A 55,318-nucleotide genomic window follows, 5' to 3' on the forward strand; every position below is an offset into this window, starting at 1 on the left:
AGCCACTACCGCGCCCCCTTCGCCTTCGACCTCGCCAAGTTCGCGCCGTTCCGGATGACGTGGGCGCTGGCCGAAGAGGTGAAGGAGTACGGCTGCACGGCACTGGGCCTTGCTCCGGGCTGGATGCGCACCGAGGCGATGCTCGATGCGTTCGGCATCACCGAGGAGAACTGGCGCGACGGCTGCAAGGTGGACCCCACCTTCGGGATCTCCGAGACCCCCGTCTTCACCGCCCGCGCCGTCACCGCACTCGCCGCCGACCCGGACGTGGCGCGCTACAACGGCGGCTCCCTGTCCGTCGGCACACTGGCCAAGGAGTACGGCTTCACCGACGCCGACGGCTCGGCCCCCGACTCCGTCCGCTACTTCCAGGACTTCATGCGGACCGGACAGGCACCGAACGCCGACGACTACCGCTGAACGCGGCACCCGGGAACCCGACACAGTCACGACGCACTCCTACATGCCGCCGGCCGGGTTCCGGGCGTCGCGCATCCCACACTGTGCCGCCCCGGCACGTCACCGCCGCCACGACGCCGCGCAGGCCGGACCCACGGCGTGGCAGCGCGTGCCACCCGCCGTAAGCCGACCCCAGCCACCCGCCCCGTACGAAGGACGTCAGCATGACCCCCGAAGAAGTCGCGGCGCTCGCCCTCGCGTTGCCGGAGGTGACGGAGGAAGAACCGTACGGCCCCAAAAGGCCCGTCTACAAAGTCGGCGGCAGCATCTTCGCCATGCTCGCGGCAGCGACCAAAGCACACCCCGAGCAGGTAACCGTCAAGTGCGAACCCCACCTCGCCCTGCACCTGTGCCAACAACACACGGCGGTACGCCCGTGGTACCAGGGGCGCCGGTGGCACTGGATCACCGTGCACCTGGACCAAGACACCGTGCCCGCCGAAGACCTCACCGAGATGCTCCACCACGCCTGGGAATGCGTGGTGACCGACCTGCCCCCCCGCCACCCGCGAACGGCTGCACAACCTCCACCACGAACAGCAGCGACGTCTCTGAGCCGCCCACGCGTGGGAAGAAGAGCTGGCCCCAGGACGAACTCGCCTGCCACATGGACATCACGTTCGACGACGTCGAGGCAGCCGAGAAGCGGCTCCTGGAACTGGGCGCCACCAAGCCCGCCCACCAGCCGGGCGGGGACCACTGGACCGTCCTGCTCGACCCCTCCGGCCAGCCCTTCCGCATCAGCAGCGCCCACTGACACAGCCGCTCACGGCGGCTGCACTCACCGGGACGGCGGCCCCCGGAGTGCACAGCCGCCCGGACCGGCGGAGAAAGGAACCCCGGAGTGCCCGCCGTATTCCGGCCCCCCGCTCGCACCCCGGTGAAGGCCGCACCTGACCCTGGAGGACCCATGCCGTTCGCTCCCTGCCTGAGCGTCAAGGACACCGCCGCCAGCATCGCGTTCTACAAGAAGCTCGGCTTCGACGTCGATTCCAGCACCGCCAGCCCAGGGGACGACATTCACATGCTGACCTACCAGGGCGGATTCTGCGGGATGCTCTACAGCAACGCCGACCTGAAGAAGTGGCTGCCCGTCCTGGCGGACACTCCCATCGGATTCGCCGGCATGTTCTACCTTGCCGTGAACGACTTCGACGCCGCCCACGACCACATCGCCGAGCACGCCGAGATCATCAAGGACACCGACACCGACCACACCGGCCAGCGCATGTTCTACTTCCGCGACCCGGACGGCTACGTCATCGGCGTCAACGACAACGCCGCCCTCCAGGCCAGCGACCTCGGCAAATACGCCTGAACCAGGGGAAAACCCGTCCTGCTCACCGACCACGTTGCGGCGTAAACCGGGCCCGGCTCTGAGTGGACCGAGCGGAAGGCGCCTGACCGGCAAAAGCCCAGGTCAGGCGCCTTTTTCGTGCCTCTAGAAGAAGCCGAGCTTCTTCGGCGAGTAGCTGACCAGCAGGTTCTTCGTCTGCTGGTAGTGATCCAGCATCATCTTGTGGGTCTCGCGGCCGATGCCGGACTGCTTGTAGCCGCCGAACGCCGCATGGGCGGGGTAGGCGTGGTAGCAGTTGGTCCAGACCCGGCCGGCCTGGATGGCGCGGCCCGCGCGGTAGGCGGTGGAGCCGTCCCGGGTCCAGACGCCCGCGCCCAGGCCGTACAGCGTGTCGTTGGCGATGTCGATCGCGTCGTCGAAGTCGTTGAACGGTGCCACCGCGACCACGGGACCGAAGATCTCCTCCTGGAAGACCCGCATGCTGTTGTTGCCTTCCAGGATCGTCGGCCGGACGTAGTAGCCGCCCTCCAGCTCGCCGCCCAGTTCGGCCCGGGAGCCGCCGGTCAGGATGCGGGCGCCTTCCTTCTGCCCGATGTCCAGGTAGGAGAGGATCTTCTCCAGCTGGTCGTTGGACGCCTGCGCGCCGATCATGGTGTCGGTGTCCAGCGGATGCCCCTGGACGATCTTCTCCGTACGGGCCACACCGGCCGTCAGGAAGGTGTCGTAGTGCCCGCTCTGGATCAGCGCCCGCGACGGGCAGGTGCACACCTCGCCCTGGTTGAGGGCGAACATGGTGAAGCCCTCCAGCGCTTTGTCCTGGAAGTCGTCCGCCGCCGCCGAGACGTCGTCGAAGAAGATGTTGGGGCTCTTGCCGCCCAGTTCGAGCGTCACCGGCCGGAGGTTCTCCGAGGCGTACTGCATGATCAGGCGGCCGGTCGTGGTCTCACCGGTGAAGGCGACCTTGGCGACCCGCGGGCTGGAGGCGAGCGGCTTGCCGGCCTCGACGCCGAAGCCGTTGACGATGTTCACCACGCCCGGCGGCAGCAGGTCCGCGATCAGGCTCATCCAGAAGTGCACCGAGGCGGGGGTCTGTTCGGCCGGTTTCAGGACCACCGCGTTGCCGGCGGCCAGCGCCGGGGCGAGCTTCCAGGAGGCCATCAGGATGGGGAAGTTCCAGGGGATGATCTGGGCGACCACCCCGAGTGGCTCGTGGAAGTGGTAGGCGACGGTGTCCTGGTCGATCTCCGACAGGGAGCCTTCCTGGGCGCGCAGGGCACCCGCGAAGTAGCGGAAGTGGTCGACGGCGAGGGGGATGTCGGCCGCCAGGGTCTCCCGTACGGGCTTGCCGTTCTCCCAGCTCTCGGCGACCGCCAGGGCCTCCAGGTTCTGCTCCATCCGGTCCGCGATCTTGTTCAGGACGGCGGCGCGGTCGGCGGCGGCGGTACGGGCCCAGCCGGGCGCGGCGGCGTGCGCGGCGTCCAGCGCGCGCTCGACGTCCTCGGCGGTGCCGCGCGCCACCTCGGTGAACGGCTGCCCGTTGACCGGGGTCGGGTTCTCGAAGTACCGGCCCAGCACGGGCGCCACGAACTCGCCGCCGATCCAGTGGTCGTAGCGCGGCAGATAGCTCATGACGGCGTCGGCGGAACCCGGACTGGCGTAACGGGCCATGGGGGCCTCCCAAATCGCTCTCGGCACCAGGCCCGCCGCTCCCGTGCGGCGGGCGTGGTGCGCAGGCTAGAGCGGACGAGGTTGCGCGGACGTTGCGACGCGCACGGCGGCCGACACCGGGCTTTCGCCGCCGGTCAGGCCGTATGCGGCGCGCAGCCGGTCGGCGATGGCCCGGGGGGCGGCACGGGCGGGGGAGCGCTCGGGGAGGGCGCCCACGAGCGCCTCGAAGATCTCCAGGTCGTCCTCGCCCCAGGGCGTACGCGACCACTCGCGCAGCAGCTCGGGATCGCCCGCGGCGAGCACCGCGCACCGCATCCGGTCCGCCAGCGCGTCGCGCAGCCGCCGTACGCCGGGCGCCTCCGACAGCGGTAGCAGCGGACCGGGATAGGCGCCCAGCGCGGAGCGCGGATCGGCGGCCGCCAACTGCTCCTCGACCGTGCCGAGATCGGTCTCGACGGGCCGGCTCAGACGGTACGGGCGGGAGTGCAGCAGCGCACCGACGAGCTGCCGCAGCCGGGACAGCTCGGCCCGCAGTGTCACCGGGCGCATCTCGCGTTCGCCGTACAGCAGCAGGGAGAGCTGGTCTCCGGTCAGGCCCTCCGGGTGCCGGGCCAGCAGGACCAGGATCTCGCTGTGCCGGCGCCCGAGTCGCAGCCGCTCACCGTCCACGACCAGCAGCGCCTCGTCCCGGCCCAGCGCGGTCAGGAAGACGCCGGACTCCGGCGCGCCGGAGGCGAGATGGGCCTCCGCGGCGCGTGCCGTGGCCTGCACCAGGGCCAGGCTGTGCGGGCTCGCCAGGTGGTCGCCGCCGGTGATGTCGACCGCGCCGAGCAGCCGCCCGGTCCGCGGATCGTGCAGCGGGGCCGCGGCGCAGGTCCAGCGCTGCACCTGCCGGTTGTAGTGCTCGGCCGCGAAGATCTGTACGGCGTGGTCGGCGGCGAGCGCGGTGCCCGGGGCGTTGGTGCCGGCGTGCCGCTCGTCCCAGCGGGCGCCCACGACGAAGTTCATCCGCTCGGCGTTGCGCCGCACTCCGCGGTGCCCCTCCACCCACAGCAGCCGCCCCTGCGGATCGCAGACGGCCAGCAGATGCGCCCCGTCCTGCGCGAAGCTGCCCAGCAGCTCCCGGAAGACGGGCATCGCCCGGGCCAGCGGATGCCCTTCCCGGTAGGTCCGCAGCGCGCTCTCGTCCAGCTCGATGGGTGCGGACCCGTCGTACGCGACGCGGGCGTCGGCCGAGCGGCGCCAGGAGTCGGCGACCACCTGGCGGACCGGCGGTGCGACGGTCGGGTCGGCCAGGAACGCCGCATGTGCCCGCCGCACCGTACGGGTCCGCTCCACCGGATCGGCACCGGCCTCCATCGCCAGCCAAGGGTTGACCACGTGTCACCTCTCCAGAAGCGGCTCCTGCCCCCGTAGGGTGTGTCTCTCTTCATGCGACCTGCGGAGGCCGAGCTGCACGGCACCAGACGCCGCAGGCTGATCCACGGAGACCGAAGAGACACCCTCTAAGGCCGATGGTGCTCGTACCCGGCCGGGCCGTAAACCCCGCGTGGTGCGCGCCGCTTCAGCCACCGGAGCCGCTCCGGACACCCGCGTGCAGCCGCAGCCCGTCCGCGACGACCAGATCCGAGGTGACCAGCGCCTGTTCGGCGGTCACGTCCGTCATGAAGACGAAGGGCGGCACGACCGGCGGCACCGGGAGGGCGTCCGGGGTGAAGGTGAGGCAGACCAGGCCCTCCAGGCAGCCGCTGAACTTGGTGAGGTAGAGCGTGACCTCGCCCTTGAGGCTCAACGAGTCGGCGCTCAGGCCGAGTTCGTCGCCGCCGTCGCGGGTGGTGAGCCGGTAGTCGGTGAGCGAGGCCCCCTTCATGCGCAGCACCATCGCCTTGATCGGGCCGTTCGCCGTCGGTACCTCCTCGACCCCGGCCAGGGTGAAGCCCTGCGGCGCGAACATCGTGGTGGTCACGGTCGGCGGATGCGGCGGCACCGGGATGCCGGCGGCCGCGCGGGCGGGTTGTGTCGGGCCGCCGACGGTCAGCAGCAGGGCGAGGGGCAGTCCGACGGCGAGTGCCTTGCCCGCCGTGCCGCTGCCGCCGGCGCCGCCGCGCAGCGCCTCCGTATCCCGGCGGCCGGACGGCGCCTGCTCCGGCTCCAGCGGCGGGGCCTGCCCGGCCGTCTGCTCCGGCGGCGGGGCCTGCCCGGCGGTCCACCCGAACCCCATCGCGCCGCCCGCGATGCCCAGCCCCATGCCGACCAGGAACCCGCCGAGATTGGTCGCCGCGAAGGAGAGCACCGACAGGATCAGCGCATGGATGCTGACGTAGTGGTGGGCGGCCGGCGCGCACCACAGGAACAGCCCCGCCACGATCAGCGCCAGCCCGATGCCCAGCGCCGCCAGCCCGCCCAGCCCCAGGCTCACCAGAACGGTCAGCGGCGACAGCGGCACCAGCAGCAGCTCCGTCCCGCCGCACACCAGCAGCAGCCCGGCCCAGAACGGCCGGGTCCGCCGCCAGCGCCGCAGCACGGCCCGTCGCTCGGGCCACGGCAGCGTCCGTTCCACCCAGGCGCCGCACCGGGCGCGCCGTGCGGTCAGAAGCACTTCGCGCCGTCCAGGCTCACGCTCACCCGCAGTCCCTTGAGCCGGAAGTTCCCGCCGGTGGCCGACCAGGCGTGCGACTTCACCCCGGCGACCTCGATGTCCCCGGCCTGCAGTCCGAAGGCGCCCTTCCGCCCGTGCACGCCCGGCACGGAGTCCAGGGAGGCGGCGTCCCGGCCGATCTGGGCGGTGCCGAAGCGGGCGTCGCCGACCAGGTCCTCACCGTCGATGACCAGGCTGTCGGCGCTCACCGGACCGGCCTTGCCGCCCGCGGTCAGCTTGAACACCACCGTGCCCACCGGCGTCTTGACCTGCGCCGACTGGCAGATGTCGGTAAGCGACGCCTTGCCGATGCCGAGCAGCGCCACCGGATGGCCGCCGCCGTCGGCGTCGCGGTCGGTGTGCACGTACGAGGCGAGACCGCGGCTGGTCAGCTTGCCCGACGACACCTGGAAGTGGGTGCCGGAGACGGCGAACGACGCGGCCAGCACACCCTGCGCCATCACCGTGGCCAGTGCGCCCACGGCGAGCACGGCGGGCAGCGCCACCACGGCGGTCTTCTTCCAGGAGGTTCGCCCCTCGGGCGAGGTGTCCGTCCTTGAGCTCACTGCGTCCTCCCCGGGGCAGTGGTCGAATGCACGAGGGAAAGTGCTTCCAGGCGCCCTGCGGAGCGGCCAGGTCCGCGATCATGACGCTCTGTCATACTGCGCAAAACTCTTGGCAGTTGGAGACTAGGGCGGATTTTGAATAAGAGTCAACAGCGGGGAGGGGGCGGCTCGCCGGCCGCCCGCGGGACCGGGCGCTCCCAGGCGCGCCGCGCCGAACTGATAGCCATCGGACGGAAGTTGTTCGCCGACACCTCCTACGACGCGCTGTCCATGGACGACATCGCACGTCAGGCCGGGGTCGCCAAGGGACTGATCTACTACTACTTCACCAACAAGCGCGGCTACTACCTCGCGATCATCGAAGACGCGGTCGCCGAACTGGTCGAGCGGGCCGGCAGCACCCATGACCTGCCGCCCGTCGAACGCGTCGAGCGCACCGTTGAAGGCTATCTGCGCTACGCCCAGCACCACCAGGCCGCCTATCGCGCCATCGTCACGGGCGGTGTCGGCTTCGACGCCGAGGTGCTGGCGATCCGCGACACCGTGCGCGCCCGGCTGCTCGGCACCATCGCCCGCGGCGCCTGGGGCCGCGAGGACATCCCGCCGCTCGCCCGTACCGCGCTGACCGGCTGGCTCTCCAGCGTCGAGGGCGTCACCCTCGACTGGATCGCCGAGCAGGAGCTGCCCCGCGAGACGGTGGTCTCGCTGCTGGTGCGCGGCCTGGGCGACACCCTCCGCCTGATCGAGGAGTACGAACCGAGCTGCCCGGCCCCACCCCGGGCACCCGCCTGACCCCCTTCCGGCGCACCACCGCACACCGAACGGGCGGGAAGGCCGCTGCCTCCCCGCCCGTCGTGCCGTCTGCCGTCGGCGCTACTTGATCGCCTTGATCAGCTCGCCGTTGGCGGTGTCGCCGCTGAGTTCCCAGAAGAACGTGCCGCCCATGCCCTGGGCGTCCTTGAAGGCCATCTTCGAGCCGATGGTCTCCGGGGTGTCATAGCTCCACCACTGGTCACCGCACTTGGCGTAGGCGGTGCCGCCCACCTTCCCGGTGGCCGGGCAGCGGCCCTTGAGCACCTTGTAGTCGTCGATGCCGGCCTCGTACTTGCCCGGTGCCGCGCCGGTCGCCGTGCCACCCGGCGCGTCCTGGGTGACGCCCGTCCAGCCCCGGCCGTAGAACCCGATGCCCAGCAGCAGCTTGTTCGCCGGGATGCCCAGGCCCTTGAGCTTGGCGGTGGTGTCGGTGGTGTTGAAGCCGGCCTTCGGGATGCCGTTGTACGACGAGAGCGGGGAGTGCGGCGCCGTCGGCCCCTTCGCGTCCCAGGCGCCGAAGTAGTCGTACGTCATCGGGTTGTACCAGTCGACGTACTGGGCAGCGCCCGCGTAGTCGGCGGAGTCGATCTTGCCGCTGTCCGAGGCGTCCGCGGTGATCGCCGCGGTCACCAGGTTGTCCTGGCCGAACTTCGTCCGCAGCGCCTTCATGACCTTGGTGAAGGCGTCCTTGCCGCTGGTGTCGCAGCTCAGGCCGCAGGCGTTGGGGTACTCCCAGTCGACGTCGATGCCGTCGAAGACATCCGCCCAGCGCTTGTCCTCGACAAGGTCGTGGCAGGACTGCGCGAAGGCGTCCGGGTTCTTGGCGGCCTCGGTGAAGCCGCCCGACCAGGTCCAGCCGCCGAACGACCAGATCACCTTGAGGTTCGGATGCAGCTTCTTGAGCTTCCTGAGCTGGTTGAAGTTGCCGCGCAGCGCGCCGTCGTCCCAGGTGTCCGCCTTGCCGTCGACGCTCTGGTCGGCGGTGTAGGCCTTGTCGTAGTCGGCGTAGGAGTCGCCGATGGTGCACTTGCCGCCCTGGACGTTGCCGAAGGCGTAGTTGATGTGCGTCAGCTTGGCCGCCGAGCCCGACGTCTCGATGTTCTTGACGTGGTAATTGCGGTCGTAGACACCCCAGTTGGTGAAGTATCCGACGACCTTGCCGCCCGCGGCGGCCGGCTTCGCCGCCGTGCCGGCCGGCGACGAGGAGGGGTACCGCGAAGCGGTTCCTGCGGGGGTGGTGGCGGGTGACGGGTGGGACGCGGACCGGCCTTGTGCGGTGGGGGCGCTTGCCGGGTGGGCGGAGGCCGGCCCGGCGAGCAGGGTGCCGGCCAGCGCCGCCGTACACAGCGCGGTGGCGGCGGCGATCACCGTGCGCGGTGCTCGCATCCGGTGCGGTCTGAGCATGTCGTCTCCTCGGAGGGGGGCGAGGGGGTGGAGCCTGACCTGCGTTCCGAATTGGCATGAACGCGTTGAACGTTGAAGGAGAAGTTAGAAGGACTAGACCACTGAGTCAATGGTTCGGACCAATTCCGTGACCGGCGGGTAAAGGCTTCTTCGGTCGGCGGCGGCCGACGGTGTGCGGGGTCTTTGCCGTCGGTGATGATCAACCCGTGACGCCGGGCCTCCGATCGGGCATACTCCTAGCGCCACAGCCGCAGGTCATCGCCTTCCGCGACCCGGAACGCGATCATCGGCCTGGCACTACGGAAACCGGCGCCGCCGCCCACCCCGCGTGCGTCGCCGCAGCGCCCGACAGGGAGGAGAGCGCCGCCATGACCGAGTACGGCCCCCGGCCGGTGGACCGCAGGCTGCCCACGGAGGAAGCCCGCGACCTGCTGACTCTCGTACGCGAGCTCGCCGAGCGCGAGATCAGGCCCACGGCCGCCGAGGAGGAGGACGCCGGCCGCTTCCCCCGAGAGCTCTTCCGCCTGCTGTCGGAGTCCGGCCTGCTCTCCTTGCCCTACGACGAGGAGTTCGGTGGCGGCGGCCAGCCCTACGAGGTCTACCTCCAGGTCCTGGAGGAGCTCGCGGCCGCGCGGCTGACCGTCGGCCTCGGCGTCAGCGTGCACACCCTCGCCTGCCACGCACTGGCCGGTTTCGGCACCAAGGAGCAGCGCGCCGAACACCTCCCCGACATGCTCGGCGGCGGCCTCCTGGGCGCCTACTGCCTCTCCGAGCCCTCCTCGGGCTCCGACGCCGCCTCCTTGACCACCCGCGCCACGCGGCAGGGCGAGACCTGGACCCTGGAGGGCACCAAGGCATGGACCACCCACGGCGGTGTGGCCGACTTCTACACCGTCCTGGCCCGCACCGGCGGCGACGGCGCCCGCGGCATCACGGCCTTCCTGGTCCCGGGCGACGCCGAGGGCCTCAGCGCCGCGGCGCCCGAGCGCAAGATGGGCATGAAGGGCTCCCCGACGGCCCAGCTGCACTTCGACGGCGTCCGCATCCCCGACTCCCGCCGCCTCGGCGAGGAGGGCCAGGGCTTCACCATCGCGCTGTCCGCCCTCGACTCCGGACGCCTGGGCATCGCCGCCTGCGCCATCGGCGTCGCCCAGGCCGCGCTCGACGAGGCGCTCGCCTACACCGCCGAGCGCCAGCAGTTCGGCCGCCCGATCGCCGACTTCCAGGGCCTGCGCTTCATGCTCGCCGACATGGCCACCCAGGTCGAGGCCGGCCGCGCCCTCTACCTCACGGCCGCCCGGCTGCGCGACGCCGGACTGCCGTTCTCCAAGGAGGCGGCGATGGCCAAGCTCTTCTGCACGGACACCGCGATGCGGGTGACCACCGACGCCGTCCAGCTCCTCGGCGGCTACGGCTACACCCTCGACTTCCCGGCCGAGCGCTATATGCGCGAGGCCAAGGTCCTTCAGATCGTCGAGGGCACCAACCAGATCCAGCGCATGGTCATCGCCCGCCATCTGGCGGGACCCGAGACCCGCTGAGAACGGCCCAGGGAGGGGGAGGGCGAACCTTCCCCGCCCCGGGCCCGTTCCGCGCACGGCCGGCCGGATGCGGCCGCCGAGCGCGCCGCCTCCTCCCGGGGTCTGGCCGTCCGTCCTTAGCTGACGTACCGTCAACTCTCCGCCGCGGCACCGCACACCGGGCGACCCCCTGCCGACCGTGCGCCCAGGAGGAGACCGTGCCCGACCGCCCCATCGCGCTCGACGAGTACCCGATCCACCAGGTCCCGCTGTCCATGCGGCATGTCGCCACCGGCGACCGCAACGCCTACGACCGGTGCATCTTCCACGTCATGGACCACGCCGGACGTGCGCTGCTGATCGCCGGGCTCGGCGTCTACCCCAACACCGGCGTCATCGACGCCTACGCCACGCTCCGCCTCGGCGACCGGCTGCACGCCGTACGGGCCTCCGACGCGCTCACCGACGACCGGATGACGCTCACCGTAGGCCCGCTCACCATCACCGTCGAGGAGCCGCTCGCCCGCCTGCGGCTGACCTGCGACCCGGACCCCGCCGACCCGGACGGGCTGGCCTACGACCTGACCTGGACCGCGGCCTTTCCCGCCACCTGGGAGCCGCACCACACCCAGTACCGCGGCGACCGGCTGACGCTGGAGGGCCGGCGGTTCGTCCAGGCGGGCACCTGCACCGGCAGCATCCGCGTCGCCGGCCAGGAGCTGGCCGTCACGGCGGGGGAGTGGACCGGAACCCGCGACCGCAGCTGGGGCGTACGCCCGATCCCCGGCGAGGACGCCGGTCGGGCGGGGGAGGAGCTGCGGCCCGAGGGCTTCCACTGGGTCTGGTGCCCGGTGCGCTTCGACGACCGCTTCGTCATGGTCATCGTCCAGGAGGACGCCGACGGCCAGCGCACGCTGAACGAGGCCCGGTTGGTCCGCGACGGCGTCCCCGACGTCCAACTCGGCTGGCCCCACACCGACATCGGCTACCGCCCCGGCACCCGCCACCCCGAGCGCGCCGTCATCCACCTCACCGACCCGACCCGCAAACCGTTGGAGCTCACCGCCGAGATCCTCACCTCCTCGCCCCTGGCCGTCGGCGCCGGCTACCCGCCCGCCGACGACTGGCAGCACGGCACCTGGCGCGGCCGCGGCTGGACCGACCGCCGCAGCTACGACCTCTCCGACCCCTCGGCGCACCCGCTCGCCGCATACGGCGTCACCGATCACGCGGCCCGCTTCACCCTCGACGGCCGCACCGGCTACGGCATCTTCGAGCACGGCAGCTTCGGCCGGCACGACCCGAGCGGATTCACCGGCTATGACTCCGTGGCCCAGGAGGCGGGAGAATGACCGACCCCCTGTCGCCCCCCGAGGCGCCCGCCCCCGCGGACCGCCGTCCGCGCACCTCGACCCGGGACCCCGAGGAACTCACCCGCCGGCTCACCGCCTGGCTCGGCACCCGGCTGCCCGGCGCCCGCGCCACCGCCGCGACCGTCCCCGACTCCAACGGCATGTCCAGCGAGACGCTGCTCTTCGACATCGACCGCCCCGGTCCGCCGTCCCCGGGGACCCCGCGCTCCTGTGCGCTGCGCCTCGCCGCCGACCCGGCCGCCTACACCATCTTCCCCCGCTACGACATGGCCCGGCAGTACCGCACCATGCGCCTGGTCGCCGAGCACACCGACCTGCCGGTGCCCCGCACCCTCTGGCTGGAGGAGGACCCGGCACACCTCGGCGCCCCGTTCTTCGTCATGGCCCGCGCCAGTGGGCGTGTCCCGCCGGACGTCATGCCCTATACGTACGAGGGGAATTGGCTGCACGACGCCACCGACACGCAACGCGACGGGCTGGAGGCCGCGAGCGTGTCGGTCCTCGCCCGGCTGCACGGCCAAGTCCCGGTGGGAGCCGCCGACTTCCTCGACACCGCGGGGACGGGCAGCGCCCTGCACCGGCACGTCGATGCCCAACGCGCCTACTACGCATGGGTGGTTGACGGACGCCCGCGCTCACCGCTCATCGAGCGGGCCTTCGACTGGCTCACCGACCCCGAGCACTGGCCGAAGGACCCCGGTGAAACCGTAGTGACCTGGGGCGACGCCCGGATCGGCAATATCGTCTACGAGGGATTCGAGCCCGCCGCCATACTCGACTGGGAGATGGCGGCCCTCGGCCCGCGCGAACTCGACCTGGGGTGGATGGTCTATCTCCACCGCTTCTTCCAGGACCTCACGGAGGGCGGCGGCCAGCGGGGGCTGCCCGACTTCCTGCGCCGCGACCGCGTCGAGAGCCGTTACGCCCGGCTGACCGGGCACCGGCCCCGCGATATGGACTTCCACACCCTCTACGCGGCCCTGCGGCACGCCATCGTCATGCTGCGGGTGGCCTACCGGCAGGTGCACTTCGGCGAGGTCCCCGTACCGGCCGACGCCGATGCGCTGATCCTCCACCGGGACACCCTGGAGGCGATGGTCGAGGGCCGCTACTGGTGAGCACCGCGGCGGCCTCCGGGCGCGTGCTGTGGCGCGCTCAGGCGCTGCGGCGCATCCGCGGCACCCGGATCGGCTGCGTACCGGGGCCGCCGATGTGCGAGAACGGCTGACGGCGCCAGTCCAGGCTCTCGGGGAGCGTCAGCAGCATCGCCGCGTCCTGCTCCTGGGGGTCGAGCGTGTCGTCGGTCTCCGGGGCCTCGGACGCCGGGCGGCCGGAGCCCTGGCAGACCGTCAGGCCGAACGGGTTCCAGGGGGTGGCGCACAGGGCGTGCTCGGGAAGGGTGTCCTCCTCCGCGAGCAGCGCGATCGGCTGCAGGCAGTCGGGGCAGGTCACACGGAAGATCTCAAAGGTCTCGTACGCGTCGTACGCGCCGTCGTCGCCGGAGAAGCCGAGACTGTCGCCCTCCTGGGCGCTGATGCTCGCGGCAGCGGTGTCCTGCTTAAGGCGTCCCATGATGTCCATCCCCCTCGGGTGGGCCGATCGGACCGCCGGCTTCCTGTGACGGGCGGTCCTGGCCACCAGCAGCAATTCCCTTCATGCCGGGCGCATAATCGCCGGTGCCCTGCTGACACCGGTTCACCCGTGTGGCATTGGTCACACGGACCGGCGCGGAGGTGTCCACGATCCGGCGCGCGATGCGCATATGCGCCCGCGCACAGTAGGTTGAACGGGTGGAGGAGTTGGACCGACAAATCGTGGATCTGCTCGTCAAGGACGGGCGGATGAGCTACACCGACCTGGGCAAGGCCACCGGCCTGTCGACCTCGGCGGTGCACCAGCGGGTGCGCCGCCTGGAGCAGCGCGGGGTCATCCGGGGCTATGCGGCGATCGTGGACCCCGAAGCCGTGGGCCTGCCGCTCACCGCCTTCATCTCGGTCAAACCCTTCGACCCCAGCGCCCCGGACGACATCTCCGACCGCCTCGCGGAGGTCCCCGAGCTGGAGGCATGCCACAGCGTGGCCGGCGACGAGAACTACATCCTCAAGGTCCGGGTCTCCACGCCGCTGGAACTGGAGCATCTGCTCACCCGCATCCGCACGCTGGCCGGCGTCTCGACCCGCACCACGGTCGTGCTGTCGACCCCGTACGAGGCCCGCCCGCCGCGCATCTGACCGGCAATTGCCCCCCGCGCGCGGGCAGGTCGCGCACAGGGGCCAAACTGTCCGGTATGAGCGAGCGCATCCCCGATTCGGCACCGTCCCGCACCGTCCTGCTGCGCGGGGGCGAGGTGCACAGCCCCGCGGACCCCTTCGCCACCGCCATGGTCGTGGAGGGCGACCGCATCGCCTGGGTCGGCGAGGAGGGCGCCGCGGACTCCTTCGCCGCGGGCGTCGACGAGGTCGTCCACCTCGACGGCGCACTCGTCACCCCGGCGTTCACGGACGCGCATGTGCACACCACGGCGACCGGGCTCGCGCTCACCGGACTCGACCTGGCCGGCGCCGCCACGCTGTCCGACGCACTCGCCCGGATCCGCGGCTACGCCGACGCCCGCCCGGCGGACCGGATCCTGCTGGGGCACGGCTGGGACGCCAGCGCCTGGCCGGAGGGGCGTCCGCCGTCCCGCGCGGAGCTGGACGCGGCCACCGGCGGCCGCCCCCTCTATCTCACCCGCGTCGATGTGCACTCCGCGGTCGTGACGACGGCGCTGCTCGACCTCGTCCCCGGCATCCGCGGGCAGTCCGGCTTCGACGCCGAAGCCCCGCTGACCGGCGACGCGCACCACGCCGTCCGCCGGGCCGCGTACGCCACCGTCACCCCGGCCCAGCGCGCCGAGGCCCAGGCCGCGGCGCTGGCCCGCGCCGCCTCGCTCGGCATCGGCAGCGTCCACGAGTGCGCGGGCCCGGACATCTCCGGTGAGGAGGACTTCCGCGCGCTGCTCGCCCTCGCCCGGGAGGGCGGCGGTCCGCGCGTCGTCGGCTACTGGGCCGAGGTCGTCGCATCTGCAAAGGACGCGGAGCGGATCCGTGAGCTGGGCGCGATCGGCGCCGCCGGCGACCTCTTCGTCGACGGCTCGCTCGGCTCGCACACCGCCCATCTGCACGCCCCGTACGCGGACGCCGGCCACACCGGCACCGCCCGGCTCGACGCGGACGCGGTCGCCGCCCATGTCGCCGCCTGCACCGAGGCCGGGCTGCAGGCCGGCTTCCACGCCATCGGCGACGCCGCCCTGACCAGCGTCGTCGACGGCGTACGGGCCGCCGCCGAGAAGGTCGGCACGGACCGGATCCGGGCCGCCCGGCACCGCGTCGAGCACGCCGAGATGCTCACCGAAGCCACCATCGCCGGCTTCGCCGACCTGGCCCTGACCGCGTCCGTCCAGCCCGCCTTCGACGCGGCCTGGGGCGGGCCGGACGGTATGTACGCCGCCCGCCTGGGCGCCGAGCGGGCCCGCACCCTCAACCCGTACGCCGCGCTGCTCAAGGCCGGGGTGCCGATCGCCCTCGGATCCGACAGCCCGGTCACCCCGCTCGACCCCTGGGGCACCGTGCGCGCCGCGGTCTTCCACCGCACCCGCGCCCACGGCATCTCCGCCCGCGCCGCGTTCACCGCGCACACCCGCGGCGGCTGGCGGGCCGTCGGCCGGGACGACGCCGGCGTCCTGGTGCCCGGCGCGCCCGCCGACTACGCGGTCTGGCGCACCGGCGAGCTGCTCGTCCAGGCGCCGGACGAGCGGGTGCAGCGCTGGTCCACCGATCCCCGGTCGGGCACCCCCGGCCTGCCCGATCTCACGCCCGGCGGCGACCTTCCGGTGTGCCTGCGCACCGTCGTCGCCGGCCGAACGGTCTTCGAGCGGCCGAACGAGTGACATCGCACGGAATCGTGCCGTAGCGGCCCGCGCCTGCCGCTGCCCGCCCTCCCAAGGGGTGTTCGCGGCTGACCTGGGACGACGCGAAAACGACGCAGGCGGAGGACCTGTTGACAGCAGGCGGTCGACGGCCGGTAGGTTCGGCCGAGTCCACCACAGGACGTCCGACCGGGAGACCTCCGCGCAGTCGTCGAACGCAGCTGGGCCATGGGGCGGTGCGCCAATTGGGCACCGCCACTGGGAGCCAGGTCCAGGACCAGCGACACGGGGCGACGGAAAGTCTTGTCAGGTCGGCAGGTGCGACCCGGATGGGGCCCGGACGCTCAGTAGACAACGGCTCTCGGTCGACCCGCAGCCAGCGGGTCCCAGGTCGGCCCGAAGGGCGCCGGGCCCCGCTCCGCACCCGCCGCTGCCCTCTGCGCGGCATTCACCTTTTGTGCACCCCGCATCCGCATACCCGGCCACCCGATGTACGGTCAGCTCACACCGCACGACCGTCTTGCAGGAGGCCCGCGACCGTGCCATCGGGTTCCGATACCACCGAAGAAGCCGCCGGCGGCGCCATGCCCGGCGCCCCGGTGCCGCCCGCCGAGGCCGGCTCCGCCGCCGCGGCGACGCGCCCTGGACGGGCCCGGCGGTGCGCCGCGCTGGCCCGGCGCGAGGCGCCGCGCACCGGCCTCGCGGTGGTCTTCGGCGTCGCCCTGGGCCTCGCCTTCCCGCCGTACGACCTGTGGCCGCTGTCCCTGGTGGCGGTGGCCGCGCTGTCCTTGCTGACCCGGGGCCGGACCGCCCGCCAGGGCGCCTGGACGGGCCTGGTGTTCGGGCTGCCGTTCTTCCTGATCCTGCTGAAGTGGCTGCACGTCGTCGGCTGGGACGCGGTGGTGGGCCTCTCGATCGCCGAGGCGCTCTTCATGACGCTGCTGGGCGCGGCGCTCGCCGTGACGTCCCGGCTGCCCGCCTGGCCGCTGTGGGCCGCCTGCCTGTGGGTCGCGCAGGAGTGGGCCCGCGACCGGCTGCCGTTCGGCGGCTTCCCCTGGGGCCGTTTGGCGTTCGCGAACACCGCCTCGCCGTTCACCCCGCTCGCCGCGCTCGGCGGGGCCCCGCTGGTGACCTTCGCCGTGGCACTGACCGGCGCCCTGCTGGCCGCCAGCGCCGCCGCCCTCTGGCGGCTGCGCGGCAAGGGCGGGCCGCGCCGGGCCCTGCCCGCCCTGGAGGCGTTCGGGCTGGCCGGCGCGGTGGCCCTGGCCGGTCTCCTGGTCCCGGTCCCCACGAAGGCCGACGACACCGTCGACATCGCCGTCGTCCAGGGCAACGTCCAGCAGCCCGGCATGGACTTCCTGGGCCGCCCGATGAAGATCCTCGACAACCACGCCACGGCCACCGAGAAGCTCGCCGCCGACATCGAGGCCGGCCGGGCGAAGAAGCCCGACCTGGTCATCTGGCCGGAGAACTCCTCCGACCTCGATCCCTTCCAGTACCCGCAGGCCTACGACCGGATCAACGAGGCCGTGAAGGCCATCGGGGTGCCCGTCCTGGTGGGTGCGCTCGTCGACCACCCCTCCAAGGAGGGCTACGTCTTCAACGAGGGCATCGTCTGGGACCCGAAGAAGGGGCCGGGGGCCTCGTACACCAAGCAGCACCCCGTGCCGTTCGGCGAGTACGTCCCCTTCCGGGAGCAGCTCAGCAAGATCATCACGCGGTTCCAGCGGGTGCCCCGCGACTTCTACCCCGGCGACCACACCGGCGTGCTCAACGTCGGCCCCGCCAAGCTCGGCGACGTCATCTGCTTCGAGGTCGCCTACGACGAGATCGTGCACGACACCGTGAAGGCAGGCGCCCGCGCCCTGGTCATCCAGACCAACAACGCCACCTACGGCCGCACCGGCCAGCCCGAACAGCAGCTGGCGATGTCCAGGCTGCGCGCCGTCGAGCACGGCCGGGCCGTGGTCACCGCGGCCACCAGCGGGATCAGCGCGGTGGTCGCCCCGGACGGCACCATCACCCACCGGATTCCGGAGTTCACCCAGGGCGTGGTCTCCGCGCGCATCCCGCTGCGGGACGAAACGACGCTCGCCGACCGCGTCGGTGCGGCGCCTGAGTGGGCGCTCGCTATCGTGGGGCTTCTGTCCTGCGCCGCCGCGGTAGCCGTCGGCCGGCGCGGGCGTACGAAGGACGAGAAGGGGCAGCAGTGACAGACGGTCAGCGGCAGTACGGACCGCTCGGCACCACGTTGGTGATCATCCCGACGTACAACGAGGCGGAGAACATCAAGCCGGTCGTCGCGCGGGTGCGCTCCGCCGTCCCCGACGCGCATGTCCTCGTCGCGGACGACAACAGCCCCGACGGCACCGGCAAGCTCGCCGACGAGCTGGCCGCCGACGACGACCACGTCCATGTCCTGCACCGCAAGGGCAAGGAGGGCCTCGGCGCCGCCTACCTCGCGGGCTTCCGGTGGGGCATCGACAACGGCTACGGCGTGCTCGTCGAGATGGACGCCGACGGCTCGCACCAGCCCGAGGAGCTGCCGCGGCTGCTCACCGCCCTCAAGGGCGCCGACCTGGTCCTCGGCTCGCGATGGGTGCCCGGCGGGCGCACCGTCAACTGGCCCAAGTACCGCCAGTTCATCTCCCGCGGCGGCAGCACCTACTCCCGGCTGGTGCTGGACCTGCCGCTGCGCGACATCACCGGCGGCTACCGGGCCTTTCGCGCGCAGACGCTCCAGGGCCTGGGACTGGACGAGGTGGCCTCCCAGGGCTACTGCTTCCAGGTCGACCTCGCCCGCCGCGCCGTGCAGGCCGGCTTCCACGTCGTCGAGGTCCCGATCACCTTCGTCGAGCGGGAGCACGGCGACAGCAAGATGAGCCGCGACATCGTCGTGGAGGCGCTGTGGCGGGTCACGGCCTGGGGCGTCGGCTCCCGGGTGGACAAGCTCCGCCGCCGCTGAGAAACCTGGCCGGCGCGTCCCGTACGTGATCCCACGCGTAACTCCCGGGGGGTGGCGGGGGCGCGCCAGGCACACTTGAGGCATGACGTTCGGAGCCACCGCATCGACCGGTCCCCGCCCGCCCCGGCGCTCGCGCGCCCGCCGGTTCGTGCCGTTGGGCATCGCCGCCTTCATGGTGCTGGAGATCTGGCTGCTGACCGTGGTCGCCGGTGCCACCAACGGTCTGACCGTCTTTCTGCTGCTGGTCGCGGGCGTGCTCGTCGGCGGCTATGTGATCAAGCGGGCCGGCCGCCGGGCCTGGAAGAACCTCACCGAGAGCCTTCAGCCCGCCGATCCGGCGGCTCCCCCCAAGCCGGCCGCGTCCGGCAGCGACCGTTCCGGCGGTGGGAGCACGCTCCCGATAGCCGGCGGACTGCTGCTGATGCTGCCGGGGCTGGTGTCGGACGCCCTGGGGCTGCTCTGCCTCTTCCCGCCCACCGCGAAGCTGATCCAGGGCCGGACGCAGAAGCTGCTGGAGCGGCGGGCGACCTACCCGCCGGGCACGTTCGGTGACGCCTTCCAGCAGGCCCGGATGCACCGGCCGGACGGCAAGGTCGTCCAGGGCGAGGTGATCCGGGAGGACGACGCCGCACGGTCCGAGGGGCCGGAGCGCCGCCAGGACCCGCCGCTGCTGGGCTGATCACGGCACGGTCCGGGCCGCCCGCGCGCCGGGCGCATACGCCAAGGGCCGGGGCCACTGCGAAGTGCAGTGGCCCCGGCCCTTGCGTGTTGCGTGCCGCAGGTATGCCGTCAGGCGGACTTGCGGTTGCTGTCGCGCGGATGCACGGCGATGTTCATGGTGCCGGAGCGCAGGACCGCCAGCCGTTCGGCCAGCACTTCCTCCAGCTCCTCGCGGGTGCGCCGCTCCATGAGCATGTCCCAATGCGTACGCGCGGGCTTACCCTTCTTCTCCTCAGGGCCGTCGCCATCCACCAGAAGCGAGGGTGCACCGCATACCTTGCACTCCCACTCCGGCGGAATCTCGGCCTCAACCGAGAACGGCATCTCGAATCGATGTCCGTTCTCGCATGCGTACTCCACCGCCTGGCGCGGGGCCAGGTCGATGCCGCGGTCGGTCTCGTAGCTGGTCACCACGAGTCGCGTGCCGCGGAGAGCTCGCTCACTCATGAATCGTGCCTCCCGGGCTTGTCGCCCACAGGACAGGTGTCGCTGTCGTCGTCATCCGGTCAACGTCCGGTCGGCGGTGAAGATTCCCGAATCGGGATATGAGCCCACCCGTCGCCCACCACCGCCATTGACGGAGGCGCTGTGCGCCGCTGCCTACCTTCGTGCCGCCCCTTGTTGTACCCACCGGCGCCCGGTTTGTCACATCTGGCAGCAGATGTCACCCAACGCCTTTCATGCTTGAGCGCGCAGTAACGGTCCGCCTGGTGAGCCAAAGGCGTACACTACCGCCCCACACCCTCCGGGACTAAATCCGGTCAGGTATGGGATTTCCGGCCGCCATGATCGCCCGCCGCACCGGCACCCTCGCCAGCAGGACGAAACCGATCACGAAGAACGCCACCAGGGACATGATCGCGTTCCGGTAGCTGCCGGTCAGCTGGTACGCCACCCCGAAAACCAGGGGCCCCAGCCAGCTCACGCCCCGGTCGCTCATCTCGTACGCCGAGAAGTACTCGGCCTCCTTGCCGCGCGGTACCAGATGCGAGAACAGCGAGCGCGACAGCGCCTGGCTGCCACCCAGGACCAGGCCGATGCCGACGGCCAGGGCGAAGAACCACAGCGGTGCCCTCGCGGGCAGGAAGTAGCCGGCGGCGATCGTCAGGGTCCACGCCGCCAGCGAGCCCAGCACCGTCCGCTGCGTGCCGTAGCGCCGGGCCAGCCGCCCCATCAGCAGGGCTCCCGCCGCGGCCAGCACCTGCACCAGCAGGATCGCCACGATCAGCGTCGTCTGATCCAGCTTCAGCTCCTCGGAGCCGTAGACGGAGGCTTGGGTGATCACCGTCTGCACGCCGTCGTTGTAGACGAGATAGGCCAGGAGGAAGGCGAGCGTGAGGGGGTGGCGGCGCATATCGCCGAGCGTCTCCCGCAGCTGGCGCCAGCCCCGGCCCAGCGGGGTGCCGGCGGCCGGACCCGCCGGGGCGATGCCCGCCGCCGTCCGCCGGTCGCGCAGCCGGCGCAGCGGAATCAGCGAGAACACCCCCCACCACAGCCCCGCGGACGCCAGGCAGATGCGCACCGCCTCGCCCTCGGAGAGGCCGAAGGAGCCGTGGGCGCCGTAGAGCACCAGATTGGCGACCAGCACCAGTGCCCCGGCCGCGTAGCCGAACGCCCAGCCCCGGGAGGAGACCGCGTCGCGCTCGTCGGGGCGGGCGATCTGCGGCAGGAAGGAGTTGTAGAGCATCGACGACACCACGAAGCCCACGTTCGCCAGGATCAGCAGCGCCCCGCCCAGCAGATAGCGCTCCCCGTCCAGGAAGAACATCCCCGTGGTCGCGGCGGCGCCGGTGTACGCGCAGACGCCCAGCAGCGGCTTCTTCCGCCCGGTCCGGTCGGCCAGCGCCCCGGCCAGCGGCATCGCCAGTACGGACAGCAGCAGGGAAGCCGACACCGTGTACGCGTAGAAGGAGCCGGCCCGCACCGGGACGCCCAGCGGATGGACAAAGCCGTCCGCGTCCGCCGCGGCCTTCGCCACCGACGTGAGATAGGGGCCGAGGAAGACCGTCAGCACGCTCGTCGAGTAGACGCTGTTCGCCCAGTCGTACCAGTACCAGCCGCGTTGCTCGCGGCGCCGGGCGGCGGCCTCGTCCACGTCCCCCGCCCCGACCTGTGCGCTCCGCACGCCCACCCCGACCCCCGTCAGTAATCCCCGCCGGCGCTTCCCGCCGATTCTGAGGTGAGTCGACGATACGGCGCACCGTCGGCAACGTCACCCACGAATACGTGCACAGAGGCGGCCGCGTGCGGCGGTCGTCGCCCGGGGGCAGGCGGCCGTACCGGCCGGGCTCGGCTCCCGGGCGGTGTCGGTGGGCTGGGGGACCAGCAGCCTGGGGTGGAGCTTGGGCCCCAGGGCGGCCACGCCGACGGCGATCGCGGCGGCGATCAGCAACTGGGCGTTGGCCACATACGGGTCGAGAAGCATCTCCGCCGGCAACGCGGCACCGACGAGGCTCAGCTTGCCGCAGATCAGCCGGGGCGCCGACAGCGTGGGGCGGGCCGACGGGTGGGCGCCTGCGGCGCGGGCCCGCCGTGCGGCGCGGATCTGGAGCGGGACGGTCGCCACGACCAGCAGCAGCCGGATGCCGAGCGCCCTGGTGTCGATGGGGGTGTGCGGGTCCAGCAGGTGGCCGAAGAGGGCGCCGGCGACGAGGGCCGCGGCGACGATCGCGACCCGGGCGGTGATCAGCCGGGCCGGACGGGTGCTGGTCGTCGGCGCCGGCTTCACCGGCGGCGAGGTCGCCTCGTCCTGCCGCGACCTGGGGCTCGACGTGACCGTGACCCAGCGCGGCGGAACGCCCCTGGCGAGCGCACTGGGCGGTGTCGTCGGCGCCGCCGCGGCCGACTGGTACCGCGACGCCGGAGTGGACCTGCGACTGCGCACCACCGTCCACGCACTCGAAGGCGACGCTCACGGGCGGCTGCGGCGAGCGGTGCTCTCCGACGGCACCGTGGTGCCGGCCGAGGTGGCGGTGGTCGCCGCCGGTGCCCTCGCCAACACCGAGTGGCTGGCCGGCTCCGGTCTGGCCGCCGACGCCCGCGGGGTGGTCTGCGACGAGGTCTGCCGGGCGCTGACCGACGACGGGACGCCGATGCCGGACGTCTTCGTCGCCGGCGACGTCGCCCGCTGGCCGCCGCCGTCCCGCGATCCAGCGCGACCCCGCAACCCACCGCCTCCGCACCAGACCAGCCGCCCACCCGGCCGACCAACCCGCCGACCAGCCCGTCCGTCCTGGCCGGACACCAGTGAAGAGTGAGGGGAGACCCACCATGACCACAGCGGCCACCGCACAGCACTCGGCCTCGGTCCTGTTCGCCCAGTCCCTCCGGTACGAGAACCGCGCCGACCCCTACCCCTGCTACGAACGGCTCCGCGGCCAGCCGGTGGTGTGCATGGAGGACGGCACCTGGCTGGTCAGCGGCCACCGTGAGATCAGCCTGCTGCTCCGGGACCCGCGCGTCAGCGCCGACCGCCGCAACCCGCAACAGCAGCAGATCCGCAAGAGCCTGCTGGTCGAGGACCCGCCCCGGCACGACCAGCTCCGCCGCCTGGTCTCCGAGGAGTTCGTCCCGCGCGTCACCGGCATGCGCGACCACATCGACGCACTCGTCACCGGGTTTCTCGACGCGCACATGAGCGAGCAGCCGGGGCAGCTCGACGTCGTCGGCGATCTGGCCTACCCCCTGCCCGTCACCGTCATCTGCGAACTGCTCGGCGTGCCCCGCGAGGACGAACGGCTCTTCGGCAGCCTGGCCCGCCGCCTCACCCGCGGGCTGGACCCCGTCGACACCCAGACCGAGGACGAACTCCGCGAACTCCAGCAGGCACGCGGCGAGTTGGTCGAGTACCTCGAAGATCTCATCGCCCGCCACCACGCCACCGACGGCGACGACCTGCTCTCCGGGCTGATGCGCGCCCAGGGACCCGACGGCCCCATGGACCCCGTGGACCTCCGCGTCACGCTCGGCCTGCTCCTCATCGCCGGCCACGAGACCACCGTCAACCTCATCGCCAACGGCACCCTCGCCCTGCTGCGCCACCCCGACGCGCTCGCCCGGCTGCGCACCGACCCCGAGCTCGCCACCCCACTCGTGGAGGAGGTGCTGCGCCACGACCCGCCGGTGCAGATGTCCGGACGCAGCACCCTGGCCGACATCGACCTCACCGGCACCACCATCCCCAAGGGCTCCCGCGTCCGACTGCTCCTCGCCGCGGCCAACCGCGACCCCCACCGCTTCCCCGACCCGGACCGCTTCGTACCCGACCGACCCGACAACGCCCACCTCGGATTCGGGGGCGGCATCCACTACTGCGTCGGCGCCACCCTCGCCCGCGCCGAAGCCCAGATCGCCCTGACCGCCCTCGCCCGCCGCCTGGAATCCCCCCGCCTGGTCGCCGACCCCCCGCCGTACCGGGAAAACGCCATCCTCCGCGGCCCCGAACGCCTTGCGGTCTCGTTCGACCGGCTGACGCCTGATGCGCGAGTGAGCTGACCACCTCCGCGGCGGGGTACGGCGGGGCGGGAGAGGCCCCGCCCTCTTGCCCGACCTCGGGCGGGGCCGTCCCCATGGGTGCGGAGAACAGCCAGGGCCTGCGAAACCGGCTACGGCCGATCGGTCGAAGTGGTAGTACGGGACGCGGTCAGTCGCCGGAGGGCCGTCTCCGTCGAGGTAGGAGGTGGGGGAGGTGACCTCGCGCTTACGGGCGTTCGCACGGGTGGTCACGGTGGTCGCGGTCGTCACGGTCTATGTCGCGCTGCACTTGGCGATCACCGCGGGTACGGACCTGCGTGCCCGCGAGCGCTTCCGTGACGCCCCGGCGCGGGCCGCGGCGTTCACCGCCGCGCTGGACCGCTACGCCGGCGGGGAGGTGTCCGCGCGCGACGAGGTCGGTGAAGGCGCCGCGTGGTTCGCCGATCACGCCCCACCGGGGGAGGGCCGGTCCGTGGTCTCCGCCGCCATCGGTGACGTCGAGGAGGGCAGGGCCTCCCTCGCCCGTGAGCGGGTCGCCGGGCTGCCGGCGCTGGTCGAGCGGGAACAGGCGCGGCTCGACCGGGACCTCAACTCGTCGCGTACGGCGGTGCTGTGCTGGGCGGTGCCCGCCGGGGCGCTGCTCGTGCCGGCGCTCTGGCTGCGGCGTCGCCGCCGGTCGGGCGTCGCGGAGATCGTCGAGGTGGTCGGCCGGTTGGCCCCACGTCAGCCGTGGTGGCGGCGGCCGGTGTTCCTGACGGCCAGCAGTGTCGGATACGGGCTGTTCACGGCCGGTTCTCTCGCGGTCAGCATGGCGCAGCGACAGGGCTTCAAGATGCCGCTGGCGATGCAAGTGCTGCTGCTGCCCTGCGGGTTGGCGGCGCTGGGGGCCGGAGTCCTGATCCTGCGCTACACCCGCCCGCGCTCGGCACGCGGCGCGGCCCAGGCGCTGCTGGCCGACGGCCGCAAACCCGTGCTCTACCTGCGCAGCTTCGCCGACGACGACACCGCGGCCCGGGTCGACGACCAGGCGCCGGTCAACATCCATTCGCGGGAGGAGCAGCTCGCGGGGGCGTTGGGCGCCTTCGGTCCCGTGATCGCGGTGGGCAGACCGGGGGAGCCACTGCCGCGCTTGGGCGCGGCGCGCTTCTATCTGCCGCACGACGACTGGCAGCCCGCGGTCCTGCGACTGATGGAGCTGTCCCAACTCATCGTACTGCGACTGGGATTGAGCGAGGGCCTGTGGTGGGAGGTGGAGCAGGCCCGCGCAACCCAGCCCGCGCGGAAGCTGGTCCTGCTGGCGCTCGACGGGCTGTCGGGCGTGGCCCCCCGGCTGGACGAGCTGCTGCCGGCGCCGACCCGGCTGGACGAGGTGACCGCGGGCGGTCCCGCGACCTCCGCCGTCATCACCTTCGACCCCGAGTGGACGCCCCATGTGCACCCGGTGGGGCCCGTGCCCGGCGACAAGAGCCCGCGCGGCATGCTCGCGCGCCAAGTGGCCCGCGTGCAGGGAGCCGCTCGGGCGTGGTTGATCACGTATACGCCCACGCACCACGTCGCCCGCGCCATGAAGGACGCCCTGTCGTCGGTGGGGGTCCGCAGACGGACGATGGCCTGGCGGGCGCATCTCGCCACGCAGACGTCGTTGTGGAAGGGCGCCCAACTGGTCACGGCGATGGGCCTGTTGGGCTGGCTGGTGTTCCGGGCACTGCGGCTTTTCGGCCTCGGGTAGCGCCGCGGTGCGGCTGGAGCCGCGCCGGCCCGCCGCGTCGATATGACGGCCCATCAAGAATTCCTGCCGAACAGGCGACATGTCGGGCTGTGCGCCGTAGCATCCCGACCTCAGGGAGTGTTCAGCAGTTTCGTGCGCGCTTCGGGGGAATCATGGACGGTGCACAGCAAGGCGAGCCGATGAGCGCGAGTTCGGTCGGCGCGCAGCAGTACAGGCCCGTGACTGGTGCGGCCACCGCCGCGACCATACTGATCTCGTTGGACCTCGTGCGTGAGGTACTGGTGTCGGTGGCCAACTGGCGCGACTACCTCCTCGTCCACGACTACCTGGCCGGGAGGGCGACGGACGCGGACCTCCTCGCCGCCGACTCCGATGCCCTCGTGACGCTGGCCTCCTGGCCGTCGTTGCTGGTGTGGATCGCGGGCGGCGTGGCGTTCCTGGTATGGCTGTGGCGGGCGCGGATCAACGCCGAGCTGATGGGCGGAGCCGCCGCGCACCGCCGGTCCAGGGCTCTGGTCGTCGGCGCCTGGATCACCCCGGTGGTCAACCTGTGGTACCCGTACCAGATCGTGTCGGACATCTGGAGGGCCAGCGCCTCCCGGCGGCCCGTCCCCCTCGCCCTGATCAACGCCTGGTGGGCGTCGTTCGTGGCCGCCTCGCTCGTCAAGCCGATCCAATGGCGAATGTCCGCGGAGGAGGCCAACGAGCAGGACGTACTGGCCACCGCGAACGTGACCACCCTGCTCACGGCGCTGTACCTGGTGGCCGGCGTGCTGGCGATCCTCATCCTCAGGCGCATCACCGCGTGGCAGACCGACCGGCCGGCCCAGGGCGCGGGGTGAGGGAAACGGCGCCGATTGCCCACCGCGGTCGGCCTCGGCAGCGGTCCCCTTTCGCGGCTCGACCCCGCGCGAGGGGCTGTCTGTAATCGTGCTATCGCCTTGCGTAGTGGCACTGGCAGGATCGGGCTTCGCGGCGCGGGTGCCGCGGAGCGCGACCCGGTGGGCGAGGGGGAGCAGGCCGATATGGGCACACGCGACATTGTGTTGATGACCGATCACTGCTCGATGGAGGGCAGTCGTTCCGCTCTGGCCGCCGCCGTGGAGCTGCTCACCGGACGGCCGCCCGTACTGATCGATGCGCGGCACTTCATGACCGGTGGGACCGGCCGGACGCAGAGCGTCGACGCGGGGGTCCGGTTGGAGGTACCGGCCGAGGGCCTGACGGTGACTCCTTCGACCGTACTCATCTACGAGATCCAGCCTCCCGAGCGCCGGAGCTTCGCCCCGTTCCAGCGACTGCTGCGCCGGCACGGAGTGGTTTCACTCGGAACGGACGCCGGTGCGTGGCGGACGGCCACCGAAAAGAACCGCACGGTGGAACGGTTGGCCCGGCACGGTATCCCGCAGATGGAATCCATCGGACTGAGCCGGCCCAGCCCCCAGAGAGCCGCCGCGGCATTCGCAAGACTGGGCCGCAACGTCTGGGCCCGGCCGGTGCTGGGCACCTGCGGAAACGACGTCTTCCACGTCACCACTGACGAGCAACTGCGGGCCGCGATCGACTACTACGCCCGTACCGAGCAGGACTGGTTGATCTCCCGCGATGCCGAGAACTTCAACGCCGACGGGCTGCGCCATCAGTTCCGTGTGACCGTGCTGGACGGGCGCCCGGTACAGGCGTGTGAACACGTCCAGGAGGATCCGGATTCTCCCTGCAACGAGTCCCAGGGAGCGGGCTGCACACCCTTGCCGATCGATGAACTCCCCACAGAACTCTGCGAGCTGGCCGTCCTGGCCACCAAGGCCATGGGCCTGCCGTTCGCCGGCGTCGACCTCGCTGTGGAGAACGGCGGCGTGGTCTTCGAGGTCAATGTGCACCCGATGCTCGGCTCGGTGCACCCCGCGGAGTCGGTCGCGGTCCCCTATGTGGAAGCACACCTGGCCATGCTGTGATCAGGGCACCCGTGACATGACTTCCGGCATCGCGACGCCGTGAGGACGAGTGACGCAGTTCACCGGGAAAAGGTGACACGGTGTTGTCGCGGACGGCTGCGAGTGTCGATGTCATGACGATCACCGATGAGGACTGCCTCGCCGAGACCCTGGCATTCAACGAGCAATTCGCGGCCACTGCCGCGAGCCGTCCGACGCGCGGGGCGGCGCCGGACGCCACCGCGCTGGCGCTGCTGCGGCGCAACCGGCTCGGTGGCCATACGCCACCGGTGCGACTGCCGTACGGCCAGGACCGGTCCCTTGCGGGCGGAGTGCGAGTCCGGGCGTTCGTGCCGGACCATGTCGACGGCGTGTACCTGCACATGCACGGGGGTGGCTGGGCGTTCGGCTCCGCGGGCGGGCAGGACGAGAAGCTGTGGCGGCTCGCCGTGGAGGCGCGGCTGGCCGTCGTGAGCGTGGACTACCGCCTGGCGCCGGAGCACCCGTTCCCGGCCGGGCCCGACGACTGTGAAGCGGCCGCGCGATGGCTGGTGGCCAACGCCGCGGCCGAGTTCGGTACCCAACGGCTGCTGATCGGCGGCGAATCGGCCGGCGCCCACCTGAGTGTCGTGACGCTGCTGAGGCTCCGCGATCGGCACGGCATCACCGGCGCTTTCCGGGCGGCCCACCTGCTCTTCGGCCTGTACGACCTGTCGATGACACCGAGCCAGCGGTCGTTCGGCTCCAGGCGGCTGTTGAGCAACACCGACACACTGCGCGGCAGCTATGCGCTGTTCACGCCCGGGATGGACGCTGAGCAGCGCCGCGACCCGGAGGTCTCGCCGCTCTTCGCCGACCTGGCCGGCCTGCCGCCCGCCCGGATCGTCGTCGGTACCGAGGATCCACTCCTGGACGACTCACTGTTTCTGGCCGGGCGATGGCAGGCGGCGGGTGCGCCCGTGCAGCTCGGCGTCGTCGCCGGCGCGATGCACGGCTTCACCCTGTTCCCGCTGACCATCACCGAGCGGGAACAAGAGCGTGAGCGGGAGTTCCTGGCCGGCGCGGGACGGTAGCGTCGGCCTGATGAACCGCACTTCTCGGCTCTATGCGCTGGTCGAAGAGCTGCGCGCGTCGGCGCCGCGGCCGCTCACGGTCGCGGCGCTCGCCGCGCGATTCGAGGTCAGCACGCGCACGGCGCAGCGCGACCTCCAGGCGCTGATGGAGTCCGGAGTCCCGGTGCGCGCCATACCCGGGCGAGGCGGAGGCTGGACGATCGACCCGGCGATGACGCTGCCGCCGATCCGCTTCACGGCCGAGGAAGCCTCGGCGTTGGCCGCCGCACTGGCCGCGGCCGACGCCTCCGCCCCCTACGCCGGTGCGGCCCGTACGGCGTACCAGAAGATCGCGGCCTCGATGACCGGCCCCGCCGCGGCGGCGGCCCGGGAACTCGCCGCACGGATCGTCGCGCTGCCGGCGCGGACCGACATCGTGGTCCGCGCCGCGGTGGAACAGGCCCTCACCGACAACACCGCGCTGCGGCTGTCCTACGCCGACGCGGCGGGGCGCGAAAGCGACCGTGTGGTGGAACCGGCCGGACTGCTCACCGCCGACGGCCGGTGGTACCTCATCGCCTGGTGCCGCACACGGCGGGCCGGTCGGGGCTTCCGGCTGGACCGGATCGCCGCGGCGGCTCCCCTCGGCGAGCGGGCGCAGCCCCATGACCTGGCCGCGCTGCTGCTCGGCTCGGCCGCCGCCGGCGCGGTGCCGCCCACCGCGCTCGCCTCGCTCACACCCCCGCGATGAGGATCCGACGGCCGACTCCATGGAAGCATGCCGTGCCATGGTGCGGCGGCTCACCGAGGTGATCGCCGACCGGTGGCCCGAAGCCCCGCCCTGTCCCGTCTTCCTCCGTTGTCCTGCTCAGTCGATCAGGACGCCCGGGTTGAGGATGCGGTGGGGGTCCAGGGCTGCCTTGGCGGCGCGCAGCGCCAACGTGAAGGGCTCTGGGCGCTGGAGGTCGTAGGCGGGGCGGTGGTCGCGGCCGACGGCGTGGTGGTGGGTGATGGTGGCGCGGTGGCGGTGCAGGACGTCGTTGGCGGCGGCTTTGATGTCGTCCCAGATCTCGACCTCGTCGCCGGGGCGGCCGGCGACGGCCACGGTGAAGTAGGGGGCGGCGCCGTCGGGGTAGACGTGGGTCAGGCGGCAGTTGATGGTGGCCGGGTGTCCGGTGGCCTTCAGGGCGGCGGCGCCGACCTCGGTGCGGACGGCGTCGATCAGGGCGGGGATCGTGTCCCAGGTGGCGGCGGTCTCGAAGGTCTCGACGACGGCGCCCATGCGGGCCAGGCCGTCGCGCAGGTAGGGCATGCGCAGGAACGTCGAGCGCCAGGCGTTCACGGCCGCGTCGGACGGGGTGTCGCGGTCCGCCGCCGGAGCCGCGCAGCGGCCGCCGTGGGCGCGGACCACGTCAAGGGCGCTCGCGAGGCGGTCGTCGACGGGTGTGGTGGCGGATTCGAAGCCCAGGACGAGAACGGCGGAGCCATCGTGCGAGGCGCCGGACAGCAGGGCCTCGCCGGAGTCGAGCAGGCGGCAGTTGGCCGGGGCGAGGTCGGACTGGGCGAGGGCACGCACCGCGTCCAGCGCCTGGTCGAATTCGGCGAAGGCCACGGACGTGGCGGCCTTGTGGCGCGGGCGCTCCTGAAGGCGCATCCACGCCTCGGTGATGACGCCGAGCGCGCCCTCGGAGCCGAGGAACAGGCGGTCGGGTGACGGTCCGGCGCCGGATGCGGGCAGGCGCCGGGACGCGCCGGCTCCGGCGGGCGTGACCACGTGCAGGGACTGCACGAAGTCGTCGATGTGGGTACGGCCGGTCGCGTAGTGGCCGCCGGCCCGGGTGGCCAACCAGCCGCCGAGGGTGGAGAACTCGAAGCTCTGCGGGAAGTGGCGCAGGGTGAGGCCGTGGGGCCGCAACTGCTCCTCCAGTACGGGGCCGAGCGCACCGGCCTGGATGCGGGCCGAGCGGCTGGCGGTGTCGATCTCCAGGACCCGGTCCATCGAGGTCAGATCGAGCGACATCACGGCGCGGTGGGCGTCGCCGCGGTACTCCACGCCGCCGACCACCGAGGAGCCGCCGCCGAAGGGGATGACGGCCACGCCGTGCCCGCCGGCCCAGTCCAGCAGGTCGGCCACCTCCTGGTCGCCGGTCGGTCGGGCGACCAGGTCGGGGATCCGGCCGGACCGGCCGCGCAGGGCCCGGATGACATCGCGGTAGGCCCTGCCCATGGCGTGGGCGGCGCGCGCTTCGGGATCGGCGGTGACCAGGTGCGCCAGCGCGGTCGGCGGCGTGGCGCCGGGGCGGGCGATGGACAGGTCGGCGACCCGGGGTATCGGCAGCGGGCGGGCCAGGGTGCCCGGCAGCAGGGCGCCCATGGCGGTGCATTCGGCGTCGTCGGGGTGGGCGTCGGCGTAGCCCCAGCCCCACCAGGAGCGGGTGCGGGCGGTGCCGGGGTGGGACGGGGTGGCAGGCATGAGTGTGCTCCCAGCGAGGTCCGGGCAAGCAATTTACCCAACGGAAAATTACCCTAGGGTAATATCGGGGTCATGACAACGCTCCCCTCCCGGGCCGGCACCAAGGGCGTGCCCAGGGCCGCGCGCGAACAGCAGGTCCTGGCCGCGGCCACCGAGGAGTTCGGCCGCCACGGCTACGAGGCCACCACCGTGGCCGCCATCGCCGCCCGCGTAGGCGTCACCAAGCCGTTGCTGCACCACTATTTCGGCAGCAAGCAGGACCTCTACCTCGCCTGCCTGAACCCGGTCGGCGACTCCCTGCTCGACGCCGTCCGCGCCGCGATGGCCGACCACGCCTCCGGCGCGCCGCCCACCGCCCTGCGCGTGCTGCACGCCCTGTTCGCCGCCCTGGACGGCCGGCGCGAGGCGTGGTTCGTCCTCTACGACGCCACGCTGCCGCCCGACAGCGACGCCGCCCGCCGCGCGGCGTACTACCGCGGCGCCATCGACGACCTCGCCGCGATCGGCACCGCCGACCTCCTGCACACCGCCGGATCCAGCGACCCCCTCGACGCCGACGCCCTCACATACGCCTGGCGCGGCCTGTGCACCGCCCTGGTCCGCTGGTGGGTCAACCACCCCGACCAGTCAACCGAAGCCATGACACAACGCTGCGCACGGCTCTTCGCGGCCGGCCGCACCCTTCTCGCCACCGACGACGAGGGCCCGTGAGCCGGCCGGTTCCCTCCACCGCGGCGGGCCGTGCCCCGGTGCAATCCGCTGGTCGCACGAGGACGGCGTCCCTACGGTGGCCCCATGACCGGACTTCCCGTTCCCGTGCCCGACGTGAGCGTCTGCGTGCAGATGAACCGCGGCTGACGACTACTTTGCTGATCTGGGGTTTTTCTGCTGATTGGCATGGAAGCGGGCCTTCTTCTGACGATTCCCGCACGTGTTCATGTCACACCATCTGCGGGTGCGGCTCTGGCTGGTGTCGAAGAAGGCGGCTTGGCAGGTCGGCGATGCGCACAAGGCCAATTTTCCGTCGCGTTCGCCCGCGATGATGCCGATCGCGTCGGCGGCGATCACGCCTAGGGCGTCTTCTACGCAGGAAGCCGAGCTGAGTCGCCATTGCCGGTTGCTCTCGGGCGTCAGGACGGCCGCGGCCCGACCCTGAATGCTGCAGTCATTGATGACTCGGACAGCGGACGCAGGGAGAGGGTCTTGGGTCGCGGCCGCTGTCGCGGCGGCGTGGATCGATTCCCTCAGTTCCCAAGCGAGTTCGAGCTGGGCGGTGGTGCAGGACTCCACGGCGAGGCCGTTCACTGCCAGCCAGTCGACGAGTCGCTGCGGCGTGGGGATGCGTTCCACGGCGTTGCCGCGACGCTCCGTCAGAGTCGCCGTGAAGCTGGTCGCCAGTACCTTGCCGAGACGGAAGTCAGGGAACCGAGCATGCATGGAACCACCTTAGCTGGTTGCACGCCGACACCGAGACTGCTAGAACCGTCTTAGCTGGTTCGCTACGGGTCCAAGCCGGTTCCACGATGACCAGGAGGTCTCATGTTCGGCGACGTGCAAGCATTCAAAGCCCACGCAACTGACGCCGACCTCGACGATCTGCGCGCGCGATTGGCCGCGGCGCGGCTGCCGGAAGCCGAGACGGTCTATCGCGCCGCGCCCGACCCTCGCCGATGGGATCAGGGCGTTCCGCTCGCCGACCTCGTCGATGTCGTGAACTACTGGCGCACCGGGTACAACTGGCGGTCGTTCGAAGAGCGCCTTCACCGGATCGGCCAGTTCCGCACGACCATCGATGAGCTGGGAATCCACTTCCTGCACCGCCGATCCGCGCGCGCGGATGCCACTCCTCTGATCTTGACGCACGGCTGGCCGGGCAGCATTGCTGAGTTCGTCGATGTAGTGGACGAGCTGGCAGATCCGAAAGATGCGGACGCGCCGGCATTCCACGTCGTGGTCCCGTCGTTGCCGGGCTTCGGTTACAGCGACAAGCCGACCACCACCGGGTGGGGAATCGAAAAGATCGCGGCCGCATGGGTGGAACTGATGGGAAGGCTCGGCTACGGCACGTTCGTAGCCCACGGCGGCGACTGGGGAGGTGTGATCACCACGGTCCTCGGCGGCAGGTTCCCGGCGCACGTTCTCGGCATCCACACAACGGTCGCGCAGGCACCGCCCGGGTTGACGACGGACGGGCTGACGGCGGCCGAGCGCAAATGGACCGAGGAAACCCGCGATTTCTGGCACCACCGCGCGGCGTATGCGAAGCAGCAGGCGACCCGACCGCAGACCATCGGCTACTCGCTCGTCGACTCACCGGTCGGGCTTCTCGCCTGGATCCTCGACAAGTTCGCCGAGTGGACGGATACGGAAGACAGCCCGTTCGAGACGATTTCCATGGACCGCATTCTTGACGATGTCACCCTGTATTGGCTGACGCGGACCGGCGCATCGTCGGCCCGCATCTACTACGAAAGCCACCTCTCGCTCGACCCCGAACTTCGGGTCGATGTCCCGTCGGCAATCACTATGTACCCCCGCGACATCGAGAAGAGTCCGCGCGCCTGGGCACAGGAGCGGTACCGAAAGATCGTCCGATGGAGGTCGCCTGAAGCCGGGGGACATTTCCCGTCGCTGGAGGTTCCCGAGTATTTCGTCAAGGATCTGCAGGAGGGCCTCGCGGCAGTGCTGGCCGCCAATCGGTGAACGCGGCTGGTTCTGACGTGGCGGGGCGGTCAGACAGGAGCGGCGATGGTGGCCAGGGCGTCCATGAGCCGCTGGAGGTGAAGTGGTTCGGGTTCGAGGAGCGGACGGCGCACCGTGGCGTGCGGGATGACCCCGAGTTCGGCCAGCGCGGCCTTGGCCATGATGGCCCCTTGTGAGGTGCGCATGAGGGCCTCCGTCAAGGGGTGCAGGGACGCCTCGATCGCCTTGGCCGAGTCGAGGTCGCCACTGCGGACTGCTCGGATGAGTTCGGCGTTGCGGTCGGCGACGACGTTGCCCACCGCGCTGACCACGCCGGTGGCGCCGCAGGCGAGGTAGGGCAGATTGAGCTCATCAATGCCGCAGTAATAGGCCAGCGATGTGCGATCCATGACGGACATCGCCTCGAACAGGTCGCCCTTGGCGTCCTTGACGGCCCGGATGCGGGGGTGACCGGAGAGCTCGATCAGCGTGGCGGCTTCCATGGCGATGCCGGCGCGCGCCGGGATGTCGTAGAGCATCACGGGCAGTGCGGTGGCGTCGGCCACTGCCACGCAATGGGCCAGCACGCCGGCCTGAGTCGGCCTGGAGTAGTAGGGGCAGACCAGCAGCAGGGCGTCTGCCCCGGCGGCCTCGGCCTCGCGGGCGCGCTGCACGCTTTCGGCGGTGTTGTCGGTGCCGACACCGGCGATCACCCGAGCCCGGTTCTGCGACAGGCCCACCACGGTGCGGATGAGCCAGGCCGACTCGGCTTCGGTCAGCGTGGGCGACTCACCGGTGGTCCCACCGACGACGATCCCCTCGCACCCGGTGCTCAGCAAGTGGTGGACGAGGTTGGCGAGCCCTGGTTCGCTGATCATGCCGTCGGGCTGCATCGGTGTCGCCATGGCGACGAGGTTGGAGCCGAAAAGCAGGTCAGCGGTGGGCTGTTGGTTTCTCATGGTCCGATCCTGCCCTGAGTAATACCTGGGGTCCATCGATGCTTTTTCGTCGGTACTGCGTAATCTGACTTCATGATTGATGTCGGGGCGCTGCGGGCGTTGCGGTCGGTGGCCGTTCTCGGGACGTTGGCGCGGGCGGCCGAGGACCTCGGGTTCACGCCATCGGCCGTGTCACAACAGATCAAGCGGTTGGAACGGCAGGTCGGCGTGCCCGTCCTCGCACCCGCGGGGCGCGGGGTCGTGCTCACGCTGGCCGGGCAGGCCATCGTCGATTCGGCGTCCGACGTGTTCCAGGCGTTGGAGCGCTGCGCGGAGTCGGCCCGATCCGTGGCGGAGGGCGCACCGCGCGGGACACTCCGCGTGGTGTCCTTCTCGACGGGGATCCGCGGGCTGCTCGCTCCTGTCATGGGGCGGGTGTCGAGGTGCTGCCCGGACCTTCGTGTGCACATCACCGAGCAGGAGCCCGAACAGGCCCTCCACAGCGTCGACACCGGCACAGCCGACCTCGCCCTTCTCCACGACGCCGATGGGCTGCCCGTCCACCTGCCGTCGTCGCTGACCCAGCGCCATATCCACACCGACGTCGGCGACATCGTCATGGAGCGAACGCATCCGCTCGCACGGCTCGACCGGCCACTGGTAGGTGGCGACCTGGCCGGCCACGCATGGGCGACGAGCCCGCCCCGCACGGTATGCCACCAGTGGTTCCAGCGACTCGTAGCAGATCTGCCCAAGGCTCCCGACGTGCGCCATCTGATCGACGACTTCTCCACCCAGCTGTCGCTGGTCGCGTCGGGCGAGGTCATCGCCCTGATCCCGCGTCTCGCCCGGCCGCCCCTCAGGGAAGGGCTCGTCGTCCGGCCGCTGCGGCGGCCACCTACGCGTGAGGTGTACGCGGCATGGCGGCACAGCGCCCATGCCAGCCCGGCGATCCACGCGGTGCTCGCGGAGCTTCAGAGGCCCAAGGACGTTCTGCCTCAGGAGCCTTGCGGGGGAGGAGGAGGCGACAGCCCTGGCCGGAGAGGCATGGGGGAGGGCTGAACGGTCAGGACCCACGACCGCGGCCCGGCCCCGTTCCGGCTCATTCCAGAGGGGGGCGGGCCGCGGGGCACCGGAATGCCCGGTCGGAGGTCAGGCGCGGCAGCGCAGCATCTCCAGAGGGGGGTTGGCGCGGAAGTCCGCCCAGAAGTCCGCGCCGAACTTGCGCACGCCGGCGTCGGACACGTCCATCGGAACCCAGGTCAGCTCGCTGAATCCGGCCGCCTGCAGGCACTTCTCGTAGACCTCGCGGCGCGGACGGTTGGCGACGAACGAGACCGGCGGATCGAGCAGCGCCGTGGTCCGCACCTGGGGTCCGGTCTCGGCCTCCTCACCGGTGAGCTCGCTGCGGAAGCCGTACCTTTCCGGGGTCGGCCCGTCGAAGCGGAAGTCGGGTGACTGGTTGAGCAGGAAGCACTCGGCGCCGGGCTTCAGGCTTCGGTGCACGTTGCGGCACATCCGCTCCGTGGTGGCGATGTCCTCGGCGTAGTTGAGCAACTGGACCGCCAAGCCGATGTCGAAACGCTGCTCAAGGGGCCGCAGTTCGGTCACGTCGCCCACCTCGTAGCGCACCCCCAGCGGGTCGCGCTCCTCCAACTGCTGTGCCACGGCGACCATTTCACTGGAGATGTCGATTCCGAGCACCTCTGCGGCGCCGCGCCGTTTGAGCTCCCTGCTGTAGAAGCCGGTGCCGGAGGCCAGGTCGAGGACCGACTTGCCGCGCACGTCCCCGACCATGGCCAGGAAGCTGGGCACCACCACGTACTGCTCCAGCGGCAGGGCCTTGAAGCCCTCGTACGCCTCGCCGATCTCGTCATACTGCTGCACGCTCATCGTGCTGTCCTCCCCGTGTTTCGTGATGCCGTCGGCCACGGCTCGCGCCTCGGGACGCGCCGCGGCCTCTGAGGTGTTCCGGCAGTCTCTACGAATCCCGGGAAGGCGCTGCACTGGCAGAACCTACGAAGGTGCGGACGGCGTCCCGGTCTCCCGTACGAGAGGGCGTGACGGGTGACGTCGCCGGGTCGAGACCGCACGGCATGAGTACGCGTACTCATGCGCACCCCCTGACGGCTCGTCAAGATGTGGCCATGACGTGCGCACTCCCAGAACCCTCGTCGCGGCGCAGGTGGCCCTGGTCGCGTAGGAGGCCCCGCGCAGGGGACATTGCCTTCGGCATCGCGTTGTTCGTGGTGGAAGTCGCGGTATTTCTGTGGACCGGGTTCGGGTACGGCATGGAGGCGTGGGCCGCGCAAGGGGAGCAGACGCGGATCGACGCGGCGCAACTCGCGCAACTCACCTGGATGCAGCACTTCTTCGTCGCCGTCGTCGTATGTGCCGGGCTCGCGGCGCTGTTCCGCGCGCCGTGGACCATGCTGTCGCAGCTGCTGGCCGCCGGAGCGGTGGCTGCGTTGTTCGTGATGGCGCAGCATGACTACGACCGGAGCCACCCGGACCCCGCGCCGGTCCCGAGCGCGGGCTACACCCCCTGCTACAGCGGTAGCGGGAGGTGCAACTGAGTCGCTGCGACTCCGCTGAGACGGGGCCGTGAGGATTGCGGTCGTTCGGGGTGTCGGTCAGCGGATCGATTGCGCGGCCAGCGGCGACCGCCCCCGGCCGCCACGTGGGCCGCACCGGGGGCGCAGAGCCGTCAGAGCGGGTTGAGGCGGGCCTTGAGCAGGCAGAACTCATTGCCCTCGGGGTCGGCAAGGACGTGCCACTGCTCCTCGCCGGTCTGGCCGATGTCGGCCGGGCGCGCCCCGAGCTTCAGGAGGCGTTCGAGTTCGGCGTCCTGATCGCGGTCGGTGGGGTTGACGTCGATGTGCAGCCGGGTCTTCCCCGGCTCCGGCTTGTCCCTGCGGCTGAGGATGATCGTCGGCTGGGGGCCGCCGAACCCTTCGCGCGGCCCGATCTCGAAGCAGTCGTCCCCTTCGCGATCGAGCACCACGAAGTCCAGGACCTCGCACCAGAACCGCGCCAACACCTCGGGGTCGCGGCAACCGAGCACGAGCTCACTGATACGACATGCCATGGACGGAACCTGCTTTCGGCGTGGGGACTGACGGGGCGGCCGCGCGCGGAGTTCTCGGACTCCCCGCAGTGGGCACACGCGCGAGACCGTACCGGGCGGGGCGAGCAGGTGCGAGGGGTTTTCGGGGGCGTCGCCTCGCCCGGCCGGGCCGACGGGCGAGGACCGCGGTCCGCGCAGCGGGCGCGGATCGACACGCCTGAGACCCGGCACCCTCGTCAGACCCAGCACCCTCGCTCGGTCAGCACCTTTCGCAGGGTCCCGATGTCGTCGGTCATGATCCCGTCCACGCCGAGATCCAGCAGGGCCGTCATCCGATCCGCGTCATTGATCGTCCAGACGTGGACCTGCAGGCCCAGTGCGTGTGCGGCGCGCAGGAACAGCGGGTCGACCACCGGGATGCCGGACTGCCGCTCGGGGACCTGTACGCAGACCGCGCTGCGCCGCACCGCCGCGCCCAGCAGGCGGTCGAGCGGCAGCGCTCCGCGGCCGTACGAGCGCAGTCGCAGGCCGGCCACGCCGCGGGTGCCGAGCGAGCTGGCCATCCGGGCGCCGGCCAGTCGCTGCGCCCGTGCCACCCGGGCCTCCGAGAACGAACCGACGCACACCCGGTCCCAGGCGTCGGTGCGGCGCAGCAGGTCCAGCAGCGGGGAGAGCGCGGCCTCCGCCTTGAGGTCGACGTTCCAGCGCGCTTCGGGGAACTCCTCCAGCAGCTCCTCGAACAGCGGCAGCGGTTCCCGGCCGGCGACCCGGGCGCGGCGCACCGCCCGCCAAGGGAGCTGCCCGATCGCGCCACGGCTGTCGGTGACGCGGTCGAGCGTCGGGTCGTGGAAGGCGACCAGCTTCCCGTCCGAGGTGGCGTGCACATCGGTCTCCAGATAGCGGTAGCCCAGGTCGACCGCGCGGCGGAAGGCGGCGGCGGTGTTCTCCAGGCCGTCCGCGGCCCCGCCCCGGTGGGCGAAGGGGAGCGGCGCGGGGTGGTCGAGGTAGGCGTGGCGGAGGCGTATCGCGGGGGTCACTCCGGCAGTATCGCGCGCTCGGGTGAAGTCCTGCCGACGGCCACCACACGGGACGGGGTCTCGGGCAGCCCCTTGATCGCGAAGAGCCGCAGGAAGAACTGCGCCAGCGGGCCGATGGCCAGCGCGTAGACAACGGTGCCGGCACCGACGGAGCCGCCGAGCAGGAAGCCGACCGCGAGCACCGTCACCTCGATGCAGGTCCGCACCAGCCGCACCGGACGGCCGGTCCGGTGGTGCAGCCCGGTCATCAGGCCGTCGCGCGGCCCCGGGCCGAAGCGGGCGGAGATGTACAGACCGGTCGCGGCGCCGTTGAGGAGGACGGCGAAGGCCAGCAGCGGGATGCGGGCGCCGTACGAGGGCAGCTCGGGCACCCATGCCATCGTCGCGTCCATGACGATCCCGAGGATCACCACGTTCGACACCGTGCCCAGGCCGGGGCGCTGGCGCAGTGGGATCCACAGCAGCAGGATCAGGGCGCCCGACACGATGGTGACCGTGCCGATCGAGAGCCCCGTATGCCGGGATATGCCCTGGTTGAGTACGCTCCAGGGCTCCAGACCCAGGTCGGCGCGGACCATCAGCCCCATGCTCACGCCGTACAGCGTCAGTCCCGCGTAGAGCTGGATCAGCCGACGCGCCAGCAGGCCACTCCGTGGGCCGGATCCCCTGGTCATGGACATGAAAATTCCCCCTCCTGGCACGATTGGACCGATGCATGACACCATGTGGCATGTCCGAGCTCGGGAAGTAGAGCCAATTCGGGGAAGGTGGACTGATCTTCATGGCTCAGTGGACTTCAGCGGTAGGTGCGCCCCAACTCGCCCGGCTGCTCCGGTCGCAGGACCCGCGAGCCGCCGAACTCGCCGTCGGCGGACGCAAGTTGCCCGCCTACCGGAGCCTCGCCGACGGCGTCCGCCTGCTCGTGCTCGAAGGCCGGGTGCCGGTCGCCGCCCGGCTGCCCGCCGAACGCGAGCTGGCCGCGGCCTTCGGCGTCAGCCGCACCACCGTCGCCGCCGCCTACGAAGCGCTGCGCGCCGAGGGGTTCCTGGAGTCCCGGCGCGGCTCCGGCAGTTGGACCGCCGTCCCGGCAGGCAACCCGCTGCCCACCCGCGGCCTGGAACCGCTGCCCCCGGAGGCAGCCGGCTCCATGATCGACCTCGGCTGCGCCGCCCTCCCCGCCCCCGAGCCCTGGCTCACCCGCGCCGTCCAGGGCGCCATGGCCGACCTGCCGCTCTACGCCCACACCCACGGCGACTACCCGGCCGGCCTGCCGGTGCTGCGCCAGGCCCTCGCCGACCGCTACACCGCCCGCGGCATCCCCACGATGCCCGAACAGATCATGGTGACCACGGGCGCGATGGGCGCGGTGGCCGCGATCTGCCGCCTGTGTACCGGCCCCGGCGAGCGGGTGGCCGTCGACTCGCCCTCGTACGCCAACATCCTGCAGCTGATGCGGGACGCCGGCGCCCGGCTGGTCCCGGTCGCCCTCGGGGAGCGGCTGGCCGGCTGGGACATCCCCGCCTGGCGCCAGGTGATGCGGGACGCCGCGCCCCGGATGGCCTACGTCGTCGCCGACTTCCACAACCCCACCGGCACCCTCGCCACCGAGGACCAGCGCCGCCGCATGGTCGACGCCGCCCGCTCGGCCGGCACGCTGCTCGTCGTCGACGAGACCATGACCGAGCTCCGACTGGACGAGGACACCGAGGTTCCCCGCCCGGTGTGCGCGTTCGACCCCGCCGGCAGCGCGGTGATCACCGTCGGCTCGGCGAGCAAGGCGTTCTGGGCCGGGATGCGGATCGGCTGGGTGCGCGCCGCCCCCGACATCATCCGCAGCCTGGTCGCCGCCCGCGCCTACTCCGACCTGGGCTCACCGGTCCTCGAACAGCTCGCCATCGCCTCGCTGCTGGAGGGCGGCGGATGGGAGCAGGCCGTCGACATCCGCCGGGACCAGGCCCGTGAGAACCGCGATGCGATCGTCGCCGCCCTCCAGCGGCACCTGCCCGACTGGGAGTTCAGCGTGCCGCGCGGCGGTCTGACGCTGTGGGCGCGGACCGGCGGGCTCTCCGGCTCCCGGATCGCCGAGGCGGGGGAGCGGCTCGGCGTGCGGGTCCCCTCCGGCCCCCGGTTCGGTGTGGACGGCGCCTTCGAGGGCTTCGTACGGCTGCCGTTCACGGTCAACGGCGCGGTCGCCGACGAGGCCGCGGCCCGGCTGGCCGGTGCGGCGCGGCTGGTCGCGACGGGCGCCCCGGCGGAAGCGGAGCTGCGACACACCTTCGTCGCCTGACGAGGTGCCGGGAGCGCCGGGACCGGGCGCTCACCGCTCCGCGCGCACGGCCTCCATCGATCCGCTCTTGACCGTCCGGGACTCGCCGCCCTTGACGATCGACACCCGCGCCGGCGCTCGTACCGGCTCGGTGGCCGGCGCCGGATCGCCCCCCGCGGGATGGCCGTCCGCCGCGCCCACCGCCGCCGCGGACCCGGCCTCCGTGTCGGCCCCGGCCGCACGCTCCGGCAGCAGCGCCAGAACGGCCTGCCGGTGCACCTCGCTCGTCGCGTCGTCGAACGGATCGGGCGTGGCCGGCACCTGGAGCCGCACGACGGGAGCGGTCCCCAGCCGCGCATAGCCGCGTCCCGGCGGTACCTGCGCGGTCGGCGTGGTGTGCGGCGGCGCCCCGAGGACCGTCCGTACCTCGTCCGCCGTGGCGGGACCGAGCACCACCCGGGCCTTGGTGTGCGCCCGCACCGGGTCGCTCAGCAGGTCGGCGCTGTCGAACTGGTCGGCCACGACCACCGTGACCTGGGCCGCCCGGCCGTGCCGCAGCGGCACCTGAAGCCACCGCTGAGGGTCGTCCCGGCCTTCCGCGGCCGCGATATGGGTGAGCGCCGTCAGGCGGTCCACGATGATCCACAGCGGTCGCCGGGTGTCCTCCGGGGCGGGCCGGCCGGCCTGCCGCGCCCGGTTCGCCACGACCAGCCGGCGCTCGGTCTCGTGGGAGGCCCACTCCAGCCTCTTCAGGGTCCCCGCCAGCCCGCTCTCCACCCCCAGCACACCGGGGTGCCCGACCAGGCACCCGAACTCGCCGGTGCCGGTGCCGTCGACGACCAGTACGTCGCCGTGCTGGAGCGCCTGAAGGGCGATCGAGCGCAGCAGCGTCGTGGTGCCGGTCGCCGGCTGCCCGAGGGCGAGCAGATGCGGCTCGGCGGAGCGCGGCCCGGTGCGCCAGACCACCGGCGGGGCGTCGCGCCGCTCCTGGCCGGCGGCGACCGGCAGGGTCCGCTGCACGGAGTCCGGGTCGGTGAAGCCGAGCACCGTCTCGCTCGGAGAGGTGACGAAGCGCTGCGCGGCGATATCGGTGGGCAGCGCCGCCAGGACGGTCACGGTGAGCTGGTTGGCCAGCTCGTCCCAGGCGAAGTGGTACTCCCGGCCGCGGCCCGCCTTGGCGTACAGCACCTGCTCGATGCGGGCCCGGGCCCGGTCCTCGCCGTCGGTGAAGTACGCCGGGTACTTCAGCCGCAGCCGCTCCAGGCGCCCGGCGTCGTCGAAGGCGTACTCGCCGAAGGCCCGCTCCCAGTCGCCGCCGTGCGCGTACAGCGGACTGGGATCGCCCTCGGCGGCGAGGTACGGCACCAGGGCCTCGTACAGCGCCCGCAGCCGCTCCGTCTCCGCCTCGCTGGGTCCGCTCTCCACAGGGGTGCGCTCCCGCCCCGCCCAGGCGCCCGCCCCCATGGCCGCGATCAGGGCGAGCAGCGGCCCGTACGGCACCAGGGCGAGCACCAGCACGCACGCGCCGACGAAGCACAGCAGCGGACCGCGGCTCTCCTTGGGCGTCCCCGCCCAGCGTCCCCGGCCGGCCGTCGCCAGCCGGCGCAGCCCCCGGCCGATGGTGATCAGCGGATGGAACACATCGGAGGCGCCGTCGGCGGCGGTGCGCGCGAGTTCGCGACTGCGGGCGAGCGGTGCGCTGTTGGCCATACGGGCGAGCGGTGCGCGGTCGGTCAGGATGCGGGGCAGAGGACGCCGTGCCACATCTTCTCCTGTTGCTCGTGCGGGTCTTGGCGGCTCGGCGTGGGTGGCGAGCCGGGGCGTGCGGAACGCGGGCCCTGTCGTCAAACTCGCGTCGTCCGCCCGGAGGGCGGCCTCGCGGCGGCTGGTGCACTCCGTTCGCCGCGCGCTCTCCGTCTCGGCTCGACAACGCAACCGGATGCCGAGCGATCGCAAGGCGGAGGGTCGTCCCGGTACTGGGCGTACCGGGATGAGCCCGACAACGGTGGGGGTCTCCCCGCGCCCTTAGGGCGTGGGGGAGGGCGTGCGTGCCAGGCGTCGCGAGGCGGGCGGGAGTTTGACGACAGGGCCTAGAGCTTGATCCCCCCGAGGAGGCTCGCCAGGCTCGCCCCGCCGGCCTTGATGCTCGGCGCGATCGCGGAACTTGCGAGATAGAACCCGAAGAGCGCGGAGACGAGCGCATGGGACAGCTTGAGTCCGTCTTTGCGGAAGAACAGGAAGACGATGACACCGAGCAGGACGACGCCGGAAATGGACAGAATCATGGGGGGTTCTCTCCTGGGTGGTGGGGACGGTCACCATGAGTTCTTCCAGCCTCACAGCCCGTATCAAGCCATCAAAAGCTGCGAATGGGTGATTTATCGTTGAAATTCCCTATTTGGGCGCAGCTTCAGGGCGTGTCGCCCCGGCGTGTCCCCGGCGTGTCGCGACCCGCCTCCGCCGACCGGCACAATCGTCGGGTGTCGAAGCCCAAGAACAAGCCGCCCAAGAGGCCGTCGCGCGCGCCGCACCGCCCGGCGGCCGTCACCCCCGATGCGCCCTGCCCCTGCGGACGCGCCGAGAGCTACCGCGACTGCTGCGGCGCCTTCCACCAGGGGCGCGCCACCGCCCCCACTGCGGAGCGGCTGATGCGCTCGCGCTACAGCGCCTTCGTCGTCGGTGACACCGGCTATCTGCTGCGCACCTGGCACCCGACGACCCGCCCCGCGGCCCTCGACCTCGAACCGGCGCAGCACTGGACCGGGCTGGAGATCCTCGGCGCGACCGGCGGCACCGCCTTCCACACCGAAGGCACCGTGGAGTTCCGCGCGCACTTCAGCCTGCACGGACAGGCCGACAGCCAGTACGAGCACAGCCGGTTCGTGCGCGAGAGCGGCGAGTGGGTATATCTGGACGCGCTGCCGCCCGCGTAGGCGGCCGCCCTGTCGGCCCGGCTCAGCGCCCCCGCAACTGGTCGGTCTCGCGGCGCTCGCGCTTGGTGGGGCGCCCGGCGCCGCGGTCGCGATGCGCGGCCGGCGCCGCCATCTCGCGCGGCGGGGGCGGCGGGCTGTTGTCGACGAAGCACTCGGCGGCGACGGCCGCGCCCACCCGCTTGCGCACCAGCCGCGAGACCACCACGATCCGCTCCCGTCCGGCGTGCAGCAGTCGGACCTCGTCGCCGGTGCGCACGGCGTGCGCCGGCTTGACCCGCTCGCCGTTGACCCGTACGTGCCCGGCGCGGCAGGCCGCCGCGGCCAGCGAACGGGTCTTGGTGAGCCGTACGGACCAGATCCAGCTGTCGATGCGGGTGGTCCCCTCGTCTGAAGCCATACCCAGACTCTAAGGGCCGGCCCGTAATCCCTGGCGGGCACACGACGGCCGAACTGCGGGCGGTCAGCCGGACTTCCTGGCGGTGGTCTTCTTCGCGGCGGTCTTCTTGGGCGTGGCTTTCTTGGTCGTCGTCTTCTCCGGGGATGTGCTCGCGGTGCTCTTGGCGGTGCTCTTCGTCGCGGTCTTCTGTGTCGTCGTCTTCCGCGTCGCGGTCTTCTTTTCCGGGCCGCCGGCCGCGGTCTTCTTCGGCGTGGTCTTCCTCGCCGTCTTCCGCCCCCGTAGGGGCGTCACGGACGCCGACTCCTCGGCCTGCCTACCGCCCCCCTGGGCGGCCCGCACGCTCTTCTCCAGTGCCGCCGTCAGATCGATGACCTGGGCGCCGGACGGCGTCGCGGGGACGACCGGCTCCTCGCCCTCCAGCTTCGCGGCGACCAGCTCCTCGACGGCCTCCCGGTAGTCGTCGTGGAGTTCGGCCGGGTCCAGCTCGCCCAGGGAGTCCATCAGGGTCTCGGCCAGCGCCATCTCGTTCTTGCGGATCTCGACCTCGTCGGGTGCGATGCCGGTGGCGGGCCGGATCTGATCCGGCCACAGCAGCTGGTGCATCACGATCGCGCCGTCGTGTGCCCGCAGCATCGCCAGCGACTCCCGCCCTCGCATCGCCACCTTGCCGATCGCGACCTTCCGATGGTGCTCCAGCGCCTCCCGCAGCACCGCGTACGGTTTGACGGCGGCCGCCCCGTTGGGCCCCAGGTAGTAGGACTTGTCCATCTGGAGCGGATCGATCTCGGCGGGGTCGACGAAGGACAGGATCGACAGCGTCTTGGCGGTCGGCATCGGCAGCTGGGAGAGATCGTCGTCGGTGATCGGCACGACGGTGTCGTCGCCGGGCGGCTGATAGCCCTTGCCGACCTCCTCGTTCGGGACCTCCTCGCCGTCCAGCTCGCAGATCTTCCGGTACTGGACCGGAGCGCCGTCCTTCTCGTGGATGCGCACGAAGGAGACCGAGGAGGTGCGGTCGGTGGCGCTGTACGTCTTCACGGGGATGGTGACCAGCCCGAACGATATCGACCCATTCCATATAGAACGCATATTTCATCCCTTGTGTGGGATTCTCATCGTATGTCGCCGATCACCATCGTGGAGGGGCGACGCCTCTCGCTGACCAACCTGGACAAGGTCCTCTATCCCGAGACCGGCACCACCAAGGGCGAGGTGCTGCACTACTGCACCACCACCGCCGACGCCCTGCTCCCGCACCTCCACGACCGGCCGCTGTCCTTCCTGCGCTACCCCGACGGGCCGGACGGCCAGCGCTTCTTCACCAAGAACGTGCCGCCCGGCACCCCCACCTGGGTGCGGACCTGCGAGGTCCCCCATTCGACGTCCGGGCCCACCCGCCAGGTCCTGCTGCAGGACCTCCCCGCGCTGGTCTGGGCCGCGAACCTGGTCGTCGAGCTGCACACACCGCAGTGGACGAGCCGGGCGCCGGGCCTCGCCGACCGCCTCGTCGTCGATCTGGACCCGGGCGCACCGGCCACCATCGTGGAGTGCTGCGTCGCGGCGCGGTGGCTGCACGAGCGGCTGGCCGCCGACGGCCTGGAGGTCTACGCCAAGACCAGCGGCTCCAAGGGCCTGCACCTCATCGCGCCCATCGAGCCCACCCCGTCCGAGCGGACCACCGCCTACGCCAAGCGGCTCGCCGCCGAGGCCGCGCGGGCCCTGCCGGACCTGGTCGTGGACAAGATGACCAGGTCGCTGCGCCCCGGGAAGGTCTTCATCGACTTCTCCCAGAACGCCGCCGCCAAGACCACCGCCGTCGCCTACACCCTGCGCGCCCGCGCCACCCCCACCGTCTCCACGCCCGTCACCTGGGACGAGATCGCCGACTGCACCGCACCGGAGCAACTCAGCTTCCTCTTCAGCGAGATCACCCCCCGCCGCGAACGCCACGGTGAGCTGCACGCGCCGCTGCTCGACCCGGACCGGGCCCGTCCACTTCCCGCAGCGGCATAGATTTGCCCTCATGATCGACGGGACATCGGACGACACCATGCAGTTGCGAGCGCCGGATGGGCGGATATCCGGCGCGGACGGGGACCGGGGCGACGGCAGCGGTGAGCAGGGCACCGGGAAAGGGGTGGCGCGCTCCTCGCTCCTGATGGCCATGGGGACGGTGGTCTCCCGCGCCACGGGGCTGATCCGGACGGTGCTCCAGGCGGCCGCGCTCGGCACCGGGCTGCTCGCCACCACGTACAACACCGCCAACGTCGTCCCGATGAGCATCTACACCCTGCTCATCGGCGGCGCGCTGAACTCCGTGCTGGTGCCGCAGCTGGTACGCGCAAGGGCCGAGCACGCCGACGGCGGCCGCGCCTACGAACAGCGGCTGGTCACCCTCGTGCTGAGCGTGCTCGCGGTCGGCACCCTGCTGTCGGTGTGGGCCGCCCCGCACATCGTCGCCGTCTACACCGCCGACACGCCCCGGACCCACGCCGCCTTCGAACTCACCGTGGTCTTCGCCCGCTTCCTGCTCCCGCAGATCTTCTTCTACGGGCTCTTCTTCATCCTCGGGCAGGTCCTCAACGCCCGCGGCAGGTTCGGCGCGATGATGTGGACGCCGGTGCTCAACAACATCGTGCTGATCGCGATGTTCGGCGTCTACCTCGGCCTGCTGGCCGGACCCGACCGGATCGAGGACATCACCCCCGGCCAGATCGACCTGCTGGGCCTCGTCACCACGGGCGGTATCGCCCTCCAGGGCCTGGCGCTGATCCCGTTCGTACGGGCCGCCGGCTTCCGCTTCCGGCCGCGCTTCGACTGGCGCGGCAGCGGTCTGCGCAAGAGCATCGCGGCCGCCCGCTGGACCCTGCTGTTCGTCCTCGCCAACCTGGTCGCGATGACCGTCGTCACGCACTACGCGGGCGCCGTCGACCAGCAACTCCCCACCGAGGGCGTGGGGTACACCGCCTTCAACTACGCCCAGGGCATCTGGATGCTGCCGCAGTCCATCGTCACCGTCTCGCTGGTGACCGCGCTGCTGCCGCGGATGAGTCGCGCGGTCACCGAAGGCCGCCTGGACGATCTGCGCGGCGACCTCTCCCGCGCCCTGCGCGTCAGCGGTGTCCTCATCGTCCCGGCGGCCTTCTTCTTCCTGGCCTTCGGCCCGCAGACCGCCCAACTGCTGTTCGCGCACGGCACCGTGGACGCGGCCTCGGCCGCGCCCGCCGGACATATGCTCCAGGCGTTCGGCCTCGGCCTGATCCCCTTCTCCGCCCAGTACCTGCTGCTGCGCGGCTTCTACGCCTTCGAGGACACCCGGACGCCGTTCTGGATGGCCTTCTGGACCAGCGCCGTCAACATTGCCCTGGCCACCGCCTGCTACCTGCTGCTGCCCGCCCGCTGGTCGGTCACCGGGATGGCCGCCGCCTACACCGTCGCGTACGGCATCGGGCTGCTGGTCACCGCGCGGCTGCTGCGCCGGCGGCTCGACGGGCGCCTCGACGGCCGGCGCCTGTGCCGTACGTACGGCAAGCTGACCGGGGCCGCCGCCGCGGCCGGAGCGGTCGGCTGGCTGGCGGCCCGGGCCTGCTCCGGCGTCCCGGTCCCGGAGGGCTGGACGCCCGCCCTGGCCCTGGCCGCCGGGGGCCTGACGATGGCCCTGATCTTCCTGGGTCTGGCCCGTGCCCTGAAGGTCGGCGAACTGCGCACCCTGCCCGGCCTGCGCTGAGGCGGGCGGCGGGCCCGCTCAGACCGCGTGCGGCCGCGGCCAGGACGCCCGCGCCGCGCCCTCGATCCAGCCGATGACGGCCTGTACCGCGGCATCGCTCAGCCCGGCCAGTTCTGCCACCGCGGCCTGGTCCCCGGCCGCCGGTGCGACCCCGGCCGCGGTGAGCGCCGCCTGGAGGTCCAGCCGCCGGCGGTCGGGCAGCGCCACCGGGCCCTGCAGCCGCTCCTCCGGGCGCGGGGGAGGGAGCGGCAGGTCATCGGGGTGTGCCGGCAGGACGGGCACCCGGTCCTCCGGGCGGGGCGGCGGGAGGAGGAGGTCCAGGGGCAGCGCACGGGTGTCGAGGCGGTCCTCGGCGCGCGGGGGAGCGAGGGCGTAGTCCGGTGTCGCGCCGTACGGCGGGCAAGCGGGGTGGTACGGCGGCATCGGGGCCTCCAGCGTGGTCCGAAGGGGTTCGGCGAGGGTTCGGGGGGTTCGGCGAAGGGCGCTTCAGTTCCGGGGGAGCGCCGGGCGGTTCGGGGAGGTCCGGGCGGTTCCGGGCTGTGACGCGTCGGTTCTTCGGAAGCCGTCCGCTGTGCCTCCGGTTGCGGGAACGGCGCGGGTTCACCCGATGGGAGCAAGGACCGGCACCCGCTCGGCGCAAATTTTGGAACGCTCGATCCAAAATGCGGTATCGTCCTCGGAGCGGGCGAGGTGGGGCTGTCGTGGCCTGTCGTGCCGCCCCTGCCGCGTGGCCGCCCGGAGGTCCGGGGGTCTTCGCCCGCTCTCGGAGGGGATCGATCGGATGGGAATGGGAGGTCGGGCCGTGCCGCGTGCCGTGTATGTGCTGGCCGTCGGGGTCTTCGCCATGGTGACCAGCGAGTTCGTGGTGGCCGGGCTGATGCCGCAGATGGCGGACGGGCTGGGGGTGGGGGTACCGCGGATCGGCTATCTCATCACCGCCTTCGCGGTGGCCATGGCGGCCGGTGGGCCGTTCCTCACCGTCGCCGTGGTGAAGCTCCGTCAGAAGTTCGCGCTGATGGTGCTGTTCGGGATATTCCTGGCGGGCAATGTGCTCGCCGCGCTCGCCCCGGACTACGGGGCGATGCTGGTCGCGCGGATCGTCACCGGGGTCGCCTCGCAGGCGTTCTTCGGCGTCGCGATGTCGATCTGTGTCCAACTGACCCGGCCGGAGGTCCGCGGCCGTGCCATCGCGGTGCTGATGAACGGGCTGATGCTCGGCACGCTGCTGGGGCTGCCGCTGTCGACGGTCGTCGGTGAACGCTTCGGCTGGCGGGTGGCGTTCTGGGTCATTTCCGGGATCGCGGTGCTGGCCGCGCTCGCCACGCTCGCCGGAGTTCCCCGGCTGGGGCGCGCCGACGGTGGCGGGAACGTCCGGGAAGAGCTGGTCGTCTTCAGAAATCCCCGGCTGTGGCTGGTGTTCTCCACCAGCACCCTCATCATCGGTGCGACATTCTCGGCGTTCAGCTATGTCAATCCCATTCTGACCGGGGTCACGGGATTCAGTACCGGGACCGTACCGCTGCTGCTGATCGGATACGGCGCCGCCACGGTCATCGGCAATACCGTCGTGGGGCGACTGGCGGACCGGTTCACCGTCGGTGTCCAACTCGCCGGGCTGGCGCTGAATTTCCTCTTTCTGGCCGGGTTCGCACTGCTGGCCCATCTCGCCGTGCCGGCGGTGGTCATGCTGATGGGAATCGGTCTGGTCGGTGTCACGATGAATCCGGCGATGGCCACCCGTGTGCAACGCACGGGTAACGCCCGGCCGTTGGTGAACACCGTGCACTCGTCCTTCATCACCTCCGGCGTCATCGTGGGTTCCTCGGTCGGCGGTCTGGCGATCGACTCCTTCGGGCTGCGTGCTCCGTTGTGGCTCGGTGCCGCGCTGGCCGCCATCGGGATCGCCACACTCCTGCCCGACCTGCGCCGTCGACCCGGCGCGGTGCCGACGACCTCGGCCTCGGCCCCCGCGCCGGCGGTCCAGGTGCCCGCCGCCGAGCGGAAGGAGGTCTGCACGGCGCGGCCCTGACGGTGGATCGAAGAATTCCGCGACTCCTTTCGGGGGGAATTCGGTGATTGCCACGGGGCGGACACACAACTCTCCCCTGGTGTTCACACTGTGGTGATTACCGCGATGGAAGGCTGCCAAGTGGCCGTATTCCCAACGGCCGGTGCCGGTCGTGCCCCACACATTTCACGGCCTGGTACCACAATTCGGGGAGAGGACACCCTTCGTGGACAAGACCCACATAAGTCGCCGTGGCCGCGTGCTGGCCATCGCCGCCACCACCGTCATGGTGGCGGTGGCCGTGCAGATCACGACCAGTGCGACGGCCACCCCGGCCGCACCGCGCGGTTCCGTCACCGCCTATGACGACACGTACTACAAGGACGCCATCGGCAAGACCGGCCCGGAACTCAAGACCGCACTGCACCGGATCATCAGCGAGACCCAGACCGGAAAGCTGACCTATTCCCAGGTCTGGGACGCCCTGAAGGACACCGACGAGGACCCGGCCAACAGCGCGAACATCATTCAGCTGTACACCGGAAAGTCCCAGAGCAAGAACTCCAACGGCAGCAATCCGGACGACTGGAATCGCGAGCACGTCTGGGCGAAGTCGCACGGCGACTTCGGCACCGCCACCGGTCCCGGAACCGACATCCACCATCTGCGGCCGGCGGATGTGTCCGTCAACAGCACCCGCGGGAACAAGGACTTCGACAACGGCGGCACGGAGGTCGGCGAGGCCCCGGGCAACTACACCGACGGCGACTCCTTCGAGCCCCGCGACGCGGACAAGGGCGATGTCGCCCGAATGATCCTCTACATGGCCGTCCGCTACGACGGCGACGACGGCTTCCCGGACCTGGAGCCCAACGACAAGGTCGACAACGGCAGCCAGCCGTACCTCGGCCGGCTCTCGGTCCTGAAGGAGTGGAGCCGAACGGACCCGCCGTCCGACTTCGAGAAGCGCCGCAACCAGGTGATTTTCGACAAGTACCAGCACAACCGGAACCCGTTCATCGACCACCCCGAGTGGGTCAACGAGATCTGGTAACCGCGACCGGGCCGGGACGGCCGTGGCGCGTCGGGGTCGGCCCGGCGCGCCACGGCGCCCGGCCGCCGGGCATCGGATGGAGTAGGCCAACCGGCGCGCGGCAGGGGGCGTTCATAGCGTGGCCTCATGTCGAGCGCGAGGTGGGACCCCGTCAGAGTCGTGACCGCGTTGTCGGTGTGTGCCGCGAGCCTGCTGGCCGCGACCGGACCGGCGCGCGCCGATGGCCCGTACGGCGTCGACGACCTGCGGGCCGGCGCGCACGCCGTCGGACCGGGCGGCCCCGGGAGCCGGCTGGACCATCGGGGCCTGCAGTTCCTGCCCCGGCGGGAGGTGTCCGCGCCGCCGAAGGTCTCCGCGCTGTCGTGGATGGTGACCGACCTGGGGAGCGGCAAGATCCTGGCGGCCCAGAACGCCCACCGGCCGCTGCCGCCCGCCAGCACGCTCAAGGCCCTCTTCGCGCTGACCGTGCTGCCGCGGTTCTCCCAGCGGGAGGTGCACACCGTCTCCGCCGCCGACCTGACCGGCATCGAGGCGGGCAGCTCGCTCGCGGGCCTGAAGCAGGAGGTGCCGTACCGCGTCGCGGACCTCTGGTACGGCGTGTTCCTGCGCTCGGGCAGCGACGCGGTGCACACCCTGGCCGGCATGAACGGCGGCTGGGACAAGACCATCGACGATATGCAGCAGATGGCGCGCCGCCTGGGCGCACGCGACACCAGGGTGGAGTCCGCGGACGGCTTCGACACGCCGGGGCAGTACTCGTCGGCGTACGACCTGTCGCTGTTCGGGCAGGCCGGCCTGACCAACCGCGACTTCGCCCACTTCGCCTCGACGAAGTGGGCCGAGGTCCCGGAGGGCGCCCCGGACGCGTCCGAGCTGCAGAACACCAACCGGCTGCTGGTCGGCTCGCACGGCGTCCGCCCGTACGACGGCCTGATCGGGGTGAAGAACGGCTATACGTCGCACGCCGGCAACACCCTGATCGCCGCCGCCGAGCGCGACGGCCGCAGGCTGCTGGTCACCGTCATGAACCCGCGGTCCGGCGGCCGCAACGCCGTCTACGAGGAGGCCCGCGCCCTGCTGGACTGGGGCTTCGAGGCGGCTCCGCGGGCCGCGGCCGTCGGCATGCTGCCCACGATGGCGCCGGGGGAGCGGCAGGAGGGACCGGAGCATGTCGTGCACCGGCCGCACTCGTCCACTGCACCGCACAAGGCCGCGGTCGCGGTCCAGGCCGCATCCGACGCCGAGGCGCGGCACCGGTGGCTGCTGTCGGCCGCCGGAGGCGCCGGCGCCGTGGCCGTCGCCGGGCTCGGATCCGCACTGTGGTGGCGTCGGCGCGCTCCGCGCGAAGCCGGCGACGGGGAGTCGGACTGAGCCGGTTCCCGCACCGTCGATCGTCGTACATCAGTCCGATGCGTCAGGGATACGGGGGACGGCGACTGGCCTTCCTGGTGATGGGCGACGCGTCAGCAACGGTTGTACCGCCCACCGGGCACCGCTCGGTGTAGCGTCCTGATCAGCTGTCGTGGTTCCGAAGTACCGGGCGCCCGTGTCGCATTCACGGGCGTTCTTGCTGTGCGGTGCGTGTCCGGGCCAAGGCGATCACCTCCGGTTTCCGCGGTACGCGCGGAAACCGACGCAAGCCCATTGAACGAAGGAGACGTACATGGCTTCCGGCACGGTGAAGTGGTTCAACTCGGAGAAGGGCTTCGGCTTCATCGCTCAGGACGGCGGCGGCGCCGACGTCTTCGCGCACTACTCCAACATTGACGCCACCGGCTTCCGTGAGCTGCAGGAGGGCCAGAAGGTGACCTTCGAGGTCACCCAGGGCCAGAAGGGGCCCCAGGCGGAGAAGATCCGGCTGGCGTGAGCGCGGCCGCAACGGCACCGGCGCCCGCTCCCGGACTCGGGGGCGGGCGCCGCCGCGCGAAACGGGCCCCGGCCTCCCCCGATCGGCCGCGGGCAGCGGCATCGGCCCTCAGGGGCGGCGGTCGTTGAGGATCTTCTGGAAGAGCCGGTGGTCGCGCCAGGCGCCGTTGATGTGCAGGTAGTTCTCGGCGGTGCCGAACGGGGTGAAGCCGCACTTGGTCAGCACCCGCTGCGAGGCGGCGTTGTCGACGAGGGTCCCGGCCTGCAGCCGGTGCAGCCCCAGCTCCGTGTCGGCGGCGGCGCAGACCGCCCGCACCGCGGCGGAGGCGAGCCCGCGCCCCACCTGGCCCGCGTCGATCCAGTAGCCGACGTTGCCGCTGCGGAACGGGCCCCGCACGATGCCGGAGAGGGTGATCGTGCCGACGATGTCGGGCTCCGCCGCACCGCCGTCCGGCTCCCGGACCAGCACCCAGGGCATCGACCGCCCGGCGCTGCGCTCCGTGAGCGACTCCCGCAGCCGTTCCGCCTGTCCGGCGGGGGTGAAGAAGACCTCGTCCCGGTCCGGCTCCCAGGGGCGCAGATGATCACGGCTGCGCAGGTAGGAACGGGCGAGACCGGTGGCGTCCTCGGGCGCCGCCGGGCGCATCAGGACATCGGGCGTGAGCCGGACGGACGACGCGGAGATCATCCGTACAGCGTACGGGCGAGACGGCGCCCCGGGACCGCTCTCGGCGGAACCGCCGACTTCAGGCCTGCGGTGGCTGATCCCTGTCCTGCCCGCTGCCGAACTGGCCCCTGAGCTTGTCCTGGGCGGTGTCGACCTGGCCCTGGTACTTGCCCTGGGTCTTCTCGTCGACCATGTCGCCGGCCTTGTCGATGCCCTTGTCCGTCTGGGATTCGTGGCCCTTCAGCATCTGCTTGATCTTGTCCATCATGGACATGAGTCGTCCTCCTCACCACGGTTCCCCCACGCCTCCAGCATCGCCCCCCACCAGGCGATCTGCATCCGCGCACCGGGGGCGTGGCATCCCGCCCCCGGCCGCCGTCGCCCCGGATCAGGAGCCGCTCGCCACCGGCCCCTTCAGCTGGTCGCTGATGAACTTGATCGAGCCGTCCGCCATGCCCTTCTGGTAGTCCCAGGCGTTGTGCCGGCCGCCGGGTATGAGCTGCATCGAGGTGTGTATCGGACCCTTGCCGTACGTCCGGCGGAACTTCTCTATCGAGGCGGATACGGAGGAGGACTCCCGGCTCCCGGCCTGGAAGGCGAGGTAGACGTCCGGGCCGCCCTTCTGGAGGAGGCGCTGGGCGAGCTTCTCCGGGTTGTTGGCGTCCTTCTCCGCCTGGTGCCCCGCCCACAGGGGCGAGTCCGGCACGATGTCCGGGCCGCTGGCTATCGCCGCCTTGAACTTCTCCGGGTACTTCAGTACGGACTTCAGCCCCGCGAAACCACCCGAGGACGAGCCCATGAAGGCCCAGCCGTCCCGCGACTTGTAGGTGCGGAAATTGGCCTTGGTGAGGTTGACGACGTCCTCGGTCAGCCAGGTCCCCATCTTCTGCTGCCCGGGAATGTCGCTGCCGTCGTGGTACTGGGTGTCCGGGTTGAGCATCGGCATCACCACGATGAACGGCAGGCTCTTGCCCTCCGCGGTCCACTTCGTGATGTTCTCCTGGAGCGCGATATCGCCGCCGACCCAGTAGTTGGTGACACCGCCCTGCTCCTTCGGGCTGCCCAGACCGCCCGGCAGGGCGATCAGCACCGGAAAGCCGCTCTTGGCGTACTTCGGGTCCTGGTACTCCTTCGGGGCCCAGACCCAGACGCTGCCGGTGACGCCCGATTTCGCGCCCTGGAGCGTCGCGCGCGCTATATGGGTGCCGTCATCCAGCGTGCGGGTGATCCGGAAGTCGCTCTTGGGGCCGGTGGGCAGCAGGGTGTCGGCGTCCGCGGGCTCGACCCGCGCACCGCCCCCGTCCTTGGCGCCGGCGTTGAAGTCGACCGGGTTTCCGGTGTCCGAGCAGCCGGCGAGCAGCCCGCAGCTGGCGACGAGGGCGGTCGTGAGCGCGACGGCGTAGCGATGTTTCAACGGTGACTCCGCGACGGGGTGATCAAGTACAAGTGCTCATATAGAGGGAAAACCGGCTGGTGGGGTTCCCTCGCCGGTCCCCTGGTCGCGGGACGGGCCCCGACCCCGGCTCACCCGTACGGCGTAGTCCCCCCTCGGCGGTTTCTCCCCGGCCCGCTCGACGGGCAGCGCGGCGCGGTCCGGCCGAGAATGCAGCGGTGAGCGATGAACACCGCAGTGCCGACCACACCGCGCCGCGCGCCGTGCCGGGTGACGAGGAACGACGGCTTGC

55 protein-coding genes and 2 pseudogenes (1 of these 57 cut by a window edge) are annotated in these 55,318 nt (G+C 71.6%); 33 read left to right on the plus strand and 24 right to left on the minus strand.

Features of this window, described 5'->3' with window-relative positions; translation table 11 throughout:
• The 4 genes and pseudogenes from ACZ4NB_RS34455 to ACZ4NB_RS34470 form a co-directional block, all read left to right on the plus strand.
• Positions 1-420 (plus strand): annotated as a pseudogene (locus tag ACZ4NB_RS34455) (SDR family oxidoreductase); the annotation flags it as partial.
• A gap of 203 nt (positions 421-623) precedes the next feature.
• Positions 624-923, plus strand: a pseudogene (locus ACZ4NB_RS34460) (MmcQ/YjbR family DNA-binding protein); the annotation flags it as partial.
• A gap of 11 nt (positions 924-934) precedes the next feature.
• Positions 935-1,216, plus strand: coding sequence for a VOC family protein (locus ACZ4NB_RS34465; protein ID WP_467666981.1), 282 nt, complete (start codon positions 935-937; stop codon positions 1,214-1,216).
• A 153-nt stretch (positions 1,217-1,369) separates the two neighbouring features.
• The gene (locus tag ACZ4NB_RS34470; RefSeq protein ID WP_467666982.1) at positions 1,370-1,777 is read left to right on the plus strand and encodes a VOC family protein; all 408 of its coding nucleotides are present in this window, start codon (positions 1,370-1,372) and stop codon (positions 1,775-1,777) included.
• Positions 1,778-1,900: 123 nt separating this feature from the next.
• Here ACZ4NB_RS34470 and adh read toward each other — a convergent pair whose 3' ends face one another.
• The 4 genes from adh to ACZ4NB_RS34490 all read right to left on the minus strand — a co-directional run bounded on the left by adh (position 1,901) and on the right by ACZ4NB_RS34490 (position 6,523).
• Positions 1,901-3,424 (minus strand): aldehyde dehydrogenase, encoded by a 1,524-nt coding sequence (adh, locus tag ACZ4NB_RS34475; RefSeq protein ID WP_467666983.1) that lies wholly within the window; start codon positions 3,422-3,424, stop codon positions 1,901-1,903.
• 66 nt (positions 3,425-3,490) lie between these two features.
• Entirely contained in the window at positions 3,491-4,804 is a 1,314-nt protein-coding gene (locus ACZ4NB_RS34480; protein WP_467666984.1) for a GAF domain-containing protein, read from the minus strand.
• 184 nt (positions 4,805-4,988) lie between these two features.
• Positions 4,989-6,023, minus strand: a complete 1,035-nt coding sequence (locus ACZ4NB_RS34485) for a DUF6114 domain-containing protein (protein ID WP_467666985.1) — start codon at positions 6,021-6,023, stop codon at positions 4,989-4,991.
• Complete coding sequence (locus ACZ4NB_RS34490; RefSeq protein ID WP_467667045.1) at positions 6,014-6,523, minus strand: DUF6230 family protein; 510 nt, start codon at positions 6,521-6,523, stop codon at positions 6,014-6,016. The genes ACZ4NB_RS34485 and ACZ4NB_RS34490 overlap by 10 nt, the downstream gene beginning before the upstream one ends.
• Positions 6,524-6,763: 240 nt before the next feature.
• Between ACZ4NB_RS34490 and ACZ4NB_RS34495 the strand changes: the two genes are divergently transcribed.
• Complete coding sequence (locus ACZ4NB_RS34495) at positions 6,764-7,420, plus strand: TetR/AcrR family transcriptional regulator (RefSeq protein WP_467666986.1); 657 nt, start codon at positions 6,764-6,766, stop codon at positions 7,418-7,420.
• Positions 7,421-7,501: 81 nt separating this feature from the next.
• Here the strand turns inward: ACZ4NB_RS34495 and ACZ4NB_RS34500 are convergent, their stop codons facing one another.
• Positions 7,502-8,845, minus strand: a complete 1,344-nt coding sequence (locus ACZ4NB_RS34500; protein ID WP_467666987.1) for a glycoside hydrolase family 18 protein — start codon at positions 8,843-8,845, stop codon at positions 7,502-7,504.
• A 368-nt stretch (positions 8,846-9,213) separates the two neighbouring features.
• On the opposite strand from ACZ4NB_RS34500, the gene ACZ4NB_RS34505 reads away from it, so the two are divergent.
• The 3 genes from ACZ4NB_RS34505 (at position 9,214) to ACZ4NB_RS34515 (ending at position 12,856) form a co-directional block, all read left to right on the plus strand.
• Positions 9,214-10,386, plus strand: coding sequence for an acyl-CoA dehydrogenase family protein (locus ACZ4NB_RS34505; RefSeq protein WP_467666988.1), 1,173 nt, complete (start codon positions 9,214-9,216; stop codon positions 10,384-10,386).
• 197 nt (positions 10,387-10,583) lie between these two features.
• Positions 10,584-11,717 carry an Rv3169 family protein gene (locus ACZ4NB_RS34510; protein ID WP_467666989.1) on the plus strand — a complete coding sequence of 378 codons (1,134 nt, stop codon included), beginning with the start codon at positions 10,584-10,586 and terminating at the stop codon, positions 11,715-11,717.
• Positions 11,714-12,856 carry a phosphotransferase family protein gene (locus ACZ4NB_RS34515; RefSeq protein ID WP_467666990.1) on the plus strand — a complete coding sequence of 381 codons (1,143 nt, stop codon included), beginning with the start codon at positions 11,714-11,716 and terminating at the stop codon, positions 12,854-12,856. Before ACZ4NB_RS34510 ends, ACZ4NB_RS34515 begins: the two co-directional genes overlap by 4 nt.
• 37 nt (positions 12,857-12,893) lie before the next feature.
• Here the strand turns inward: ACZ4NB_RS34515 and ACZ4NB_RS34520 are convergent, their stop codons facing one another.
• The gene (locus ACZ4NB_RS34520; RefSeq protein WP_467666991.1) at positions 12,894-13,319 is read right to left on the minus strand and encodes a hypothetical protein; all 426 of its coding nucleotides are present in this window, start codon (positions 13,317-13,319) and stop codon (positions 12,894-12,896) included.
• Between the two features lie 209 nt (positions 13,320-13,528).
• On the opposite strand from ACZ4NB_RS34520, the gene ACZ4NB_RS34525 reads away from it, so the two are divergent.
• The 5 genes from ACZ4NB_RS34525 (at position 13,529) to fxsA (ending at position 19,289) form a co-directional block, all read left to right on the plus strand.
• Positions 13,529-13,969: an Lrp/AsnC family transcriptional regulator gene (locus tag ACZ4NB_RS34525; protein WP_077194248.1), complete on the plus strand. Its 441-nt coding sequence runs from the start codon at positions 13,529-13,531 to the stop codon at positions 13,967-13,969.
• 56 nt (positions 13,970-14,025) lie between these two features.
• A complete protein-coding gene (locus ACZ4NB_RS34530) occupies positions 14,026-15,666 on the plus strand; it encodes an amidohydrolase (protein WP_467666992.1) in 1,641 nt (546 codons plus the stop codon).
• 518 nt (positions 15,667-16,184) lie between these two features.
• Positions 16,185-17,858, plus strand: coding sequence for an apolipoprotein N-acyltransferase (lnt, locus tag ACZ4NB_RS34535; RefSeq protein ID WP_467666993.1), 1,674 nt, complete (start codon positions 16,185-16,187; stop codon positions 17,856-17,858).
• On the plus strand, positions 17,855-18,610 hold the full coding sequence (locus ACZ4NB_RS34540) for a polyprenol monophosphomannose synthase (RefSeq protein ID WP_467666994.1): 756 nt from the start codon (positions 17,855-17,857) through the stop codon (positions 18,608-18,610). The genes lnt and ACZ4NB_RS34540 overlap by 4 nt, the downstream gene beginning before the upstream one ends.
• An 82-nt stretch (positions 18,611-18,692) precedes the next feature.
• Positions 18,693-19,289: an FxsA family membrane protein gene (fxsA, locus tag ACZ4NB_RS34545; RefSeq protein ID WP_467666995.1), complete on the plus strand. Its 597-nt coding sequence runs from the start codon at positions 18,693-18,695 to the stop codon at positions 19,287-19,289.
• Between the two features lie 110 nt (positions 19,290-19,399).
• Here the strand turns inward: fxsA and ACZ4NB_RS34550 are convergent, their stop codons facing one another.
• The 3 genes from ACZ4NB_RS34550 to ACZ4NB_RS34560 form a co-directional block, all read right to left on the minus strand.
• Positions 19,400-19,777, minus strand: coding sequence for an RNA polymerase-binding protein RbpA (locus ACZ4NB_RS34550; protein WP_030080286.1), 378 nt, complete (start codon positions 19,775-19,777; stop codon positions 19,400-19,402).
• Between the two features lie 304 nt (positions 19,778-20,081).
• A complete protein-coding gene (locus tag ACZ4NB_RS34555; RefSeq protein ID WP_467666996.1) occupies positions 20,082-21,455 on the minus strand; it encodes an MFS transporter in 1,374 nt (457 codons plus the stop codon).
• 87 nt (positions 21,456-21,542) lie between these two features.
• The gene (locus tag ACZ4NB_RS34560) at positions 21,543-22,058 is read right to left on the minus strand and encodes a hypothetical protein (protein ID WP_467666997.1); all 516 of its coding nucleotides are present in this window, start codon (positions 22,056-22,058) and stop codon (positions 21,543-21,545) included.
• On the opposite strand from ACZ4NB_RS34560, the gene ACZ4NB_RS34565 reads away from it, so the two are divergent.
• The 7 genes from ACZ4NB_RS34565 to ACZ4NB_RS34595 all read left to right on the plus strand — a co-directional run bounded on the left by ACZ4NB_RS34565 (position 22,012) and on the right by ACZ4NB_RS34595 (position 29,269).
• Positions 22,012-22,587: an FAD-dependent oxidoreductase gene (locus tag ACZ4NB_RS34565; protein ID WP_467666998.1), complete on the plus strand. Its 576-nt coding sequence runs from the start codon at positions 22,012-22,014 to the stop codon at positions 22,585-22,587. The two genes, ACZ4NB_RS34560 and ACZ4NB_RS34565, sit on opposite strands and share 47 nt — an antisense overlap.
• 13 nt (positions 22,588-22,600) lie before the next feature.
• Positions 22,601-23,824 carry a cytochrome P450 gene (locus tag ACZ4NB_RS34570; protein ID WP_467666999.1) on the plus strand — a complete coding sequence of 408 codons (1,224 nt, stop codon included), beginning with the start codon at positions 22,601-22,603 and terminating at the stop codon, positions 23,822-23,824.
• Positions 23,825-24,017: 193 nt separating this feature from the next.
• On the plus strand, positions 24,018-25,532 hold the full coding sequence (locus ACZ4NB_RS34575) for a transferase (RefSeq protein WP_467667000.1): 1,515 nt from the start codon (positions 24,018-24,020) through the stop codon (positions 25,530-25,532).
• A gap of 266 nt (positions 25,533-25,798) precedes the next feature.
• Positions 25,799-26,374 carry a DUF4328 domain-containing protein gene (locus ACZ4NB_RS34580; RefSeq protein ID WP_467667046.1) on the plus strand — a complete coding sequence of 192 codons (576 nt, stop codon included), beginning with the start codon at positions 25,799-25,801 and terminating at the stop codon, positions 26,372-26,374.
• A gap of 207 nt (positions 26,375-26,581) precedes the next feature.
• Positions 26,582-27,487, plus strand: coding sequence for an ATP-grasp domain-containing protein (locus tag ACZ4NB_RS34585; protein ID WP_467667001.1), 906 nt, complete (start codon positions 26,582-26,584; stop codon positions 27,485-27,487).
• A 113-nt stretch (positions 27,488-27,600) separates the two neighbouring features.
• Positions 27,601-28,539 (plus strand): alpha/beta hydrolase, encoded by a 939-nt coding sequence (locus ACZ4NB_RS34590; RefSeq protein WP_467667002.1) that lies wholly within the window; start codon positions 27,601-27,603, stop codon positions 28,537-28,539.
• 10 nt (positions 28,540-28,549) lie between these two features.
• Positions 28,550-29,269, plus strand: coding sequence for a helix-turn-helix transcriptional regulator (locus tag ACZ4NB_RS34595; RefSeq protein ID WP_467667003.1), 720 nt, complete (start codon positions 28,550-28,552; stop codon positions 29,267-29,269).
• Positions 29,270-29,386: 117 nt separating this feature from the next.
• Here ACZ4NB_RS34595 and ACZ4NB_RS34600 read toward each other — a convergent pair whose 3' ends face one another.
• Entirely contained in the window at positions 29,387-30,991 is a 1,605-nt protein-coding gene (locus ACZ4NB_RS34600) for an FAD-binding oxidoreductase (RefSeq protein ID WP_467667004.1), read from the minus strand.
• A gap of 72 nt (positions 30,992-31,063) precedes the next feature.
• Here ACZ4NB_RS34600 and ACZ4NB_RS34605 point away from each other — a divergent pair, with 72 nt between their 5' ends.
• A complete protein-coding gene (locus ACZ4NB_RS34605) occupies positions 31,064-31,702 on the plus strand; it encodes a TetR/AcrR family transcriptional regulator (RefSeq protein WP_467667005.1) in 639 nt (212 codons plus the stop codon).
• A 150-nt stretch (positions 31,703-31,852) separates the two neighbouring features.
• On the opposite strand, the gene ACZ4NB_RS34610 is transcribed toward ACZ4NB_RS34605, so the two are convergent.
• Positions 31,853-32,428: a CGNR zinc finger domain-containing protein gene (locus ACZ4NB_RS34610; protein WP_467667006.1), complete on the minus strand. Its 576-nt coding sequence runs from the start codon at positions 32,426-32,428 to the stop codon at positions 31,853-31,855.
• A 102-nt stretch (positions 32,429-32,530) separates the two neighbouring features.
• Here ACZ4NB_RS34610 and ACZ4NB_RS34615 point away from each other — a divergent pair, with 102 nt between their 5' ends.
• Complete coding sequence (locus tag ACZ4NB_RS34615; protein ID WP_467667007.1) at positions 32,531-33,694, plus strand: epoxide hydrolase family protein; 1,164 nt, start codon at positions 32,531-32,533, stop codon at positions 33,692-33,694.
• Positions 33,695-33,723: 29 nt separating this feature from the next.
• On the opposite strand, the gene dapA is transcribed toward ACZ4NB_RS34615, so the two are convergent.
• Positions 33,724-34,632, minus strand: coding sequence for a 4-hydroxy-tetrahydrodipicolinate synthase (gene dapA, locus ACZ4NB_RS34620; protein ID WP_467667008.1), 909 nt, complete (start codon positions 34,630-34,632; stop codon positions 33,724-33,726).
• Between the two features lie 72 nt (positions 34,633-34,704).
• Between dapA and ACZ4NB_RS34625 the strand changes: the two genes are divergently transcribed.
• On the plus strand, positions 34,705-35,673 hold the full coding sequence (locus ACZ4NB_RS34625) for a LysR family transcriptional regulator (protein WP_467667009.1): 969 nt from the start codon (positions 34,705-34,707) through the stop codon (positions 35,671-35,673).
• Between the two features lie 90 nt (positions 35,674-35,763).
• On the opposite strand, the gene ACZ4NB_RS34630 is transcribed toward ACZ4NB_RS34625, so the two are convergent.
• The gene (locus tag ACZ4NB_RS34630; RefSeq protein ID WP_467667010.1) at positions 35,764-36,504 is read right to left on the minus strand and encodes a class I SAM-dependent methyltransferase; all 741 of its coding nucleotides are present in this window, start codon (positions 36,502-36,504) and stop codon (positions 35,764-35,766) included.
• 254 nt (positions 36,505-36,758) lie between these two features.
• Between ACZ4NB_RS34630 and ACZ4NB_RS34635 the strand changes: the two genes are divergently transcribed.
• Positions 36,759-37,187 (plus strand): DUF6234 family protein, encoded by a 429-nt coding sequence (locus ACZ4NB_RS34635; protein ID WP_467667011.1) that lies wholly within the window; start codon positions 36,759-36,761, stop codon positions 37,185-37,187.
• Positions 37,188-37,318: 131 nt separating this feature from the next.
• Here the strand turns inward: ACZ4NB_RS34635 and ACZ4NB_RS34640 are convergent, their stop codons facing one another.
• The 3 genes from ACZ4NB_RS34640 to yczE all read right to left on the minus strand — a co-directional run bounded on the left by ACZ4NB_RS34640 (position 37,319) and on the right by yczE (position 39,389).
• A complete protein-coding gene (locus tag ACZ4NB_RS34640) occupies positions 37,319-37,699 on the minus strand; it encodes a VOC family protein (protein WP_467667012.1) in 381 nt (126 codons plus the stop codon).
• Positions 37,700-37,914: 215 nt separating this feature from the next.
• Positions 37,915-38,715 (minus strand): glycerophosphodiester phosphodiesterase, encoded by an 801-nt coding sequence (locus ACZ4NB_RS34645; protein ID WP_467667013.1) that lies wholly within the window; start codon positions 38,713-38,715, stop codon positions 37,915-37,917.
• Positions 38,712-39,389, minus strand: a complete 678-nt coding sequence (yczE, locus tag ACZ4NB_RS34650; RefSeq protein WP_467667014.1) for a membrane protein YczE — start codon at positions 39,387-39,389, stop codon at positions 38,712-38,714. Before yczE ends, ACZ4NB_RS34645 begins: the two co-directional genes overlap by 4 nt.
• Positions 39,390-39,496: 107 nt before the next feature.
• Between yczE and ACZ4NB_RS34655 the strand changes: the two genes are divergently transcribed.
• Positions 39,497-41,002 carry an SCO1417 family PLP biosynthesis transcription factor gene (locus tag ACZ4NB_RS34655; protein ID WP_467667015.1) on the plus strand — a complete coding sequence of 502 codons (1,506 nt, stop codon included), beginning with the start codon at positions 39,497-39,499 and terminating at the stop codon, positions 41,000-41,002.
• A 30-nt stretch (positions 41,003-41,032) separates the two neighbouring features.
• On the opposite strand, the gene ACZ4NB_RS34660 is transcribed toward ACZ4NB_RS34655, so the two are convergent.
• Positions 41,033-42,745 (minus strand): hypothetical protein, encoded by a 1,713-nt coding sequence (locus ACZ4NB_RS34660; RefSeq protein ID WP_467667016.1) that lies wholly within the window; start codon positions 42,743-42,745, stop codon positions 41,033-41,035.
• 326 nt (positions 42,746-43,071) lie between these two features.
• On the minus strand, positions 43,072-43,266 hold the full coding sequence (locus tag ACZ4NB_RS34665) for a hypothetical protein (RefSeq protein ID WP_030412631.1): 195 nt from the start codon (positions 43,264-43,266) through the stop codon (positions 43,072-43,074).
• A gap of 195 nt (positions 43,267-43,461) precedes the next feature.
• Between ACZ4NB_RS34665 and ACZ4NB_RS34670 the strand changes: the two genes are divergently transcribed.
• On the plus strand, positions 43,462-43,914 hold the full coding sequence (locus ACZ4NB_RS34670; protein WP_467667017.1) for a YchJ family protein: 453 nt from the start codon (positions 43,462-43,464) through the stop codon (positions 43,912-43,914).
• A 22-nt stretch (positions 43,915-43,936) separates the two neighbouring features.
• Here ACZ4NB_RS34670 and ACZ4NB_RS34675 read toward each other — a convergent pair whose 3' ends face one another.
• Together ACZ4NB_RS34675 and ku are read right to left on the minus strand one after the other, a co-directional pair.
• Positions 43,937-44,311, minus strand: a complete 375-nt coding sequence (locus ACZ4NB_RS34675) for an RNA-binding S4 domain-containing protein (RefSeq protein WP_467667018.1) — start codon at positions 44,309-44,311, stop codon at positions 43,937-43,939.
• A gap of 63 nt (positions 44,312-44,374) precedes the next feature.
• Positions 44,375-45,400 carry a non-homologous end joining protein Ku gene (gene ku / locus ACZ4NB_RS34680; protein ID WP_467667019.1) on the minus strand — a complete coding sequence of 342 codons (1,026 nt, stop codon included), beginning with the start codon at positions 45,398-45,400 and terminating at the stop codon, positions 44,375-44,377.
• Positions 45,401-45,430: 30 nt separating this feature from the next.
• Between ku and ligD the strand changes: the two genes are divergently transcribed.
• Both ligD and murJ read left to right on the plus strand, forming a co-directional pair.
• A complete protein-coding gene (gene ligD, locus ACZ4NB_RS34685; protein ID WP_467667020.1) occupies positions 45,431-46,324 on the plus strand; it encodes a non-homologous end-joining DNA ligase in 894 nt (297 codons plus the stop codon).
• A gap of 10 nt (positions 46,325-46,334) precedes the next feature.
• On the plus strand, positions 46,335-48,038 hold the full coding sequence (gene murJ / locus ACZ4NB_RS34690; RefSeq protein ID WP_467667021.1) for a murein biosynthesis integral membrane protein MurJ: 1,704 nt from the start codon (positions 46,335-46,337) through the stop codon (positions 48,036-48,038).
• Positions 48,039-48,056: 18 nt separating this feature from the next.
• On the opposite strand, the gene ACZ4NB_RS34695 is transcribed toward murJ, so the two are convergent.
• On the minus strand, positions 48,057-48,461 hold the full coding sequence (locus ACZ4NB_RS34695) for a hypothetical protein (RefSeq protein WP_467667022.1): 405 nt from the start codon (positions 48,459-48,461) through the stop codon (positions 48,057-48,059).
• A 379-nt stretch (positions 48,462-48,840) separates the two neighbouring features.
• On the opposite strand from ACZ4NB_RS34695, the gene ACZ4NB_RS34700 reads away from it, so the two are divergent.
• The 4 genes from ACZ4NB_RS34700 (at position 48,841) to ACZ4NB_RS34715 (ending at position 52,967) form a co-directional block, all read left to right on the plus strand.
• Complete coding sequence (locus ACZ4NB_RS34700; RefSeq protein WP_467667023.1) at positions 48,841-50,067, plus strand: MFS transporter; 1,227 nt, start codon at positions 48,841-48,843, stop codon at positions 50,065-50,067.
• Between the two features lie 265 nt (positions 50,068-50,332).
• Positions 50,333-51,100, plus strand: coding sequence for an endonuclease I family protein (locus ACZ4NB_RS34705; RefSeq protein ID WP_467667047.1), 768 nt, complete (start codon positions 50,333-50,335; stop codon positions 51,098-51,100).
• Positions 51,101-51,226: 126 nt separating this feature from the next.
• Positions 51,227-52,471: a D-alanyl-D-alanine carboxypeptidase family protein gene (locus ACZ4NB_RS34710; protein ID WP_467667024.1), complete on the plus strand. Its 1,245-nt coding sequence runs from the start codon at positions 51,227-51,229 to the stop codon at positions 52,469-52,471.
• Positions 52,472-52,763: 292 nt separating this feature from the next.
• Positions 52,764-52,967, plus strand: a complete 204-nt coding sequence (locus tag ACZ4NB_RS34715; protein WP_085922226.1) for a cold-shock protein — start codon at positions 52,764-52,766, stop codon at positions 52,965-52,967.
• Positions 52,968-53,075: 108 nt separating this feature from the next.
• Here ACZ4NB_RS34715 and ACZ4NB_RS34720 read toward each other — a convergent pair whose 3' ends face one another.
• From ACZ4NB_RS34720 to ACZ4NB_RS34730, 3 genes are all read right to left on the minus strand, one after another.
• Positions 53,076-53,654, minus strand: a complete 579-nt coding sequence (locus tag ACZ4NB_RS34720) for a GNAT family N-acetyltransferase (RefSeq protein WP_467667025.1) — start codon at positions 53,652-53,654, stop codon at positions 53,076-53,078.
• 58 nt (positions 53,655-53,712) lie between these two features.
• Positions 53,713-53,907, minus strand: coding sequence for an antitoxin (locus ACZ4NB_RS34725; RefSeq protein ID WP_467667026.1), 195 nt, complete (start codon positions 53,905-53,907; stop codon positions 53,713-53,715).
• 114 nt (positions 53,908-54,021) lie between these two features.
• Positions 54,022-55,047 carry an alpha/beta hydrolase gene (locus ACZ4NB_RS34730; protein WP_467667027.1) on the minus strand — a complete coding sequence of 342 codons (1,026 nt, stop codon included), beginning with the start codon at positions 55,045-55,047 and terminating at the stop codon, positions 54,022-54,024.
• A 197-nt stretch (positions 55,048-55,244) separates the two neighbouring features.
• Between ACZ4NB_RS34730 and ACZ4NB_RS34735 the strand changes: the two genes are divergently transcribed.
• On the plus strand, positions 55,245-55,318 hold the start of the coding sequence (locus ACZ4NB_RS34735; RefSeq protein WP_467667028.1) for a hypothetical protein. Its footprint extends 241 nt past the window's final position; only the first 74 of its 315 coding nucleotides appear in the window; its start codon is at positions 55,245-55,247; the stop codon falls past the right edge of the window.

Source organism: Streptomyces sp. NPDC026575 (genome assembly GCF_055567415.1).

Bases quoted from the DNA above. Each gene is read 5' to 3' on its own strand.
- ACZ4NB_RS34465 (WP_467666981.1), top strand. From the start codon at position 935: ATGCGTGGTGACCGACCTGCCCCCCCGCCACCCGCGAACGGCTGCACA.
- ACZ4NB_RS34470 (WP_467666982.1), top strand. From the start codon at position 1,370: ATGCCGTTCGCTCCCTGCCTGAGCGTCAAGGACACCGCCGCCAGCATC.
- adh (WP_467666983.1), bottom strand. From the start codon at position 3,424: ATGGCCCGTTACGCCAGTCCGGGTTCCGCCGACGCCGTCATGAGCTAT.
- ACZ4NB_RS34490 (WP_467667045.1), bottom strand. From the start codon at position 6,523: ATGGCGCAGGGTGTGCTGGCCGCGTCGTTCGCCGTCTCCGGCACCCAC.
- ACZ4NB_RS34500 (WP_467666987.1), bottom strand. From the start codon at position 8,845: ATGCTCAGACCGCACCGGATGCGAGCACCGCGCACGGTGATCGCCGCC.
- ACZ4NB_RS34505 (WP_467666988.1), top strand. From the start codon at position 9,214: ATGACCGAGTACGGCCCCCGGCCGGTGGACCGCAGGCTGCCCACGGAG.
- ACZ4NB_RS34515 (WP_467666990.1), top strand. From the start codon at position 11,714: ATGACCGACCCCCTGTCGCCCCCCGAGGCGCCCGCCCCCGCGGACCGC.
- ACZ4NB_RS34520 (WP_467666991.1), bottom strand. From the start codon at position 13,319: ATGGACATCATGGGACGCCTTAAGCAGGACACCGCTGCCGCGAGCATC.
- ACZ4NB_RS34530 (WP_467666992.1), top strand. From the start codon at position 14,026: ATGAGCGAGCGCATCCCCGATTCGGCACCGTCCCGCACCGTCCTGCTG.
- fxsA (WP_467666995.1), top strand. From the start codon at position 18,693: ATGACGTTCGGAGCCACCGCATCGACCGGTCCCCGCCCGCCCCGGCGC.
- ACZ4NB_RS34550 (WP_030080286.1), bottom strand. From the start codon at position 19,777: ATGAGTGAGCGAGCTCTCCGCGGCACGCGACTCGTGGTGACCAGCTAC.
- ACZ4NB_RS34570 (WP_467666999.1), top strand. From the start codon at position 22,601: ATGACCACAGCGGCCACCGCACAGCACTCGGCCTCGGTCCTGTTCGCC.
- ACZ4NB_RS34585 (WP_467667001.1), top strand. From the start codon at position 26,582: ATGACCGATCACTGCTCGATGGAGGGCAGTCGTTCCGCTCTGGCCGCC.
- ACZ4NB_RS34590 (WP_467667002.1), top strand. From the start codon at position 27,601: ATGACGATCACCGATGAGGACTGCCTCGCCGAGACCCTGGCATTCAAC.
- ACZ4NB_RS34595 (WP_467667003.1), top strand. From the start codon at position 28,550: ATGAACCGCACTTCTCGGCTCTATGCGCTGGTCGAAGAGCTGCGCGCG.
- ACZ4NB_RS34600 (WP_467667004.1), bottom strand. From the start codon at position 30,991: ATGCCTGCCACCCCGTCCCACCCCGGCACCGCCCGCACCCGCTCCTGG.
- ACZ4NB_RS34605 (WP_467667005.1), top strand. From the start codon at position 31,064: ATGACAACGCTCCCCTCCCGGGCCGGCACCAAGGGCGTGCCCAGGGCC.
- ACZ4NB_RS34610 (WP_467667006.1), bottom strand. From the start codon at position 32,428: ATGCATGCTCGGTTCCCTGACTTCCGTCTCGGCAAGGTACTGGCGACC.
- ACZ4NB_RS34615 (WP_467667007.1), top strand. From the start codon at position 32,531: ATGTTCGGCGACGTGCAAGCATTCAAAGCCCACGCAACTGACGCCGAC.
- dapA (WP_467667008.1), bottom strand. From the start codon at position 34,632: ATGAGAAACCAACAGCCCACCGCTGACCTGCTTTTCGGCTCCAACCTC.
- ACZ4NB_RS34625 (WP_467667009.1), top strand. From the start codon at position 34,705: ATGATTGATGTCGGGGCGCTGCGGGCGTTGCGGTCGGTGGCCGTTCTC.
- ACZ4NB_RS34630 (WP_467667010.1), bottom strand. From the start codon at position 36,504: ATGAGCGTGCAGCAGTATGACGAGATCGGCGAGGCGTACGAGGGCTTC.
- ACZ4NB_RS34635 (WP_467667011.1), top strand. From the start codon at position 36,759: ATGACGTGCGCACTCCCAGAACCCTCGTCGCGGCGCAGGTGGCCCTGG.
- ACZ4NB_RS34640 (WP_467667012.1), bottom strand. From the start codon at position 37,699: ATGGCATGTCGTATCAGTGAGCTCGTGCTCGGTTGCCGCGACCCCGAG.
- yczE (WP_467667014.1), bottom strand. From the start codon at position 39,389: ATGACCAGGGGATCCGGCCCACGGAGTGGCCTGCTGGCGCGTCGGCTG.
- ACZ4NB_RS34655 (WP_467667015.1), top strand. From the start codon at position 39,497: ATGGCTCAGTGGACTTCAGCGGTAGGTGCGCCCCAACTCGCCCGGCTG.
- ACZ4NB_RS34665 (WP_030412631.1), bottom strand. From the start codon at position 43,266: ATGATTCTGTCCATTTCCGGCGTCGTCCTGCTCGGTGTCATCGTCTTC.
- ACZ4NB_RS34675 (WP_467667018.1), bottom strand. From the start codon at position 44,311: ATGGCTTCAGACGAGGGGACCACCCGCATCGACAGCTGGATCTGGTCC.
- ku (WP_467667019.1), bottom strand. From the start codon at position 45,400: ATGCGTTCTATATGGAATGGGTCGATATCGTTCGGGCTGGTCACCATC.
- ligD (WP_467667020.1), top strand. From the start codon at position 45,431: ATGTCGCCGATCACCATCGTGGAGGGGCGACGCCTCTCGCTGACCAAC.
- murJ (WP_467667021.1), top strand. From the start codon at position 46,335: ATGATCGACGGGACATCGGACGACACCATGCAGTTGCGAGCGCCGGAT.
- ACZ4NB_RS34695 (WP_467667022.1), bottom strand. From the start codon at position 48,461: ATGCCGCCGTACCACCCCGCTTGCCCGCCGTACGGCGCGACACCGGAC.
- ACZ4NB_RS34705 (WP_467667047.1), top strand. From the start codon at position 50,333: ATGGTGGCGGTGGCCGTGCAGATCACGACCAGTGCGACGGCCACCCCG.
- ACZ4NB_RS34710 (WP_467667024.1), top strand. From the start codon at position 51,227: ATGTCGAGCGCGAGGTGGGACCCCGTCAGAGTCGTGACCGCGTTGTCG.
- ACZ4NB_RS34715 (WP_085922226.1), top strand. From the start codon at position 52,764: ATGGCTTCCGGCACGGTGAAGTGGTTCAACTCGGAGAAGGGCTTCGGC.
- ACZ4NB_RS34720 (WP_467667025.1), bottom strand. From the start codon at position 53,654: ATGATCTCCGCGTCGTCCGTCCGGCTCACGCCCGATGTCCTGATGCGC.
- ACZ4NB_RS34725 (WP_467667026.1), bottom strand. From the start codon at position 53,907: ATGTCCATGATGGACAAGATCAAGCAGATGCTGAAGGGCCACGAATCC.